58 protein-coding genes, 1 tRNA gene and 1 CRISPR repeat array (2 of these 60 running past the window's edge) are annotated in these 56170 nt (G+C 67.4%); of the genes, 21 read left to right on the forward strand and 38 right to left on the reverse strand.

Annotated elements, in window-relative coordinates; genetic code table 11:
* From atpB to CEP50_RS04600, 4 genes are all read right to left on the reverse strand, one after another.
* A protein-coding gene (gene atpB / locus CEP50_RS04585; protein ID WP_106112666.1) for a F0F1 ATP synthase subunit A crosses the window boundary here: on the reverse strand, positions 1–295 show its beginning. It extends 485 nt beyond the left edge of the window; only the first 295 of its 780 coding nucleotides appear in the window; it begins with the start codon at positions 293–295; its stop codon lies beyond the left edge, outside the window.
* 274 nt (positions 296–569) lie between these two features.
* Positions 570–1043 carry a hypothetical protein gene (locus tag CEP50_RS04590; protein ID WP_106112667.1) on the reverse strand — a complete coding sequence of 158 codons (474 nt, stop codon included), beginning with the start codon at positions 1041–1043 and terminating at the stop codon, positions 570–572.
* Positions 1044–1064: 21 nt separating this feature from the next.
* On the reverse strand, positions 1065–2204 hold the full coding sequence (locus tag CEP50_RS04595; protein ID WP_106112668.1) for a glycosyltransferase family 4 protein: 1140 nt from the start codon (positions 2202–2204) through the stop codon (positions 1065–1067).
* Positions 2205–2519: 315 nt separating this feature from the next.
* Positions 2520–3170 (reverse strand): L-threonylcarbamoyladenylate synthase, encoded by a 651-nt coding sequence (locus CEP50_RS04600; protein ID WP_106112738.1) that lies wholly within the window; start codon positions 3168–3170, stop codon positions 2520–2522.
* A 202-nt stretch (positions 3171–3372) separates the two neighbouring features.
* On the opposite strand from CEP50_RS04600, the gene CEP50_RS04605 reads away from it, so the two are divergent.
* Positions 3373–4239, forward strand: a complete 867-nt coding sequence (locus CEP50_RS04605) for an alpha/beta fold hydrolase (RefSeq protein WP_106112739.1) — start codon at positions 3373–3375, stop codon at positions 4237–4239.
* On the opposite strand, the gene prmC is transcribed toward CEP50_RS04605, so the two are convergent.
* From prmC to argS, 9 genes are all read right to left on the reverse strand, one after another.
* Positions 4210–5196, reverse strand: a complete 987-nt coding sequence (gene prmC / locus CEP50_RS04610; protein ID WP_106112669.1) for a peptide chain release factor N(5)-glutamine methyltransferase — start codon at positions 5194–5196, stop codon at positions 4210–4212. The genes CEP50_RS04605 and prmC overlap by 30 nt on opposite strands.
* A gap of 7 nt (positions 5197–5203) precedes the next feature.
* Entirely contained in the window at positions 5204–6274 is a 1071-nt protein-coding gene (gene prfA / locus CEP50_RS04615) for a peptide chain release factor 1 (protein WP_106112740.1), read from the reverse strand.
* Between the two features lie 253 nt (positions 6275–6527).
* Positions 6528–6758, reverse strand: a complete 231-nt coding sequence (rpmE, locus tag CEP50_RS04620; RefSeq protein WP_019855233.1) for a 50S ribosomal protein L31 — start codon at positions 6756–6758, stop codon at positions 6528–6530.
* Positions 6759–7102: 344 nt separating this feature from the next.
* A complete protein-coding gene (gene rho / locus CEP50_RS04625) occupies positions 7103–9049 on the reverse strand; it encodes a transcription termination factor Rho (RefSeq protein ID WP_106112670.1) in 1947 nt (648 codons plus the stop codon).
* A 946-nt stretch (positions 9050–9995) separates the two neighbouring features.
* The gene (gene thrB, locus CEP50_RS04630) at positions 9996–10907 is read right to left on the reverse strand and encodes a homoserine kinase (protein ID WP_106112741.1); all 912 of its coding nucleotides are present in this window, start codon (positions 10905–10907) and stop codon (positions 9996–9998) included.
* A gap of 8 nt (positions 10908–10915) precedes the next feature.
* Positions 10916–12007: a threonine synthase gene (gene thrC, locus CEP50_RS04635; protein WP_106112671.1), complete on the reverse strand. Its 1092-nt coding sequence runs from the start codon at positions 12005–12007 to the stop codon at positions 10916–10918.
* Positions 12004–13308: a homoserine dehydrogenase gene (locus CEP50_RS04640; RefSeq protein WP_106112672.1), complete on the reverse strand. Its 1305-nt coding sequence runs from the start codon at positions 13306–13308 to the stop codon at positions 12004–12006. Before CEP50_RS04640 ends, thrC begins: the two co-directional genes overlap by 4 nt.
* Positions 13309–14724 (reverse strand): diaminopimelate decarboxylase, encoded by a 1416-nt coding sequence (gene lysA, locus CEP50_RS04645; protein WP_106112673.1) that lies wholly within the window; start codon positions 14722–14724, stop codon positions 13309–13311. It lies immediately after the preceding gene.
* A 12-nt stretch (positions 14725–14736) separates the two neighbouring features.
* Entirely contained in the window at positions 14737–16398 is a 1662-nt protein-coding gene (argS, locus tag CEP50_RS04650; protein WP_106112674.1) for an arginine--tRNA ligase, read from the reverse strand.
* 282 nt (positions 16399–16680) lie between these two features.
* Here argS and CEP50_RS04655 point away from each other — a divergent pair.
* A tRNA-Arg gene (locus tag CEP50_RS04655) sits at positions 16681–16753 on the forward strand.
* Between the two features lie 33 nt (positions 16754–16786).
* Here the strand turns inward: CEP50_RS04655 and CEP50_RS04660 are convergent.
* The 4 genes from CEP50_RS04660 to CEP50_RS04675 form a co-directional block, all read right to left on the reverse strand.
* On the reverse strand, positions 16787–17911 hold the full coding sequence (locus CEP50_RS04660) for a tyrosine-type recombinase/integrase (RefSeq protein ID WP_106112675.1): 1125 nt from the start codon (positions 17909–17911) through the stop codon (positions 16787–16789).
* Positions 17904–19289 carry a replication initiator gene (locus CEP50_RS20740; RefSeq protein ID WP_308729359.1) on the reverse strand — a complete coding sequence of 462 codons (1386 nt, stop codon included), beginning with the start codon at positions 19287–19289 and terminating at the stop codon, positions 17904–17906. The genes CEP50_RS04660 and CEP50_RS20740 overlap by 8 nt, the downstream gene beginning before the upstream one ends.
* 16 nt (positions 19290–19305) lie before the next feature.
* The gene (locus tag CEP50_RS04670) at positions 19306–19719 is read right to left on the reverse strand and encodes a hypothetical protein (RefSeq protein ID WP_146134738.1); all 414 of its coding nucleotides are present in this window, start codon (positions 19717–19719) and stop codon (positions 19306–19308) included.
* Positions 19720–19824: 105 nt separating this feature from the next.
* Complete coding sequence (locus CEP50_RS04675) at positions 19825–20601, reverse strand: GntR family transcriptional regulator (protein WP_106112677.1); 777 nt, start codon at positions 20599–20601, stop codon at positions 19825–19827.
* 66 nt (positions 20602–20667) lie between these two features.
* Here CEP50_RS04675 and CEP50_RS04680 point away from each other — a divergent pair, with 66 nt between their 5' ends.
* Entirely contained in the window at positions 20668–21105 is a 438-nt protein-coding gene (locus CEP50_RS04680; RefSeq protein WP_106112678.1) for an NUDIX hydrolase, read from the forward strand.
* A gap of 1005 nt (positions 21106–22110) precedes the next feature.
* On the opposite strand, the gene CEP50_RS04685 is transcribed toward CEP50_RS04680, so the two are convergent.
* From CEP50_RS04685 to CEP50_RS04705, 6 genes are all read right to left on the reverse strand, one after another.
* On the reverse strand, positions 22111–23259 hold the full coding sequence (locus tag CEP50_RS04685) for a methyltransferase domain-containing protein (RefSeq protein WP_106112679.1): 1149 nt from the start codon (positions 23257–23259) through the stop codon (positions 22111–22113).
* A complete protein-coding gene (locus CEP50_RS04690) occupies positions 23246–24229 on the reverse strand; it encodes an MvdC/MvdD family ATP grasp protein (protein ID WP_106112680.1) in 984 nt (327 codons plus the stop codon). The genes CEP50_RS04685 and CEP50_RS04690 overlap by 14 nt, the downstream gene beginning before the upstream one ends.
* A gap of 18 nt (positions 24230–24247) precedes the next feature.
* Positions 24248–24586 (reverse strand): putative ATP-grasp-modified RiPP, encoded by a 339-nt coding sequence (tgmA, locus tag CEP50_RS04695; protein ID WP_106112681.1) that lies wholly within the window; start codon positions 24584–24586, stop codon positions 24248–24250.
* Positions 24587–24773: 187 nt separating this feature from the next.
* Positions 24774–25160 (reverse strand): hypothetical protein, encoded by a 387-nt coding sequence (locus tag CEP50_RS04700; protein WP_106112682.1) that lies wholly within the window; start codon positions 25158–25160, stop codon positions 24774–24776.
* Positions 25157–25720, reverse strand: a complete 564-nt coding sequence (locus tag CEP50_RS19785; RefSeq protein WP_181188210.1) for a hypothetical protein — start codon at positions 25718–25720, stop codon at positions 25157–25159. Before CEP50_RS19785 ends, CEP50_RS04700 begins: the two co-directional genes overlap by 4 nt.
* Positions 25672–26007, reverse strand: a complete 336-nt coding sequence (locus tag CEP50_RS04705) for a hypothetical protein (protein ID WP_106112683.1) — start codon at positions 26005–26007, stop codon at positions 25672–25674. Before CEP50_RS04705 ends, CEP50_RS19785 begins: the two co-directional genes overlap by 49 nt.
* A 237-nt stretch (positions 26008–26244) precedes the next feature.
* Here CEP50_RS04705 and CEP50_RS04710 point away from each other — a divergent pair, with 237 nt between their 5' ends.
* The 3 genes from CEP50_RS04710 (at position 26245) to CEP50_RS04720 (ending at position 27967) form a co-directional block, all read left to right on the forward strand.
* Positions 26245–27111: a helix-turn-helix domain-containing protein gene (locus tag CEP50_RS04710; protein ID WP_106112684.1), complete on the forward strand. Its 867-nt coding sequence runs from the start codon at positions 26245–26247 to the stop codon at positions 27109–27111.
* Between the two features lie 12 nt (positions 27112–27123).
* Positions 27124–27324, forward strand: coding sequence for a DUF397 domain-containing protein (locus tag CEP50_RS04715; RefSeq protein ID WP_026448759.1), 201 nt, complete (start codon positions 27124–27126; stop codon positions 27322–27324).
* Positions 27325–27775: 451 nt separating this feature from the next.
* On the forward strand, positions 27776–27967 hold the full coding sequence (locus CEP50_RS04720) for a DUF397 domain-containing protein (protein ID WP_106112685.1): 192 nt from the start codon (positions 27776–27778) through the stop codon (positions 27965–27967).
* Positions 27968–28074: 107 nt separating this feature from the next.
* A CRISPR array of direct repeats spans positions 28075–28529; the repeat unit is 28 nt; unit sequence GGTCCATCCCCGCGCCTGCGGGGCGTAC.
* 287 nt (positions 28530–28816) lie between these two features.
* Here CEP50_RS04720 and CEP50_RS04725 read toward each other — a convergent pair.
* Complete coding sequence (locus CEP50_RS04725; protein ID WP_106112686.1) at positions 28817–29623, reverse strand: IclR family transcriptional regulator; 807 nt, start codon at positions 29621–29623, stop codon at positions 28817–28819.
* A gap of 341 nt (positions 29624–29964) precedes the next feature.
* Between CEP50_RS04725 and aceB the strand changes: the two genes are divergently transcribed.
* Both aceB and CEP50_RS04735 read left to right on the forward strand, forming a co-directional pair.
* Complete coding sequence (gene aceB, locus CEP50_RS04730; protein ID WP_106112687.1) at positions 29965–31566, forward strand: malate synthase A; 1602 nt, start codon at positions 29965–29967, stop codon at positions 31564–31566.
* A 65-nt stretch (positions 31567–31631) separates the two neighbouring features.
* Complete coding sequence (locus CEP50_RS04735; RefSeq protein ID WP_106112688.1) at positions 31632–32891, forward strand: DUF6986 family protein; 1260 nt, start codon at positions 31632–31634, stop codon at positions 32889–32891.
* 196 nt (positions 32892–33087) lie between these two features.
* Here CEP50_RS04735 and CEP50_RS19790 read toward each other — a convergent pair whose 3' ends face one another.
* Positions 33088–33345: a hypothetical protein gene (locus tag CEP50_RS19790; protein WP_146134740.1), complete on the reverse strand. Its 258-nt coding sequence runs from the start codon at positions 33343–33345 to the stop codon at positions 33088–33090.
* Between the two features lie 742 nt (positions 33346–34087).
* On the opposite strand from CEP50_RS19790, the gene CEP50_RS04740 reads away from it, so the two are divergent.
* The 6 genes from CEP50_RS04740 to CEP50_RS04765 all read left to right on the forward strand — a co-directional run bounded on the left by CEP50_RS04740 (position 34088) and on the right by CEP50_RS04765 (position 39221).
* Positions 34088–35596, forward strand: a complete 1509-nt coding sequence (locus tag CEP50_RS04740; RefSeq protein ID WP_106112689.1) for an amino acid adenylation domain-containing protein — start codon at positions 34088–34090, stop codon at positions 35594–35596.
* A complete protein-coding gene (locus CEP50_RS04745) occupies positions 35593–35847 on the forward strand; it encodes an acyl carrier protein (protein ID WP_106112690.1) in 255 nt (84 codons plus the stop codon). The genes CEP50_RS04740 and CEP50_RS04745 overlap by 4 nt, the downstream gene beginning before the upstream one ends.
* A gap of 22 nt (positions 35848–35869) precedes the next feature.
* Positions 35870–36817 carry a chlorinating enzyme gene (locus tag CEP50_RS04750; protein WP_106112742.1) on the forward strand — a complete coding sequence of 316 codons (948 nt, stop codon included), beginning with the start codon at positions 35870–35872 and terminating at the stop codon, positions 36815–36817.
* Positions 36818–36893: 76 nt separating this feature from the next.
* Positions 36894–37592, forward strand: a complete 699-nt coding sequence (locus tag CEP50_RS04755; protein WP_181188212.1) for a hypothetical protein — start codon at positions 36894–36896, stop codon at positions 37590–37592.
* A complete protein-coding gene (locus CEP50_RS04760) occupies positions 37552–38520 on the forward strand; it encodes a DMT family transporter (RefSeq protein ID WP_258174839.1) in 969 nt (322 codons plus the stop codon). Before CEP50_RS04755 ends, CEP50_RS04760 begins: the two co-directional genes overlap by 41 nt.
* Complete coding sequence (locus CEP50_RS04765; protein ID WP_106112692.1) at positions 38517–39221, forward strand: thioesterase II family protein; 705 nt, start codon at positions 38517–38519, stop codon at positions 39219–39221. Before CEP50_RS04760 ends, CEP50_RS04765 begins: the two co-directional genes overlap by 4 nt.
* 89 nt (positions 39222–39310) lie before the next feature.
* Here CEP50_RS04765 and CEP50_RS04770 read toward each other — a convergent pair whose 3' ends face one another.
* The 12 genes from CEP50_RS04770 to CEP50_RS04820 all read right to left on the reverse strand — a co-directional run bounded on the left by CEP50_RS04770 (position 39311) and on the right by CEP50_RS04820 (position 48491).
* Positions 39311–39895 (reverse strand): XRE family transcriptional regulator, encoded by a 585-nt coding sequence (locus CEP50_RS04770; protein WP_219905314.1) that lies wholly within the window; start codon positions 39893–39895, stop codon positions 39311–39313.
* Positions 39896–40028: 133 nt separating this feature from the next.
* The gene (locus tag CEP50_RS19795) at positions 40029–40283 is read right to left on the reverse strand and encodes a hypothetical protein (RefSeq protein ID WP_146134741.1); all 255 of its coding nucleotides are present in this window, start codon (positions 40281–40283) and stop codon (positions 40029–40031) included.
* Between the two features lie 282 nt (positions 40284–40565).
* Complete coding sequence (locus CEP50_RS04775; protein ID WP_106112694.1) at positions 40566–41207, reverse strand: DJ-1/PfpI family protein; 642 nt, start codon at positions 41205–41207, stop codon at positions 40566–40568.
* 164 nt (positions 41208–41371) lie between these two features.
* Positions 41372–41866 (reverse strand): DUF3995 domain-containing protein, encoded by a 495-nt coding sequence (locus CEP50_RS04780; RefSeq protein ID WP_106112695.1) that lies wholly within the window; start codon positions 41864–41866, stop codon positions 41372–41374.
* Positions 41867–41962: 96 nt separating this feature from the next.
* Positions 41963–42706, reverse strand: a complete 744-nt coding sequence (locus tag CEP50_RS20745) for a M15 family metallopeptidase (RefSeq protein WP_106112696.1) — start codon at positions 42704–42706, stop codon at positions 41963–41965.
* Positions 42707–42750: 44 nt separating this feature from the next.
* A complete protein-coding gene (locus CEP50_RS04790) occupies positions 42751–43800 on the reverse strand; it encodes a peptidoglycan recognition protein family protein (protein ID WP_106112697.1) in 1050 nt (349 codons plus the stop codon).
* Positions 43801–44110: 310 nt separating this feature from the next.
* The gene (locus tag CEP50_RS04795) at positions 44111–45538 is read right to left on the reverse strand and encodes a nucleobase:cation symporter-2 family protein (RefSeq protein ID WP_181188213.1); all 1428 of its coding nucleotides are present in this window, start codon (positions 45536–45538) and stop codon (positions 44111–44113) included.
* Between the two features lie 172 nt (positions 45539–45710).
* On the reverse strand, positions 45711–46601 hold the full coding sequence (pucL, locus tag CEP50_RS04800) for a factor-independent urate hydroxylase (protein ID WP_106112698.1): 891 nt from the start codon (positions 46599–46601) through the stop codon (positions 45711–45713).
* A 7-nt stretch (positions 46602–46608) separates the two neighbouring features.
* Positions 46609–46959 (reverse strand): hydroxyisourate hydrolase, encoded by a 351-nt coding sequence (uraH, locus tag CEP50_RS04805; RefSeq protein WP_106112699.1) that lies wholly within the window; start codon positions 46957–46959, stop codon positions 46609–46611.
* Positions 46956–47483 (reverse strand): 2-oxo-4-hydroxy-4-carboxy-5-ureidoimidazoline decarboxylase, encoded by a 528-nt coding sequence (uraD, locus tag CEP50_RS04810; RefSeq protein WP_106112700.1) that lies wholly within the window; start codon positions 47481–47483, stop codon positions 46956–46958. The genes uraH and uraD overlap by 4 nt, the downstream gene beginning before the upstream one ends.
* A gap of 386 nt (positions 47484–47869) precedes the next feature.
* Positions 47870–48226 carry a helix-turn-helix domain-containing protein gene (locus CEP50_RS04815; RefSeq protein ID WP_019852887.1) on the reverse strand — a complete coding sequence of 119 codons (357 nt, stop codon included), beginning with the start codon at positions 48224–48226 and terminating at the stop codon, positions 47870–47872.
* A 10-nt stretch (positions 48227–48236) separates the two neighbouring features.
* Positions 48237–48491: a thiamine-binding protein gene (locus CEP50_RS04820; RefSeq protein WP_106112701.1), complete on the reverse strand. Its 255-nt coding sequence runs from the start codon at positions 48489–48491 to the stop codon at positions 48237–48239.
* A 150-nt stretch (positions 48492–48641) separates the two neighbouring features.
* On the opposite strand from CEP50_RS04820, the gene CEP50_RS04825 reads away from it, so the two are divergent.
* The 4 genes from CEP50_RS04825 (at position 48642) to CEP50_RS04840 (ending at position 53717) form a co-directional block, all read left to right on the forward strand.
* Positions 48642–49439: a hydroxypyruvate isomerase family protein gene (locus tag CEP50_RS04825; protein WP_106112702.1), complete on the forward strand. Its 798-nt coding sequence runs from the start codon at positions 48642–48644 to the stop codon at positions 49437–49439.
* Positions 49440–49587: 148 nt separating this feature from the next.
* Positions 49588–50466, forward strand: coding sequence for a 2-hydroxy-3-oxopropionate reductase (locus tag CEP50_RS04830; protein WP_106112703.1), 879 nt, complete (start codon positions 49588–49590; stop codon positions 50464–50466).
* 264 nt (positions 50467–50730) lie between these two features.
* A complete protein-coding gene (gene gcl, locus CEP50_RS04835) occupies positions 50731–52425 on the forward strand; it encodes a glyoxylate carboligase (RefSeq protein WP_106112704.1) in 1695 nt (564 codons plus the stop codon).
* Between the two features lie 167 nt (positions 52426–52592).
* Positions 52593–53717: a glycerate kinase gene (locus tag CEP50_RS04840; protein ID WP_106112705.1), complete on the forward strand. Its 1125-nt coding sequence runs from the start codon at positions 52593–52595 to the stop codon at positions 53715–53717.
* Between the two features lie 88 nt (positions 53718–53805).
* Here CEP50_RS04840 and CEP50_RS20040 read toward each other — a convergent pair whose 3' ends face one another.
* Positions 53806–53964, reverse strand: a complete 159-nt coding sequence (locus tag CEP50_RS20040) for a hypothetical protein (protein WP_181188214.1) — start codon at positions 53962–53964, stop codon at positions 53806–53808.
* 60 nt (positions 53965–54024) lie between these two features.
* On the opposite strand from CEP50_RS20040, the gene CEP50_RS04845 reads away from it, so the two are divergent.
* From CEP50_RS04845 to alc, 3 genes are all read left to right on the forward strand, one after another.
* A complete protein-coding gene (locus tag CEP50_RS04845; protein WP_258174841.1) occupies positions 54025–54369 on the forward strand; it encodes a GntR family transcriptional regulator in 345 nt (114 codons plus the stop codon).
* Between the two features lie 125 nt (positions 54370–54494).
* On the forward strand, positions 54495–55868 hold the full coding sequence (gene allB, locus CEP50_RS04850) for an allantoinase AllB (RefSeq protein WP_106112707.1): 1374 nt from the start codon (positions 54495–54497) through the stop codon (positions 55866–55868).
* Positions 55865–56170: the 5' portion of an allantoicase gene (gene alc / locus CEP50_RS04855; protein WP_106112708.1), read on the forward strand. Its footprint extends 876 nt past the window's final position; 306 of the gene's 1182 nt are visible here — the first part of the coding sequence; it begins with the start codon at positions 55865–55867; its stop codon lies off the right edge, out of view. The genes allB and alc overlap by 4 nt, the downstream gene beginning before the upstream one ends.

The raw sequence follows: 56170 nt of genomic DNA on the forward strand, positions 1-56170 counted from the left end.
ACGTGAACAGCCCGAAGATCAACGGGATGAACCGCTGGAAGTCCTTGGCCCCGATCTGGTCCCTGGCGATCGTGTTCCTGCTGAAGTCGTAGATGTACTCCGCCGCGAACTGCGCCCTGCCAGGCACCACCTTGAGGTTGCGCGTGGCAAAGAAGAAGTACGCACCGACGATGACCGCCGAGAGCACTACGAGCACGATCGGCTTGGTGACTCCACCGAATATCGGTGGGAGGAAAAAGCTATCGACACCGGGCGGATCGAACGTACCGCCTTGGCTCAACACCAGCGCGCCCAACTGGGCTCCTTCCGGTTCTCCCGAGCGAAGCTAACTCCACCGGGGGAATCGTCACGATTTGCACTCAACGTACCTGATACACGATCGAGGACGTAGGGGCCCTCCCTCGGGGCGAGGTCCGCCAGGCGACGTCCGGCCGGGCGATCGGAACCACACCGCGGCGCGAACCCCCTCGGCTCAACGGCCCGAGCTTCCTGCGCGGCAGACCCTACCATTTGGTAACAAAACGGGTATACCCACCATTTCACACCGGCAGGGCTCGATCCCTACTCCATCAGGAGTCATTCGCTAACGCGATCGTCGGAATCCTGGTCCGACGGAAGGCCCTGACCTCGGCAAACGTCCACACCAGCACCGTGGCGAGTATGGCGATCGCCACAGCGGGGACGTGCACCGCGGTGAAGACCCGCAGCAACGTCACCACGGCGAACAGCACGAGCATCTTGCCGATGTAGCCGCCCAGCGCGGCGACCATCACGAACATGGGATGCGAGTCCGAGGTCATCCGCATCAACCACAGGGTCAGCAACGAGGAGGCCGAAGCGATCACCCCGCCGATCAACGCGCCCAGCGCCCCCTGGGCACCGACCCAGAAGGCGGCGACGACCACGCTGACCAGCACGGTCACCACCGCGGGCCAGGCCGCCGTACGCAACATCGCATCGGCCAGTCGACGGACGGCCCGGCCGTGTGGATTCACCTCGGCGGTGCGCGCGGCGTCCTCGGCCGCTCCGGTTGCCTCGCTCATCGCTTCTCCCACCAGAAAGAACTATCTGGTCCTCATTCGGGGTATCGCGGACACGATACCCGCCACGAGCACCGCGAACGCGACAGCCCACGCCACCAGGGCCACATCCTCGACGAGCGTGAGCGACACGGCGCCGAAGGCCACCACCCCGGCCCAGAGGTAGATCAACAGCACCGCACGCCGCTGGGAGTGGCCCAACTCCAGCAGCCGGTGGTGCAGGTGCATCTTGTCCGCGTGGAACGGGCTCTTGCCCGCCCTGGTCCGCCGGACGACCGCCAGGCTCAGGTCGAGCAGCGGCACGAACAGCACTGCTGCCACCACCAGCAGCGGCGCGAACAGTCCGAAGGCGTCCAGGCTCGTCGGGTTCATCTTGCCCGCCGCCGTGGTGCTCGCCGAAGCCAGCATCAGGCCGATCAGCATCGAACCGGAGTCGCCCATGAAGATCCGGGCGGGCTGGAAGTTGTAGGGCAGAAAGCCCAGGCAGGCACCCGCGATGGTGGCGGCGATCAACGCCGGGGGGTAGGCGGTCACGTCACCGCCCTGGTCACTGAGCAGTCCCAGGCAGAAGGCGCAGGTGGCGCTGGCCGCGATCAGGCCGATGCCCGAGGCCAGCCCGTCCAGCCCGTCCACGAAGTTCATGGCGTTGACCATGGCCACGGTCAGCACCACGGCCAACAGCTGGCCCTGGTTCCCGCTGAGCACCAGCACCGAGCCGGAGTCCCCGCTCTGCCCACCGGGCAGCATGTACCACTGCAACCCCATCAGCACGAGAATGCCGGCCGCTGTGACCTGCCCCGCCAGCTTCGTCCAGGAGTCCAGCTCGAAGCGGTCGTCCAGCGCCCCGACCAGTGTGATGAGTCCACCGGCTATGACCACGGCCAGCGCGTCGTTCGAGTAGTCGAATCCCCGGGAGAGCGCCGGAAGGTTGCCCGCCAGGAACATCCCCCCGAGCACTCCCGCGTACATCGCCACTCCCCCCATCCGGGGGATCGGAGTGCGATGCACGTCACGGTTCCTGGGGTGCGCGACCGCTCCGAGGCGCAGGGCCAGCAGTCTGACCGCCCCGGTGAGCAGGAAGGTCACCGCCGCGGCGGTGAGCGCGACCAGCAGGTACTCCCGTGCCGGCACCCCGGCGGGTGCCCAGGCTGGAACGGTGTCCATGGCCCTCGCCTCAGTTCCGCGCGGACGGGAACGGCGCGACGGGGTCCGGCTCGTACGGCAGCACAGTCACGGTTCGACTCCTCGACACTCTCGGAGACAAGGGGGCATCGGAAGGGGCGCGGCGGCAGCGTGTTCGACCACGGACGCCTCGTGCACGGTCCACACCCGGTCGTTCACGCTATCGAGCGAGCAATCCGCCGGGAGAACGGGTCGGTATCGACACCGTGACGGATGCGGCCCGCCCGAACGGAGTAGCACGCCCTCTCTCGGAGGGACCAACGGACGAACCGCCACCGGCGGAACCCCGGGACCGCGTCAGTCCCCGGAGACCGGCTCGACGCCCAGTTCCTCCGCCAGCTCCGCCCGACTGACCGCCCCTTCCCGCAGCACACGCGGTTGGTCACCGGTCAGATCCACGATGGTGGAGGCGACGGGCTCTCCGGTGGGACCACCGTCCAGATAGACGGACACCGACTCCCCCAGCTGCTCCCTGGCCTGCTGCGCCGTGGCGGCGGGAGGATTACCCGTGGTGTTGGCGCTCGACACGGCCATGGGGCCGACCTCGCGCAACAGGTCCAGCGCCACGGGGTGCAACGGCATCCGCAGGTTCACCGTGCCCCGGGTCTCCCCCAGGTCCCAGGACAACGAGGGAGCCTGCGGCAGCACCAACGACAACCCACCGGGCCAGAACGCCTCGATGAGCGCCCGCGCCTGGCGGGGAACGGACATCACCAGCCCGTCCACCGTCTGCCACGACCCGACCAGCACCGGAACCGGCATGTCGGGTCCCCGTCCCTTCGCCGAGAGCAAGGCGCGCACCGCTTCCGGGTCGAACGCGTCCGCCCCGATCCCGTACACCGTGTCCGTGGGCAGGACCACCAGGCCCCCACCGCGTACCGTGCTCGCGGCCCTGTTCAGTCCGGCCTGCCTGCTCTCCGGGTCGCTGCAATCGTAGAGCGTGCTCACGAAACCACATCCTGGCACGCCGACTCGCCACGGGTGCGAGTGGTACTGCCGAACCCCCTCGGGCACCATGTGCACGGTGATCGGAAGCCGGCACCACGCCGGTCCCTCCCACCGGAGCAGTCCGGCCCCGGCCCGCGGGGACGCGGGCCGGCAGGAAACGGAACGAACCGTCGGCAACGCGGGTTCCCCGGAAGGACCAACGATGACCGTCCCAGCGCAGGATGTCCACACCGAGCACCTCGGGTTCCCGGCCGGAACCGTTCGCTACCACCGCGCCGGTGACACCGGCCCGGCCGTCGTGCTGCTGCACGGCGGGGGCGTCGACAACGCGCTGATCAGCTGGCGACACACCATCGCCCCGCTGTCCGTGGACCACCGGGTGTACCTGCCCGACCTGCCCGGGCACGGGGGGAGCAAACAGTGGTCGGGTGCCCTCGGACAACGCACCCTGGAGGAGGTGCTGCGCTGGCTGCTCGACAGCTGGGGGATCTCCCGGGCGGTGCTGGTCGGCAGCTCCGTGGGCGGCAGCGCGGCGGCGGGATTCGCCCTGCGCCACCCCGAGCGGGTGCGCGGACTCGTGTTGACCGGCTGTGAGGGACTGCGACACAGCCTCCCCCACCAGCTGGGTACCTACCTGCGGACCCGCGCCCGGTTTCCGGACTGGACGGCGAGCAGGCTGCTCGCGCTCCGCCGTGAGTTCTGCGGGCTTCTCGCGCGCAGGCTGCTGCACGACCCGAACCGGCTGTTCGACCGGGAACAGCTGTTGACCGAGCTGCACGCCGAACTGCGCGAACGCGCCGGCCTGCTCTGCGGCTGGTACTCCGAGGCCGTGGGCAGCGGCCACATGCGCGTCAACCACCTGCCCGGAGTACACGGGCTGCGCTGCCCCACCGTGCTCGTGCACGGGGAACACGACTCGTGGATCCCCCTGGCCACGGCCGAGAAGGCGGCACGGGCGATTCCCGGATGCGACCTGCGGGTGATCCGGGAGGCCGGTCACTGGTGTCACCGGGAAAAGCCCGGCGAGTTCAACGGGGTGCTACGCGAGTTCGTCAACCGCCTGGGCTGAGCCCGTCCCGGCCGAGTCCGTCTCCCCGGAGAGGACGGCGGTGGCGAACCTCGGCCGCCCCGTCAGGTCCGGGTGCGTCTCCACACCGGCCAGCGTGGGCCGCCGACGCATCAGAGCGGCCACCGCGCCACCGTGCGTCTCGTCGTGCTCCACGCCCAGCAGCCCGCCCGGGCGCAGCAGCCCTTCCGCGCGGGCCACGACGTGCGGAACCAGCTCCAGACCGTCCCCTCCGGCGAAGACGGCCCCGTGCGGGTCGTGCTCACCGACCTCGGGGGGCACGGGAGTTCCCTCCGGGACATAAGGGGGGTTGCACACGACGAGGTCCGCGCTTCCCGCGCGCTCGGCCAACAGGTCCGGATCGGTGACGTCCCCGGCGATCACCTCGATCGGGGTGTCACCGAGCTCCCGGCGGAGAGCGGCGTTGTGGTGCGCCCACTCCAGGGCCGCCCGGTCGTTGTCCACGGCGAACACCCGCGCGTCCGGGCGCTCGTGCGCCAGCGCCAGGGCGAGCGCACCGGATCCGGTACACAGGTCGACCACCACCGGATCCCGGCGGTCCCGCAACCAGCGCAGTCCCCGTTCCAGCAGCCACTCGGTCTCCGGACGCGGCACGAACACCCCCGGCCCCACGGCGAGAGTCACCCCGCCCAGGATCGCTGTGCCGGTCAGGTGTTGCAGCGGCACCCGCTCGGCACGACGCCGGACCAGCTCGCCGAGGGAGTCGAGCACGAAGGGCTCCACCCTCGGGAACATCACCAGCCCGGTGCGTTCGGTCCCGAGCAGGTGGGCGGCCAACATCTCGACCTCGGCGCGGGCGGAGGGCACGCCGGCGGCGTCGAGGACACGTTCCCCCTCCAGGATCGCCGGGCGCAGCGGGCTGCCGTGTACGGGCGCATCCCGGGCTCCCGAAGCTCCCGCGCCCGAGCACTCCGTCCCGGCGCCGGTACCGGCGGTCATGCGGGACTCATCCTCCGTTCGCCATCCGCTCACGGCGGTCCGCCTCCCGCAGCGCCCCGAGCACCGCGTCGAGCTCTCCGTCCAACACGTGGTCCAGATTGTAGGCCTTGAAGTTGATCCGGTGGTCCGAGATGCGGTTCTCGGGGAAGTTGTAGGTGCGTACCCGCTCCGAACGGTCCACGGTGCGTACCTGGCTGCGCCGGGTCTCGGCCACCTCCCGCTCGGCCTCCTCCTCGGCCATGGCCTGCAACCTGGCCCGCAGCACCTGGATGGCCCGTGTCTTGTTCTGCAACTGGGACTTCTCGTTCTGGCAGGCCACCACGATCCCCGTGGGAAGGTGGGTGATCCGCACCGCCGAGTCCGTGGTGTTCACGCTCTGCCCACCGGGGCCGGAGGAACGGTGCACGTCGATGCGCAGGTCCTTCTCGTCGACCTCCACCTCGACCTCCTCCGGTTCGGGATACACCAGCACCCCGGCGGCGGAGGTGTGCACCCGCCCCTGGGACTCGGTGACGGGGACCCGTTGGACGCGATGCACACCCCCCTCGAACTTGAGCTGGGCCCAGACCCCCTCCAGGCCGGGCTCCCCTTTGGACTTCACGGTGACGATGACGTCCTTGTAACCGCCGAGCTCGGACTCGGTCGCCCCGAGGATCTCGGCATGCCAGCCCTGCCGTTCGGCGTAGCGCAGATACATCCGCAGCAGGTCGCCGGCGAACAGGGCGGACTCCTCCCCGCCCTCGCCGGACTTCACTTCGAGCACCACGTCCGAACCGTCCCGGGGGTCGCGGGGAGCCAACAGCTCCGCCAGCCTGTCCTCCAGCTCGGGAATCCGGTGTTCGAGCTGCTGGGCCTCCTGAGCCAGTCCCGGATCCTCACCGGCCAGTTCCCTGGCCGTGGAGAGATCGGACCGGGCCTGGTCCAGCTCCCGCGCCGTGCGCACGATGGGTGTCAGCTCGGCGTGCCGTTTACCGAGCTTGCGCGCCTGAGCCTGGTCGGCGTGCACCTCCGGGTCCGCGAGCCGTCCCTCCAGCTCGGTGTACTCGGCGAGCAACTCCTCGAGCCTCGACGTCTCCACGGTGCTCCCCACTTTCACTACGAGTCCGACACGGATCCCCGCCACGGGCGGATCCCACGGGTGGTGCTCCGAGGGAGTCCGGCCGGGACCACCGCCCCGCGTCGGGAACGAGCCACACCGGCTCCGGGGAGGTGGCCTCCCGGACGGGGGGCCGGAAAACCACCACCTCCCGGCGCGTTCATCGTCGCCGGTCCCACGACGGGAGCCGAGAACGGCGCCCGCCTTCCGGGAAGGCGGGCGCCGTGGACTCGGTTCACTTCTTGGTGCGGGCGTTCTGCGGACGACGACCGTAGCGAGCCTCGAACTTGGCGACACGACCGCCGGTGTCCAGGATCTTCTGCTTGCCCGTGTAGAACGGGTGGCAGTTGGAGCAAACCTCGACGTGGATGTGCCCGTCCGTCCTGGTGCTCCGCGTGGTGAACGTGTTACCGCAGTCGCAGGTCACCTGCGTTTCCACGTACTCGGGGTGAATGCCGCTCTTCATGCTCAATCCTCTCCTCGTGGCACCGGGTCCTCGCGGTGTCCCGGAGGTGAACCGGCACCGGAACGGGTCTCGATTCTGCCAGACCGAGACGGCTGACCTGCAACGCAGGGTGGGCACCCGGTATTCCGGCGGCGGCCTGCAGGATCCGGCACCGTGACGGCCACGCGGCACTCACGACGCCGGTCACCCGCACGCCGGAAGCGAGCTCCCTTCCGGGAGAGCCGAACCCGCTCCGGCACGGTGGGCCACCGCCGCGTTCCCGGAGGCACTCCGGGTGCCACCCTCACCGGCGGAAGGGAACAACACCGGTCCCCGGAGGCCCGGCGGCCCACCGGGGAGACCGGTCACTCCTCCTCCTTGCCCGGGGTGGTCTTGGCCACCTGGGTGAGGAACTCGATGTTGGTACGGGTCTTGCGCAGCCTGTCCTGCACCAGCTCCAGGGCCTGTTGGCTGTCCAGCGCCGCGAGCACCCGGCGCAGCTTGTGGTGCACGGCCAACTCGTCCGAGGACATCAGCAGCTCGTCCCGGCGGGTGCTGGAGCTGTCGACGTCCACGGCGGGGAACAGCTGCTTGTTCGCCAGCTTGCGGTCCAGCTTGAGCTCGGCGTTGCCGGTGCCCTTGAACTCCTCGAAGATGACCGTGTCCATGGTGGATCCGGTCTCCACCAGCGCGGTGGCGAAGATGGTCAGCGAACCACCGTTCTCGATGTTGCGGGCCGCACCGAGGAAACGCTTCGGCGGGTACAGCGCGGTGGAGTCCACACCACCCGACAGGATGCGTCCCGAAGCGGGTGCCGAGAGGTTGTAGGCACGGCCCAGCCTGGTGATCGAATCCAGCAGCACCACCACGTCGTGGCCCATCTCGACCAACCTCTTGGCCCGTTCGATGGACAACTCGGCGACGGTGGTGTGGTCGGACGGCGGACGGTCGAACGTGGAGGCGATCACCTCGCCCTTCACCGAACGCTGCATGTCGGTGACCTCCTCCGGCCGCTCGTCGGCGAGAACGACCATGAGGTGGCACTCGGGGTTGTTGACGGTGATCGAGTTGGCGATCGACTGCAACACCATGGTCTTGCCCGCCTTCGGCGGGGAGACGATGAGCGCGCGCTGCCCCTTGCCGACGGGCATGACCAGGTCGATGACCCGGCTGGTGATGTTCTGCGGTTCGGTCTCCAGCCGCAACCGCTCGTTGGGGTACAGCGGCGTCAGCTTGTGGAACTCGGCGCGGCGCTTGGCCGCCTCCGGCTCCAGGCCGTTGATGGCGTCGACCCGCACCAGGGGGTTGAACTTCTGCCGCTGCTGCTCGCCCTCCCGGGGCTGGCGCACCACACCCTTGATGGCGTCACCTCGCCGCAGACCGTACTTGCGGACCAGCGACAACGAGACGTACACGTCGTTCGGCCCGGCCAGGTACCCCGAGGTGCGGACGAAGGCGTAGTTCTCCAGCACGTCGAGGATGCCGGCGACCGGCAGCAGCACGTCGTCCTCGCGGACCTCCGGCTCGTTGTCCCCGCGACCGCGGTTGCGCCGCCGGTCGCGGAAGCGCCGGCTGCGTCGTCCGCCGCGTTCCTCGTCCTCCTGCTGCCGCGAGTTGTTGCCGTTGTCCCCCCGGTTGGAGTCGGTGCGGTTGTCCCTGCGGTTGTCCTGCCGGTCACCGCCGCCGTCACCACCGCGTTGGGAGTCGGAACGGTCGCCCCGGTCGTCCGAGTTCTGGTCCTGCTGACCGCCGGAACGTCCCGAGGAGCGGCGACGCCGGTTCCCCCGGCGTCCGTCCTCACCGGATCCGTCCCCGGATCGGCGCGAACCGCCCCGGTTCGGGGCGGAGCCGTTCGAACGCCGTTCGGAGCCGGAGGTTCCCTCGGTGCTCGGGGCGGAGGAGTCCGTGCCGGAAGGCGCCGAGTCGGCGGAGGCCGTGCCGGACTTCTCCCCGGCGTTCTGCCCCTGGGGGGCCGCCCCCTTGTCCCGGCTCTTGGGCTCCTGCTCAGCCTGCTGGTCAAGAGTCGGCTGCGAGTTCGCGGACGAGTCCGACGAGCGGGCTGCCGAGTTTCCCTGACGTTCCTTGATCGCGGCGATCAGATCGCCCTTGCGCAGGCCTGTGGTGTCGATCCCCAATTCGCCGGCGAGCTGCCGTAGTTCGGCCAGCACCATTCCGGACAGGCCGCCCCGACGACGTGTGTTGCCGTTGGCCCCCGAACCGGAAGCTGCCTGTTGTGACGACTCGGACTCCTGCCCGCCGGAAGGGGAGACGCCGTTGGCCGTCTCGCTGCTCAACAGATCGGTGTTGCTCACGAATGTCCTTCCTGACCGGATCCGCGCCTCCTACGCGGCCCAGCGGATTCCCCGCTCGCTGCGAACACGAGCGGCCTTGTAGTGCTACCGGCCCCTGTGTCGAATGAACTCGACGAGGACACCCGGCGCGCGTGGTGTCGGCACCCACTCGAAATCCGGCAGCACCGGGCAGCGGAGGCGCCTGACTCGCGCACCCCTGGTGATATCACCCGTCCACGGCATGACGACCACCTACCGGGTTGATCTTGACCGTGTTCGCTCACCACTCGTGGATGCATGCCTCACTGCCTGACCGTTACCGGACCCACCGAAACGACCGATGTCGACGGAACCGGCAGCACACGCCCGGAGAATGGCCCGGCGCGACCGCCAACCACGGTGGCCGGGACCTCGCAGTCTCCACTGTGGCCACCGAAGTTATTCGCGAATGCCGTGCGGAACCACAATCCGTAACGCCAGAGCTCCCAGTCCGACACCGGCAACTACGTGAAGTTCGACTCGACGAAACGAACCCCTTGAGTTGACAACTCCTGACTCGGTCACCGCGATCGGCTACCCGCCGTCCTGCTCTCCGTCCGGAAGACGCAGTCGGTTCACAGCGAGGGATGCGTCCCGGGACGAAATCCCGGGCAGAGCACCGGCGCCGATGCGCCCGGTGACTGATTGACCTTGAGGGTATACGCCGAGTCACTCCGGTGCAACAACCAAGAGCATGACACGCCCACGGCGGAGCGCCCCTGCTCGGTCGGGATCCTACCGGATCCCCTGCCGAATCGTGGGCCGGTCCCGACGGAAGCGAGGTTTCGACAACCACGATGCCGACACCCCCTTTATACCACTCGACTCTCACCCGGCGCCCACCCCCGCCACCGGGAGACCTCCAGGAGGAGAACCAGGTCAACGGGGGATACCGGGACTCGCGGCGGGAGGACACGGCCCGTGGGGCTCACCCCTCGGTGTGCACCCGCACACCGGACCTGTCCACCCCCGGTCGCAGTACGTCGAAACCGTCCACGGCCACCTCGGGAGGAAGATCCCCCGCCGGAGGCAGCGCCAACACGGTGGGGCCCGCTCCCGAAACGGTGGCGGCGACCCCGTTATTCCGGAGTGCGCGCAACAGTCCCAGGGTTCGCGGCATGGCCGGTTCCCGGTAGTCCTGGTGGATGCGGTCCTCCGTGGCGACGTGGAGCAGGTCGGGCCTGCGGGTGAGCGCGTGCACCACCAGGGCGGACCGGCCCGCCGTGAACGCGGCGTCCGCGTGGGGAACGCTTTCGGGCAACAATCCCCTCATCGTGTGAGTCGCCGACTCGGACTCGGGAACGAGAACCACCGGAACCAATTCCGGGTGCGGTTCCAGACGAACAGATCTATAACGATTTTCCACGGTGAACGCGATGACCAACCCACCGAGCAGGCACGCGGCCACATTGTCGGCGTGCCCCTCCTCGGCGGCGGCCACGTCCACCATCTCCGCGCGTGTGCGCTCGGAGTGAACATCGTGTCCGGCGAAGTGGTAACCGGCCGTGACACCGGCGACGATGGCCGCGGCCGAGGAACCGAGTCCGCGCGCGTGCGGCACGGAGTTGACGCACCGCATCTCCACGGCGGGCGGTCGCACCCCCAACCGGTCGAGAGTGCGGTGCAGCACCCGCACGACCAGGTGTTCACCGTCCGTGGGAACCGCACCCTCCCCGGCGCCGGTGACCTCGACACGCGCCGTGCCCGGCTGCCCGTCCACGGCGGCGACCTCCACGGTGTCGTACAACCCCAGAGCCATCCCGAGCGTGTCGAAACCCGCCCCGAGATTCGCGGTGGAGGCCGGAACGGTGATCCGCACCCGCTCCGGGGTCCCCGTCATCTCCCGCGTCACACGAGCTCCAATGCCGTCGCCACCGCCTCGGGATCCACCGGAAGCGAACGCACCTCGGCCATGTCCGCCAGCGCGGTGTCCGGATCCTTGAGGCCGTGTCCGGTGACGGTGCACACCACGGTGGAGCCCACCGGCAGCCTTCCCTCCTCGGAGGTGGCCAGCAGTCCCGCGACGCTCGCCGCCGAGGCCGGCTCCACGAAGATCCCCTCCCGGGAGGCCAGCAGCCGGTAGGCCCGCAGGATCCGCTCGTCGGAGACGGCCGAGAACAGTCCCCCCGACTCCGCCCTGGCCGTGACGGCCCCGTTCCAGGAGGCGGGGCTGCCCACCCGGATGGCGGTGGCCACGGTCTCCGGGTCCGAGACCGGCTCACCCCGCACCAACGGGGCCGCCCCTTCCGCCTGGAAACCGAACATCGCCGGGGCCCGGTCGCTGCGCCCCTCGGCGAGGTAGTCGGAGTAGCCCGCCCAGTAGGCGGTGATGTTGCCCGCGTTGCCCACCGGCAGGCAGTGCACGTCGGGAGCGGTGCCCAGGGCATCGCAGATCTCGAAGGCGGCCGTCTTCTGGCCGATCAGACGCACCGGGTTGACCGAGTTGACCAGCGTCACCGGATAGGCCGCGGCCGTCTTGCGGGCCAGTTCGAGGCAGTCGTCGAAGCTGCCCCGCACCTGCAGGATGCGCGCCCCGTGCGCCACGGCCTGGGCCAGCTTGCCCATGGCGATCTTGCCCTCGGGAACCAGCACGGCGGAACCCATTCCCGCGCGGGCCGCGTAGGCGGCGGCCGACGCCGAGGTGTTGCCGGTGGAGGCGCAGATCACCGCACGCATGCCCGCCGCCCTGGCGTGGGTCATCGCCACGGTCATCCCCCGGTCCTTGAAGGATCCGGTGGGGTTGGCCCCCTCCACCTTCACGTGGACCTCGCAGCCGGTCAGTTCGGACAGGTAAGGGGCGAACACCAACGGGGTGTTCCCCTCCTGCAGGGTGACCACCTCGGCCCCCTCCGGAACCGCCACCCGGTCGCGATAGGCCTCCACGATCCCCGGCCACCCCTGGCCGGGGCGCGCGGCGGCGAGAGACGTTTCCGAGGTCAAGACCGTTCCCCTTCCACCCGCATGACGCTGACGACCTCGTGCACCGAGGGCAGTTGCGCGACCTTCTCCACCGTGCTGCGCAGCGCGGCGTCGCTGGCGGTGTGGGTCACCACCACCAGGCTGGCGTCCTCGCCGCGCCCTTCCTGGCGCACCACCGAGATACTCACGTCGTGTTCGTTGAACGTCGCGGCCACCTGGGACAGCACTCCGGGCTTGTCCGCGACGTCCAGGCTCATGTGGTAGCGCGTCGGGGTGTGGTCCATGGAACGCGCCGGAAGCTGGGCGTGGGCCGACTCCCGGGGGCCCTTGCCGGAGACCACGACGTTCCTGGCCGCGGCCACCAGATCCCCCAGCACGGCGCTCGCCGTGGGGGCGCCGCCGGCGCCCTGGCCGTAGAACATCAGCTGCCCGGCGGACTCCGCCTCGACGAACACGGCGTTGAACGCTCCGGAGACCCCGGCCAGCGGGTGCTCCCGGGGGATCATGGCCGGGTGCACCCGTGCCGAGACCGCTTCGGTGCCGTCCTCGTCGAGCACCCGCTCGCAGATGGCGAGCAGCTTGACCGTGCGGTCCAGCGCGCGGGCGGCCTGGATCTCCCCGGCACCCACTCCGGAGATGCCCTCCCGGTGGACGTCGGAGGCGGTGACCCGGGTGTGGAAGGCCAGCGACGCGAGGATGGCCGCCTTGGAGGCGGCGTCGAAACCGTCCACGTCCGCCGTGGGGTCGGCCTCGGCGTAACCGAGCCGCCCGGCCTCCTCCAGGGTTTCGGCGTAGCCCGCTCCGGTGGCGTCCATCGCGGAGAGGATGTAGTTGCTCGTGCCGTTGACGATGCCCATGACGCGGTTGATGCGGTCCCCGGCCAGGGACTCCCGCAGCGGCCGCAGCAGCGGGATGGCCCCGGCCACCGCCGCCTCGAAGTAGATGTCGGCGCCGTTCTCGTCGGCCGCCGCGTACAGCTCGGAGCCGTGTTCGGCCAGCAGCGCCTTGTTCGCCGTCACCACCGACTTGCCCGCGCGCAGCGCCCGCAGCAGCAGTGAACGGGCGGGCTCGATGCCGCCGATCAGCTCCACCACCACGTCGGCGTCGCCCTCCACGAGGGTCGCGGGGTCGGTGGTCAACAACCGCTCCGGGACCTCGGGGTGTTTGTGGGGACGTCGCACCGCCACACCGGTGACGTGCACCGGAGCACCGGTTCGGGCGGCGTACTCGGCGGGGTACTCGTGCAGCAGGCGCACCACCTCGGTGCCCACCGTGCCGCACCCCAACAGCGCCACCCTGATCGGTTGCCGCTCCTCGATCACTCACACCTCCAGCCGAAGCAGGTCGTCCTCGGTCTCCCTGCGCAGCAACAACCGCGACTCGCCGTCGCGTACCGCGACCACGGCGGGTTTGGGGAGCCGGTTGTAGTTACTGGCCATCACGTAGCAGTAGGCTCCCGTGGCGGCCACGGCGACCAGGTCGCCCGGGGCCACATCCTCGGGCATCCAGTTGTCCCGCACCACCACGTCACCGGATTCGCAGTGTTTGCCCACGATGCGGGACAGCACTCCGGGCCCTTCCCCCGCGCGGGAGACCAGACGACAGTCGTAAACCGCGTCGTAGAGCGAGGTCCGGATGTTGTCGCTCATTCCGCCGTCGACGCTGACGTACCGGCGGGAGGCCCCGCCGTCCAGCTCGACGTCCTTGATGGTGCCCACCTCGTAGAGCGTGACGGTACCCGGCCCGGCGATCGCCCGTCCCGGTTCCACCACGATCCGCGGCGGCGTGATGCCCGCGGTGGCGCACTCCCTGCGCACGACCTCGTTCAGCCGCTCGGCCAGCGTAGCGGGGGCAAGCGGATCGTCGGCGGGGCTGTAGGCGATGCCCTGCCCACCTCCGAGGTCGATCGTCGTCACCGACTCCAGCGCCTCCGGGCCGTGTTCGGCACGCAGCTCGGCCAGCAGTCCGAGAACGCGGTGGGCGGCGAGTTCGAAGCCGTCGTCGTCGAAGATCTGCGAACCGATGTGGCTGTGCAGACCGACCAAGTGCAGCGAGTCGGACTTCAGCACCCGCCGGGCCGCCTCGGCCGCGTCCCCCGAGGCGAGGGAGAAACCGAACTTCTGGTCCTCGTGGGCGGTGGCGATGAACTCGTGGGTGTGCGCCTCCACGCCCACCGTGACCCGGATCATCACCGACTGCCGGAGGCCGCGTTCGGCCGCCAGGTGCTCCAAGCGCGCGATCTCGTGGAACGAGTCGAGCACCACCGAGCCCACGCCGGCGTCCAGGGCGGCGGCCAGCTCGGCCGAGGACTTGTTGTTGCCGTGCATCGCGATCCGCTCCGGGGGGAAGCCGGCCCGCAGCGCCACCCCCAGCTCACCGCCGGTGCAGACGTCGAGACCGAGTCCCTCCTCGTTGATCCAGCGCGCCACCTCGGTGCACAGGAAGGCCTTGGCGGCGTAGTGCACCGCCGCCGGGTCGCCGAAGGCCTCGGCGTGCTCCCGGCACCGGGAGCGGAAGTCGTCCTCGTCCAACACGAAGAGGGGGGTGCCGTAGCGCTCGGCCAGTTCGCGGACGTCGTTGCCCGCCAGCGTGGTCACCCCGTCCGCCCGGCGGGCCGCGTTGCGCGGCCACACCGCCGGATGCAGGTGGTTCACCTCCTCCACGGAGGACGGAGCGGCGGGACCGGAGCTCGGCACGAGCACGTCCGCGTGCCGCGGACCCGCGGGATGGGCGCGCATGATGCGCCTCCTCTACATCTGTTGGGGGGCACTGACACCGAGCAGGGACAACCCGTTGGCGAGCACCTGGCGGGCGGCCTCGCACAGGTGCAGCCGGGCGACCGTCAACGGCCCGGCCTGGTCGTCGCCCGGTTGCAGGACACGGCAGGAGTCGTAGAACCGGTGGTAGGCGGTGGCCAGCTCCTCCAGGTAGCGGGCGACGCGGTGCGGTTCGCGCAGCTCGGCGGCCGAACGCACCACCCGGGGGAACTCGCCGAGGGTCCGAATGAGGTCGCCCTCGCGCTCGTGCGTGAGCAGCCCCAGGTCGGCCTCGGTGACCTCGCCCCGCACGATCCCCAGGGAGGCGGCGTTGCGCTGCAACGAGGACAGCCGGGCGTGGGCGTACTGGACGTAGAACACCGGGTTCTCGTTGGTGTGCTTGCTGATCAGGTCCAGGTCGATGTCCACCGGCGAGTCCACCGAGGAGCGGACCAGCGAGTACCGAGCCGCGTCGACGCCGACCGCCTCGACGAGGTCCTCCAGCGTCACCACGGTTCCGGCGCGTTTGCTCATGCGGACGGGTTCGCCGTGGCGGACGAGGTTGACCAGCTGCCCGATCAACACCTCGACGGAGTCCGGGTCGTCGCCCATCGCGGCGGCCGCCGCCTTCAGGCGCGGGATGTAGCCGTGGTGGTCGGCCCCCAGCATGTACAGGCACAGCTGGAAACCGCGTTCGCGCTTGTCCCGCAGGTAGGCGATGTCGCCGGCGATGTAGGCGGGGTCCCCGTCGCTCTTGACGACCACCCGGTCCTTGTCGTCGCCGAACTCGGTGGAACGCAGCCACCACGCCCCCTCCGCGTGGTAGAGGCTGCCGGACTCCTTGAGCTGGTCCAGGCACTCGGTGACCGCGCCCGACTCGTGCAGCGAGTCCTCGTGGAAGAACACGTCGAAGTCGGTGCGGAACTCGTGGAGACTGCGCTTGATCTCGTCGAACATCAGGCCGACGCCGGTGCGGCGGAACACCTCGTCACGCTCGGTCTCGGGAAGGTCCAGGGCACCCGGCTCACGCCGGAGGACCTCGGAGGCGATCTCGGCGACGTACTCGCCGCCGTAGCCGTCCTCGGGGATCTCCTCACCCCGCGCGGCGGCCACCAGCGAACGCACGAACCGGTCGATCTGGGCGCCGGCGTCGTTGAAGTAGTACTCGCGGGTGACCTCCGCGCCCTGGGCGCGCAGGATGCGCCCGAGCGCGTCCCCCACGGCGGCCCAGCGGGTGCCGCCGAGATGGATGGGGCCGGTGGGGTTGGCGGAGACGAACTCCAGGTTCACCCGCAGCCCCGCGTAGAGGTCGCCGGATCCGAACTCCTCCGCCTTGGTGAGCACGTCGCGGACGATGGCTCCCTGCGCGTCGGCGGCCAGGCGCAGGTTCAGGAAGCCCGGTCCGGCCACCTCGGCCGAGGAGATCTCGTCGCGCTCCGCCAGGGACTCGGCCAACCAACCGGCCAGTTCGCGCGGGGCGACCCCGGCCCGTTTGCCGACCTGCATGGCGAGGTTGGTGGCGTAGTCGCCGTGCTCGGGGTTGCGGGGTCGCTCGACCGTGACCGTCTCCGGCAGCACCGAGGTGTCCACCCCTCGGGCGGACAGCACGTCTACGGCGGTCGTTCGGACGAGTTCGGCAAGCGCTGCTGGTGTCACCCGATGCAGTCTAAAAAAGCAATCCCGCTGGTTAGCCAGCGGGTGCCACCGGAAGCGCTCCCCGCGCGCCCACGAAGCACCGCCCTTTCCAGAATCTGGGAAACTCCGGGGTAGGTTCGCGCGGGATCACGCCGGTGAGACGGGGCTGTCGGACCGGGTCCGCACCCCGGCGGGAGAAGGAGGCGGAGCAAGGCCGGTGCGCTCCGAAAAGATCCGCACCCCACCCCCTCGGTTCGGGCGGCGAACCGGTGGGCTAGACTGATGTCAGCTCACAACGGGCACGCCCTCGTAGCTCAGCGGATAGAGCACCGCCCTCCGGAGGCGGGTGTCGCAGGTTCGAGTCCTGCCGAGGGCGCACAGGTCAGAAGGGGTACACACCCTCCCGAGATTACTCTTGGGGCACATTTGGGGCACGTACGGCCGAGTCCATCCGGTCGGCGATCTCGTTGAGCCGATCCGGGAACAGGTGCCCGTAGAGGTCCAGCGTCATCGTGGCGGTCTTGTGCCCGAGCATCTGTTGGACGAGCTTCACGTCCGCACCGGAAGCGATCGCCAGTGATGCCGCAGTGTGCCTCAACTCGTGCGGGTGGAATCCCTTCGGTCCGACCTCGCGAACGGCAGCGTCGAACACCGCACGGCGGAAGTTGCGCACCCGCAGAACTCCACCCTGCGGAGCCGTGAAAAGTAGCGCGTCCGAGGGACGACCGTTGACCCGACTCGCCAACTCCTCGACCAGGAACCGCGGCAGCGGCACCGAACGGCGCTCATGCGTCTTGGGTGTGCCCCACACGAGTTCGCCGTTGACCTCGGTGACCGACTCGGCCACGTGCACCCGACGTCGCTTCAGATCCACCCGGCCCACCGTCAACGCCGCCAACTCGCCCCACCGCAAGCCGGTGTAGGCCAAAAACCGCACGATGAGCCCGTAAGAGCCGCACCGGTCCGCCAACTTGGCGACCTGAGCGTGGTCAAGGTAACGATGTTCCGAGGGCGACGGTCGCGGAAGCCGGATGTCCTCAGCGGGATTGCGAGCCAGCCGGCCGTCCCGCACAGCCCACCCGAGCATCAGCGAGAACACCCGGTGGACCTTCGCCACCGAGGTTCCTGACAAGGACGAGGCCAAACTCGACACCCACTGCTGCACGTCGGCGTGCTTGACCGACGAGAGATAGACATTGCCCCACTTCGGCAGGATGTGGGTGTTGACCGCAGTCTCGTAACGGGCATACGTCGAAGCCGCCAAATGCGCTTGAGCATCGAGCCACTTCTTGGCCCACTCGTCAACGAGAATCTTTCCGGCGTTGGGGTCGATGTAGGAGCCGGAGCGTATCCCGTGTTCGACGGTGGCGGCGTAGGCTTCGGCGTCGGCTTTACGACGAAAGCTCTTCTTACGCTGTTTACCGTCCGGATCACGCCAGCGCAGCAGCCACCGCGCTCCTTGCCCGTACCGGTCTGTGCGGTGTTTGGTCCCGTCCGGGCCGGTGCGGTGCCACCGGTCATCGATGTCAGCCATGCTCGCTCCCGTCGATGTCGGTTCGGGCAGTGTCGTAGGTGCGTTGGGCGTGGCCGTGGCGGTGGCTGATGGCTTGGGCGAGTTCGCGTTGGGCGGCGTTGGCCCAGCCGATGCCGACGAAACTCCAATCACTGACCAATTCGATCGCCTCGGTGTCGGCGATGCCGAGCTCGGCCAGGTGCGCGCTGCGTTGGTGCTGGGCCCGCACGTGGCGAAGTTCGGTGAAGGTGGTCGAGTAGTACTGGGACTTGGTCAGGAAGTGCCCGCCGAAGCCGAGCATGTGTGCCCACCGGCGGTGTCCGATCCGCCAGGCGGTGCGGATCATCGCCCGGTGATGCTCGGAGACCTCCAGGTGGGAAATATGGGCTTCGCTGCGGATACGCACATCCGCGCCCGAGGTGGTCTCGGTGCCTTTGGTGGCGTACTTGGCGATGTAGCTCGCCACCCGCCGATCGTGCAGCCGTTGCCCCTCGGCCCCGTCGGGCGCGGTGGGCTCGATGGAGTCCACTTGGATCTGTTCGCCCCACCGCAGTGTGTAGCCCGCGTGATGCTCGGTGGGCTCGACCGGCACCGCGACCCGCCGAGCGGCGACGAGGACCAGTTCCCGCAACGTCTGCTCATCGACCCCGACCGGGGCGGGATCTCCCGGACCAGCCGGCCCGTCCAGCCGGATCACCGCGTGGAAGTGCACCAGCCCGCGCCGCTGGTACTCGGCCACCTTCGCGTACGACAGCCGGAACACCTCACTGGCTCGCGAGACTCTGACCCCGACCGCAGCGGCGACCAGCCGCGCCAGCATCATCCGGAACCGGTGCCACAACGCGCCCGCGTAGGCGTTGAACAACACCGCCCCGGTGTAGTCGTAGGAGTCCGGATCCAGCGCGGTGCCCAACACAGGATCGTGCTCGGAATGCGTGACCCCGCACCGGCACGAACGCGGTATCCCGCGGGGCGACGTCGGCCGGGTGTGCACCGGCCCGAACGAGGGAGCGGTCAGCGTGACAAATGCCCGCCGATGCTCAGCGGTAGCTTCCGGCACCCCTTTACCGCCGGAGAGCCCAGCCTTGACCAACTGATACGCATCCCCGGCATACCGTGCCGCGCACGACTCACACACCGCCACCCGCCGGTTCCCGCAGGCCACCGCGATCCGCCCCGCATACTCGGCCACCGCCGTGCCATCGAACCGCTGCGCCGACCACGAGCCGGACAACCACACCGGACGCGCACACCCCCGCACCGACCGCACCCGCTGACGCAAGGCAGCCATATCCGTGTTGCGCAACGCGTTCGTGAACCGCTCATCCTCACCCGGCAGACCCGACACCAACGCACCAGGCCGAGCCGCCCGACTAGTTTTCTCCGCCATGACCAGCATCACCACGACCGACCGGTCACACCAGGCAGAAGCACAATGCCGCCGCCCCCACCGTTCCGGTGATCGAGCCGTCCCAGTCCACCTGGGCACACGAGCCGTCACAGTCCCCGCAGACCCAGCCGCCCCGCACGGCCCCGGTCAACTGACGCCGCACACATGGCAACCACACCGGAAGATCCCACCGGCCAACCCCCGTGATTGCCAGCACCTCACGCCGGCCGCTCAAGGCATCCCACTGACCAGGCCGCAGCCCCAGCCGCTCCGTCACCACGTCCCGAGCAAACTCCGGCAACTTCCGAAACGACGAGTCGCACAACGCCCGACCGGTCAGCCCCAACCCGTCCGTGAACCGAAAACCTGTCAACGCTTCCACCTGCTCCGGCGTGAACACCGAACCCACACCAGCAGAAACATCCACAACAGCAGTCACGATGACCTCCAGCTAGTGAACTCTAGTTGTCTAGGTAAGTTCTACGATACACACCTCTAGACAAGCTTTCAACCTGTCTAGCCTGCTCTGTTCGGGTGAAGCAACTTAGCGTGCGGGGAAGTCGTACTCCAGGACGAAAGCAGGGGCTGCCTTGATCGTGTCACACACCTCGACAGCCCGTCCCTGAAAGTCGTATGCGGTACGAACCACACGCATGATCGGCACCGAGGTACCCAACTGCAATTGGTCACGCTCCCGCTCTGTGGGCATACGAGCGGTTACTTCCTCGGTGAAATGTTCAAGAGTGTGTCCGGCGTCTTCAATGCGGGCATAGATACCACCCGGACCGGTGTCCATTTCCGCTATCTTCGTTCCTTTTCCGATGTCTCCGGGTATGTACGAAACAGCGGTCTCCACCGGAATACCGTCGGACAGATAACGACGAGAGCGAACGATAACAATCTCGTCTTCGGGAACCCGCAAACGTTGTTGAACTTCGACATCCGGATAATCTTCGGTGACTTGGATACTGTCCACCGAGGGAGTGGCCCCGGATTTTTCGGCTTCGGCCAGAAATGCGGCCTTTCCCTGATCCCGGTAGCGGCGTGCGAACCGGTCGGAGGCCAACCGTCGAACGGGAACCGTGCGACGTACGAAGACTCCGCGGCCGTGCTCCGAGACAACCAGGCCTTCGCTTTTGAGCTCCTGCAACGCCTGGCGTGCTGTCATGCGGGCTACACCGTAGTGATCCATCAACTTCGCCTCGGAGGGAAGTTGCTCCCCGGCGACCAGGCGGGAGGACTGGATCAGGCCCCGGAGGTCGTCAGCGATCTGCTTGGAGGGAGGACGATCGCTTGTGCGATCGATCGTACCCAGTTGCATGACACACCTCCAGACGTCCAAACAAGTGTTACTATACACGTCGGAAACGTTTTTCGGGAGGCCGCCATGCCGGACATGCCAAAGCACTCTGTCAGCGTGGCTGGCATAGTGATCAACGAGGACGATCAAGTCCTTTTGATCCAACGTCGGGACAACGGACGTTGGGAAGCTCCGGGTGGCGTCCTCGAACTCGAAGAAACCTTCGAGGACGGAGTGAAACGCGAAGTTCTCGAAGAAACCGGCGTATCCGTCGAAGTCGAACGCCTGAGCGGCACGTACAAAAATCTTTCCCGGGGAATCATCGCTCTCGTATTCCGTTGCCGCCCTCTGTCGGGAACACCTCATCCCACCGACGAAAGCACCCATGCCGGGTGGTTCGAGCTCAACGAGGCTCTAAGCAAAATGGACGAAGTCTATGCCATACGCGTCACGGACGCCTTTACTGACATCCCACCGGTCCGCAACCACGACGGTGTAACCGTGACTCAGTCACTGCCCGCATGAAGCCCGACGCAGAGCTCGTGTTCAGAATTTCTCTACAGGATCAAGGGCGGCCCCTGCCGGGGCCGCCTGCCTGCTTGCCTGGTGCGTCCGGGGGAGAGCCGCCCGCCCGCTTGTCTGGTGCGGTCGGCCAGGCCGACGCCGGGCGTGCGGCTGGCGCCGGTCCCGGCGCCGGCGGCCGACCGCGGAAGCGGTGGGCGGGCGGCATCCCCGGACGCGAAGCGGAAGGCAGGCGGCCGAACACCACGGCAGGGGCCGCCGAACGTGAACGGGGAACGCGCATCCGTGCGCCCTGGCATCGTGGGCGACCCCTCCCTCATCCGCCGTTGGAGGATGGCGGTCAATCCGGTGAGTCAAGAGAGTCGATCGGCTCCCATCGCCACGATGCGGTGAGCACGGGGTCGGGCACTCTTGACTAACCGGCTTGCCCGCTGAAGGCGGCTGGGTGTCGGATGAGGGAGGGGTCTGGCGGGGCGCACTCCACCGCCATCAGCGGTTCCCCTGTGGGGCACATCCGGGGCACACGCCACCGATCAGCGACGACAAACGACGACAACCAACCCGCACCACACGGCACGCTCACCAGCGACACCCGCCGGAAGTCCGAGGCAGCGAAGCCAACCGGAACGACCTCCGGAGGCGGGTGTCGCAGGTTCGAGTCCTGCCGAGGGCGCACAGGTCACACCACGCGCTCCGAGCGTTCGGGGCACTCGCGGGGCACGCTCGGTTGCATGTTCGAAGCGCCTGTCGTTGGCGTCGCCTCGCGCTCCGGTGTTTGTTGAGCGGTTTTCGTCTCGTGGTCTTCACCAACCCCGACCGCTGGCGGCGGATGGCGGAGTCCGGGGCTCTTCACGTGTACGGGGCCTGCCCGGTCAGCCCCGCCCCACCCCGCGCGGCCGTGGGCCGATTTTGCCTAAAATCGGCCCTCGGCCCGGCCCCGCGCGTGCGCGGAGGTATCCCGATTTTGCCTAAAACTGGCCCGGCCCTGCGCGTGCGCTCCGTGTGTGGTCACAGTGTCCAGTGGCTGGGGCTGTCGGGGTGGTCGATCCAGAGCCGCTGTTCGTGCTCGGTGACGGTGAGGCCGAGACGGGGCCAGTCGGGTTTGCCGTGGGTCAACCAGGTGCGGTGAGCGCGTTCGACCGGCTCCCACAACGAGGTCGGCCCGGTCTCGGTGACCTCGTGGTGACCGTTCGTCGCGGCCAGGGCGATCTCGGCGGCGGACCCGTCGGGGGCGGTCATGGTGGCCGCCACCGGGTGACCGGTCTGCGCCTCCCCACGCATCCCGATCGTGACCCCGTCGGGCAGGCCGTGGAACTGGGCCAACAGCCACACCACCCGGTTGTCCCACCAGGGGGTGGGCGGTGCGTTCGTCGTCCGAGTGCGAGGGTTTCCGGTGTCGGGGGCTCGGTGTTGACCGGGGACGGTCGGGCCGGCTCCGCGCATTCCCATGAACGAGGCCCACTGGTCGGCGAACCGACCTTCCAACCGGTCACCACAGTGGTGCAGTGCGACGAGCCCGCCGGCGTTGAACGCTGCTGGCATCACGTTCACGAGTATCGTGCCGCCGGAGACGAGCTGGTCGGCCCAGGGCCACGGCACCCGCGGTACCGAGCAGGTGGCGAGGATGCGGTCGTAGGGCGCGTGCTCGGCCAGCCCCTCCGCCCCGTCCCGACAGGCCAACGTGGGGTGACACCCCACACGGGCCAACCGGCCGCGAGCCGCCTCGACCAGAGCAGGATCGATGTCCACGGAATACACGCTGCGGTCACCGAGCCGATGAGCCAACAACGCGGTGGTGTACCCCGACCCCGTCCCCACCGCCAACACCCGATGCCCCTCACGGACACCGAGCAGCTCCAACATCCGCACGACCAGATCAGGCTTGGTGCTGCTGGAGAGTGGATGGTCTCGCTCGTCGAGCGAGGTCACCAGCGTGGTCGGGGAGTAGGCCGCGTCGAAGCCCTCCGGCGTGGCCGTGTCCACGGGTTCCCATTCGTGGTGTTCCGGGCTCTGCCGGTAGAAGGTCGGAACCAGCTCGTGGCGGGGTGTGGCGGCCACGGCCTCTTTCCACAACGGATCGTGCAGCGCCCCGTCGTTCTCCAGCTGTTCGGCCAACCGCGCCGCGCGAGCCGTCCAGGAGTCCTCACGCTGTGACATGGTGGTGCTCCTCGTGGTCGATGGGCTCTGAGGTGAGCAGGTCGGCCAGCTGGTCGGTGATCGCCGTGCCGGTGGCGGCTTCGAGCCACCCGTACTGCCCGCCCGGGTTGATCTCCAGGAAGACCCACTGCCCCTCGGGAGTGATCACGAAGTCCAGGGCGCCATACAGCAACCCGAATCGCCGCATCAGCGCGCGCACGCCGTCGGCGACCCGCTGTGGTGGGTCGATGAGCTCGTAGTGCAGCGCGCTGACGTCGCTGCGCCAGTCCACATGCGACGCAGCACTCTTCGCGTCGATGCACACGGTCGTCATCGTGTCACCGACCGCGGTGATGCGTGCCTCGACCTGCTTCGGCGCCCACCGCTGGGCCAGGTGCACGGTCGACCCGATACCGCTCAGGTCGTCGAGATCGGTCGCGTCGAGTATGCGTGTCCAGGCCACGGAGTGGGTGTCGTCGCTGGTGAGGCTGGTGTTGCCGAGCATCTTCGTCACTGTGCGACCACGCCGTGCGAACGAGGCGAACGCATCCGGTTCGTTGGTCAACGCGGTGTGCGGCGCGCACAGCCCGAGCCTGGCTGCTTCGGCCAGTTGCACGGGCTTGTATGCGGCGTCGGCCAACCGCGACGGGTGATTGACCCACACCGCCGGCAACGAAGCCAACACCCCGCCCAGTCCGTATTTCGCTTCCAAGAACGCGTGTTGGCGTACTGGCAGGTCCCACTCGTTCGGGAACCGGAACGCTTCGGGGGCGCGGTAGTACACGCCGGTGATCTCGGCCAGGTCGATGGTGTGCGCGGGAGTGGTCAGGTGTCCGCACCAGCGGTCGTCGCGCAGCTCGGCGGCCAGGCCGAGCTGCGCGGGAAACCATGCGGTGTTCACCCGATACACCCGTACGTCACGTCGTTGGACGGCCTGGACCATCGCATCCGCACTGGGATCGATGTCGCGGGCCAGGATCAGCACGGTCACGGGTGTGTCCTCCGTGGTCTAGTTCGACTCGGGCATGTCCGGGGCGAAGTCCTTGGCCGACCAGTCCTCGGAGGGCCCTTCGTTGCCGTCCATGTTGGTGGTGGTCATGCCCATGTGGAGCTCGTGCAGCGGCATACCGTGCTCGTCAACAGCGAGCTGGCGATGGTGGTCGTAGCGGCCGTTCGGTGCCCTGTGCGCCGGGTCGCCGGCGGCGACCATGTTCCGCAGTCCCCACGGCTGTGCAAGGTGGCCGAGGTGCTGTCCCTCCTGAGGACGGGCCAACGGGAACTGGGCCGAGTGCGAGGCGACCGGCTCGTGGGCGAATGTTTCGGTGCGCTCGCTGGTTGGCGTTGTCATAACCTGTTCTCCTTCCTCGTAGGGCGGTTCTGCCCTGCTCGTGTCGTCACTGACGGTTCCGGGGAACCGCCGGGGGTTCCCGGTATCGACCGGTGTGGGTACCGCTGGACCTGCGGTTGTCATCGGAGCGCCAGTCCGGCGGCAACGGTTCGGCGAAACGCCAGCGCCGAACCGTGGACCGGGTGGGTCAGCCCGCGCCGGTGGCGTGGGCTCTGTGGTGGGGGCATTGCGGGGGTGTGTAGGGGTCGATGTGGAGGTAGAGCCGCCCGGCGACGGTGTCCACCGTGGCCTTCACCGGCAGCCCCGCCGCCAGGACGTGCCGGTCGCGGAGGGCGTCCCGTTCGGCGGGGTCGTCGAGGGTCACGTTCCACGGTGTGTCCCAGCGGATGGTGATCGGCGTGAGGCTGTGGCGGGTGAGTGTGTCGGCGACCCATTCGGCTCCGGCTTCGGGGTCCCGCAGCACGGCCTCCGGGGGCTCGGTGCGCCGGAGTGTCGGTGTGCTGGGGGTGTGGCGGAGGTGGGCGTGCCAGTGCAGCCGGCGTTCGCGCCAGGTGGTGGGCAGGTGTTCGGTCATCGGGTGTCCTCGGTCTTTCCGGCCGCGCGGCGGTGACGGCTTATTCCGGTAGGCTGGTGTTTGGTCCCCGGTAGATAGGGGCTACCGGGGGCTCCTTCGTCGGGGTCGGTGGTGGGCCAGTTTGGTTCCGGGTCTGGCTGGTCGGTGGTGAAGTACACCGGTTTCAGGCGGGGCAGGCGTGGCGGCAGGTAGCCGACCACGTGCAGGCAGGCCTCACAGGCCGATCGTTGTTCCTCCTCCGGTGGGGTGTTTCCGGCCCGACAGCGGAACGGCCCCCGTCGGGCCAGGTGCCCACACAACGCCCACACTCCGTCCTGCCGGACCTCGGTGTTGGCCGAACACGCATGCCACCGGGACTCGTGCGCGCTGGCGAACCATCCCCACCGCCGGGGCTGGCGCCCCGGCCCGGGCCCCGGGCCAGAGGGTCCAGCAGCAGTAAGACGGGCAACTCGGTGTCGGGCACGGCCGCTGCCGCACAGCAGCCGCAGCAGCACCCCGCACACGGCCACGATCACGAGACCTCCCGAGGTGCTGGGGAAGCGGTAACGGCCTCGTCCCATCCGGCCAGCTCGCACAGCCAGGACTCGTAGGAATGCAGCGGACTCGCCAACGGACGATCACTGGCACCGATCAGAAAACACAGGCATTCCGAGCAGTAGTGATGCCACCCGCCCACCACCCGCAGCGGCGGGCACTGGGGCAGCCTGATCCGTGCCCCACAGAAACAGGCCACCAGCCCCCGCCCGGCCCGAGCACACGCCTCACGCCGCTGCACACCCGTAGCGTGGATCGCCCAACAGTCCAGCCCGATCACGAAACGGCAGCGGGGTTCATCCGACCACGGCACGGCACATCGCTCGCCTTCGGAAACTGAACTGCTCAGGTCTGGCGGGATTGCCTCAGTGGGACCCTTACCCTGCATTATCAACATCCTGTCGTACTGATCGCTATCTCTTTAATGGGATCCTATATGTAGGAATGCAGATTTAGGAATGCTACTTTCGGGTGATCGTCAGGATGCATGTGCACTGATCGATAATGAGCACGTCAGGCACGCGGGGGAGTGCGGACCTCAGGAGGAGCTATGGCGACGAACACCGTCCGGCGGTTGCAACTTGGTAACGAGCTGAGGCATGTGCGTCAGGCCGCAGGATTGGAGCAGGCAGATGCAGCACGCATCCTGGACTGCGCCGTAACCAAGATCAGCCGCCTCGAACTCGGCCAGAGCGGCATAAGCAAGGGAGATCTCTTGCTGCTGCTCGATGAGTACGGTGACACACAGGAGCACAAGGAATGGATGGTCGAGCTGGCGAGGACACGCAGTTCGCGAGGGCGCTGGAGTGGCTACCGGGCTGTGTTCCCTGAGTGGTTCCGCATGTATGTCGATCTGGAGACCGACTCCAGCGAAATCCGGCAAGTGCAGAGTGAGATCGTGCCCGGGATCTTGCAAACGGAGGGGTATATCCGCTCCCTCCACACCACGTCACCACGTCCTGATGATCATGATGTGGACGCGAACATCAAGGCCAGACAAGAACGTCAGGCGATCTTCTCCAAGAACTCTCCGCCAGCCTCATCGTTCGTCCTGTCTGAGTCATGCCTACGTCGTCAGATCGGGACACCGGACGTGATGCTGGACCAGCTCCGTTACCTGGAGCAGGTGGCTTTGATGGACCATGTACACCTTCAGGTGATGCCGTTCAGTGCTCAGACATACGCGGCAGCTATCAGTCACGAGTTTACGCTCCTGACTGTGCCTTCCCCGGGAGTGACTCCTGATCTGGAGTTTGTCTACGTAGAGAGCTATGACGACGCTCGATACCTGGACAGTAAGGAGAGCGTCAGCGAGTACCGTAACCTGTGGAGTCGGGTACAAGCTGCTGCTCTGGGTCCCAAGGAGTCTTTGGACTTTATACGGACAGTAGCGACGCAATATACAACGACCGAATGAGAGGCGCCGATCATGCACCAGCCCGACTTCACGGGGGCGTCCTGGTTCAAAAGCACTCGGAGCACTCAGAACGCCGCTTGCGTCGAGGCTGCTCATGTTCCTGGGTTCACGGGCGTTCGCGATACCAAGGATCGCGACGGCGGTACGCTCGCCATCCCACGCAACCAGTGGGCTGCGTTTCTCGACGCGGTGAAGATCGGCCGCTTCGAGTGAACTCGGCAAGACAAGAACCCCCTGGAGGGGGGCTCTTCCAGGGGGTTCTTGGTTCGGTGTTCGAGCAGCTCTTTGTTTGGCGAGCGATAGCGGTAACCCAGGTAACTGCGTCGAGGGCGGCTACGTCGTTGACCGTTGTCGGCGTTCGGGACACCAAGAACCGTTCGAACGGTGTCGGGATGTTTTCGTGGTAGCTCTTTCGTTTCTCAGCGGGTACGGAAGAAGTGGGCAGCGAAGCAGTGGATGAGAAAGCGGGCACTTCATCTACTTTGAATTCGGCACCGCAGCGCCGATCGCGCAACTCGAAATGTTCGACTCCGGAATGTTCCTCTCCCGGAGCAGTCACCACCACCTACCGCGATGGGGTAGATAACCTCCAACAGGTAGCGATGATCAAGGCAGAGACGGCCTGGTTCATCGCTACCCGCATAGAGCAGCTGGAGGAAACAGCATGACGGTACACCCCCGAGGATGGCGGAAATCGAGCCGTTCCGGCCGGGTTAGCAACTGCGTCGAGGTGGGCCGCGTCGGCGACGGTGCCGCCGTGCGTGACACCAAGAACCGCGAGCTCGGCTACGTCGCCGCCACCCGCCAGCAGTGGACGGCGTTCCTCGACGCGGTGAAGAACAACCGGTTCGAGTGAGGCCGTAGACAACAACGGCGCCCTCGGGGAATTCCCGGGGCGCCGTTTTCATGCCTTGCCCTGTTCCTGCGTACGTGTGCCGATTTTGCCTAAAACTGGCCCACCACGGCCCGTCCCCGCGCCTGCGGGGCGTACCAACTGGATCTAGCCAACGAGTGGGTCACAGAGGGTCCATCCCCGCGCCTGCGGGGCGTACAGGACGAGATCAAGGCCGGATCCGAGATCGACGGGTCCATCCCCGCGCCTGCGGGGCGTACACAGGTCCACCGAGAACATGGGTGCCCACCATGGGTCCATCCCCGCGCCTGCGGGGCGTACCACTCAGCATTCCGTTAAGCTCGGAGGCCCTGTGGTCCATCCCCGCGCCTGCGGGGCGTACATCTCCGATCCCTCCGAGGTCGACATCGACCACGGTCCATCCCCGCGCCTGCGGGGCGTACAGCGAAACCGAACGCCTGGCAGCTCTGGCCGACGGTCCATCCCCGCGCCTGCGGGGCGTACCCGCGCGGGCTCGGATGTGGGCATATGAGCTGGGGTCCATCCCCGCGCCTGCGGGGCGTACACGTATTGCCCTGCGACTTTCCGGTCGCGTTATTCACTTGTGATCTTCCGTGGGAAGCATGCGCATCCTAGCCAGCCTGCTCCGAGCATCACAACAACCTCCCCGACGGGTGCCTCACCGAACCGGAAGAAGCCCCGTTTTCGAAGGACTCTTCGCCCGCCTCCAGCTCTGTCCACTGTAGTCCTACCGTGAGGGGGATGTGGGGCGACTCGGCCTTCCTCGACGCCCCGATTTTGCCTAAAACTGGCCCAGCAGGGGCCACACCCGTGTCTGGGGCATACCGCGTCTCAGCCCGCCTCGCCCGTCGAGCTGAGTTCGGTGCCGAGTTCGGTGGCCAGCCGACGCATCAGTGGGACGACCTCCTCGGTGGAGATCCGCTTCATCCGCGCCTCGGGCCCGCTGATCGAGATCGCCGAGGCGGCCGGGGCGTCGGGGACGGCCACGGCGTAGCAGCGCACCCCGACCTCCTGCTCACCGTCGTCGAGGGCGTAGCCGCGTTCCCGGATGCGGGCGAGCTCCGCGCGCATCGTCTCCACGTCGGTGATGGTGCGTTCGGTCTGCGGGTGCATGCCGGTGCGGTTGAGCACCTGGAGGACGCTGTCCTCGGGCATGGTGGCCATCACGGCCTTGCCCACGGCCGTGGCGTGGGCGTCCACGCGCCTGCCCACCTCGGTGAACATGCGCATGGAGTGCTGCGAGGGAACCTGGGAGACGTAGACGATCTGGGCGCCGTCCAGCACGGCCATGTTGGAGGTCTCGCCGGTGGCCTCGGTCAGCTCGGCCAGGTACGGCCGGGCCCAGGAACCGAGTGTGCGGCTGGCGGTCTCCCCCAGGCGGATGAGGCTCGGCCCCAGCGCGTACCGGCGGGAGGGCTGTTGGCGGGCGTACCCCGCCCGGACCAGGGTGCGCATGATGCGGTGAATGGTGGGCAGCGGGAGCGCGGACGCCTCGGCGAGGTCGCTGAGGGCCACCTCGCCTCCCGCGTCGGCCATGAGCTCCAGTAACTCGAAGGTGCGTTCGACCGACTGAACGCCGCCCTGCGTGGGTTTGGCGCGACCGGTTCCCGTGCCGTTCGCGTCCTGTCCAGCCGCCATCCCAGTGTTCCTCTTCCCGTGTGCTGCTCGGCCCTCGTCGGTGAGCCGACTCCCGCCCACCGTACGGCGGTGGACCAGTGTAGCCGTCCGCCGTTCGGCGGATGTCGTACTGACGCCGCGCCGCGCGGCGCGGCGTGCTCCCCGTCCGTGGGGCGGGGTGGTTCAGTTCATCTTGCCCGAAGCGGGATGCGGAAACTAACCTCCACGATGCAAAAAACATAACGGGCGTACCGCGAGCCAGTAGCGAACTTGCTCCGAGGGGTGCGAGAACGCCACCGGCGCGGCAAGCTGTCTCACCAGCCACCGTCTGTAACCCGGCATCAGAAAGAGGTGGACGTCTCATGTCCCAATCGACCCCGGCGCAGGGCGTGGAGGTCCTCGGCGCTCCCGTGGAACGCGGCGACGAGATCCTCACCCCCGAGGCCCTCGACTTCGTCGCTCGGCTGCAACGTTCCTTCGGCGCGCGGCGCGACGAACTGCTCGCCCGCAGGCAGCAGCGCCGTGACGAGGCCGCCCGTACCGGGAAGCTGGACTTCCTCTCCGAGACCCGCCACATCCGCGAGTCCGACTGGCAGGTGGCCGAGCCGCCCGCCGCGCTGCGGGACCGCAGGGTGGAGATCACCGGCCCCACCGACCGCAAGATGGCCATCAACGCGCTGAACTCCGGGGCCAAGGTCTGGCTGGCCGACCTGGAGGACGCCAACACCCCGCACTGGAGCAACGTCGTCTCCGGCCAGGTCAACCTCTACGACGTGATCCGCAAGCAGATCGAACTGCACTCCAACGGCAAGCAGTACACGCTGCGCGACGACGTCGAGCACGCCGTGCCGCTGGTGCGTCCCCGGGGATGGCACTTCGACGAGCGGCACATCCTCGTCGACGGCAAGCCGGCCGTGGGCGCGCTGGTGGACTTCGGGCTGTACTTCTTCCACAACGCCGCCGAGGGGCTGCGGCGCGGCACCGGGCCGTACTTCTACCTGCCCAAGATGGAGAGCCACCTGGAGGCCCGCCTCTGGAACGACGTGTTCGTGCAGGCCCAACAGGATCTCGGCATCCCCCAAGGCTCGGTGCGCGCCACGGTGCTGATCGAGACGATCCCGGCCGCCTTCGAGATGGAGGAGATCCTCTACGAGCTCAGGGAGCACAGCGCCGGGCTCAACGCGGGCCGCTGGGACTACCTGTTCAGCGTGATCAAGACGTTCCGCTCGGCCGGTTCGGAGTTCGTCCTGCCGGACCGCAACAGCGTCACCATGACCGCGCCGTTCATGCGGGCCTACACCGAGCTGCTGGTGCGCACCTGCCACAAGCGGGGTGCGTTCGCCATCGGCGGGATGGCCGCGTTCATCCCCAACCGCCGCGACCCCGAGGTCACGGAGAAGGCCCTGGCCAAGATCCACGACGACAAGCGCCGCGAGGCCAACGACGGCTTCGACGGCTCGTGGGTGGCCCACCCGGACACCGTGTCGGTGTGCCGAGAGGAGTTCGACGCGGTTCTCGGGGACAAGCCCAACCAGATCGACCGCAAGCGCGAGGACGTCTCCGTCGGGGCGGCCGACCTGCTCAACACCGCCGAAACCCCCGGTGACAAGACGATCGAGGGGCTGCGCTCGGCCGTGGACGTCGGGGTGCGCTACATCGTGTCCTGGCTCGGGGGCAACGGCGCGGCCGGTATCCACAACATGATGGAGGACGCGGCCACCGCCGAGATCTCGCGCTCGCAGATCTGGCAGTGGCTGCACAACGACATCGTGCTCGCCGACGGCCAGCGGGTCACCAAGGACCTGGTGCGTCAGGTGCTGGGAGACACCGAGAAGCAGCTCCGCGCCGAGGAGGGCTTCCCGACCGAGAACCTCGACCGTGCCGTGGAACTGTTCGAGCGGGTGGCCGTGGCCGAGGAGTTCGTCGACTTCCTCACCCTGCCCGCCTACGAGCAGATCGACTGAGTGTTGTCCGCGGTGGCCGTCCGAGCGGGACGGCCACCGCTCGTCCGATCCGGTGAGGAGGAGATGTGGCCAGGACTTCGTTGAACCGGGCCGACGTCGACGCGTGTCTGGCTCCGTTGACCGATGTGGACAGGGTCACGGCGGACCGGTTCCCCGGAGGTTCCGCTGCCAGGCAGCCGGTGCACACCTGCTACGTGCCCGCCAACGGGGTGGAGGCGGACACCGTCCGGGACTGGGGTGAACGGGCCCTGGCCGCACTCGACGAACACGCCGCCACCCCCGAGCGGATGGCCGAGGTGCTCGACCTGCCGCCCGAACGGGCGAGGGCGATCCATCCCCGGGTGCGGGCCAAGCTGGCCGAGTCGCCGATCGAGGACCTGCGGATCGACTTCGAGGACGGCTACGGCACCCCCGAGGACGCCGTGGAGGACGCCGACGCCGAACGCACCGCCGGGGTGTTCGCCGGATGGCTGAAGGAGGGAACCGCCCCCGAGCACGTGGGCCTGCGGGTGAAGTCCTTCGACTCCCCGAGTCTGCGGGAGCGTTCGGTGCGCACACTGGACGTCTTCCTCACCGAGCTGCTGGCCGCCCACGGCGAACTGCCCCCCGGGTTCCTGCTGACCTTCCCGAAGGTGGTCGACGTCCGCCAGGTGGAGGCCTTCGTCGGGATCCTGGCGCGCACGGAACGCGCCCTCGGACTGCCCGAGCGGTCCCTGCGCTTCGAGATCCAGGTGGAAACGACACGGTCCATCGTGGACACCGAGGGGAGGTTGGCGCTGCCCCGTTTCCTCGGTGCGGGGGACAACAGGATCACCGGGCTGCACTTCGGAACCTACGACTACACGGCCGGGTGCGGGCTGACCGCCGCCCACCAGCACCTGGCGCACCGCGCCTGCGACTTCGCCCGGCACGTCATGCAGGTCTGCACGGCGGGAACCGGGGTGTTCCTGTCCGACGGTTCCACCAACGTGCTGCCGGTCGGCGACGCCGAGCAGGTGCGGCACGGCTGGCGGACCCACTACGGGTTGGTGCGGCGTTCGCTGGAGCACGGCTTCTACCAGGGGTGGGACCTGCACCCGGCGCAGCTGGTCACGCGCTACGCGGCCGTGTTCGCCGAGTTCCGCGCCTCCGCCGACTCCGCCGCCGACCGGCTGGCCGCCTACGCCTCGGCCTCCGGGGGAGCGGTGCTCGACGAGCCCGCCACCGCACGGGCCCTGGCGGCCTCGTTCGTGCGGGCGTTGGACAACGGGGCCACCGACGCCGAGGAGGTGGCCGCGATGACCGGGCTTTCCGAGACGCGGCTGCGCGAGCTCGGACGGGTGTAGGACTCTCCGGGGAGTCGCGCACGGCACGTCCGCACGGCTTGTCGCCGTGCCCGGCCGGAAGCGCGACGGCCCCGCGAGGGACGGGCGGTGCCCACCGAGTTTGTCGTGGTTCTCCGGTGGGCGCCGTCCGTGGGGCCGGTGGTTTGTCCACGGTTGGAAGACGTTCGCCGCTTTTCGGCGAAACTTGATCTCCCGGTCAGCTACGCGAGTCGAACGCGAGTGCAGCGCGAATATCGGCCAGCCAGCTGGCCAACTCGTTCCAGGAAAACCGCATACTCTCACAGAGGTGTTCGGCTGCCTGGTCGAAGGTGTAGTGCATCGTGTTCAGATGCGCTCTGTCGTGCAGGATCAAGGCGACCACCAACTGTTCCCCTGTAGACCAGGTCGCCGAGGGATGTCCATGGTTGTGTGCTACGGCCCATCGACAGCGTTCGACGATCTCGCTATTGACCATGTACTTCTCCCCATCACGGTAGGAGCTTCGGTACGGCAGGGGTGCAGGTGACCTCATCCGATGGCGAATTAGCCGTCGACAACCTGTACTCGAACTGTAAATGGAGTTGTGCCACTGTCTGCGGTGATTACTGACAGATGAATCCGTTGGTGTCCTGCCTCGAGCAGGCGTAAAGTAGTTCTGGCATCATGTGACTTTCAACTGGGAGTGACGACCCCTCTCTCGACTCCTGGAATGGTGTTCAGAAAAATTTATTTTGGACGAAGTTTCTTCGACCGTGAAGCAGAGAAAGTTCCGACGGACACGTCAAGAGCTCCACGACAGAACTCGTTCGTGAGAGCAGAGCCGTGGAGTGTGATATTCCCAGAGTCAAGCGCGTGTCACCAGATTCCTTCTGTGTATCATCGATAATCTCCGGGTGAACGTGTGATTTCTACTCTGCGGCATACTATCCTGTGAGTTTTCTGCTGATGGTGTTTTCGGAGACTTTTGCGAGCCCATGAATTCTTCGAAATTTTTTCGTCCCGATGGTGCCACACATTATGGAGGTTCTCGCGCTGCTTTTCGGGCGAAAAGGGTGCTCCATGTGTAGTATGATGTGCATCACTTGTTGTATCACCCGTTTGGTGGTGCCCCTTTTTCGTTACATGGGAGATATTTGTTTCCGTTCCTGCTTCCTGGTATTCGAGATTTGTGGTTGCGACTGGTTGCGGTACTGAAATGATTGGGGAATTTTTGAGAAATGGGGTATTCTGGGAAGACTGTTGTCGACCGATTCATTTCGGTTGCACATGATTTTCCTGATTCTGTGGCCGTTCGGGACGTGACCGTTCTCGGTTCAGAGTCGGTGTTTACGTATCGCGAACTGTATGAGTCCGCGCGGAATCGGAGTGCCGAGCTGCATGAAGCGGGAATCGTTCCCGGAGATCTCGTGGCAGTAGACATGCCGGCAGGATTTGATGCCGTAGTGTCATTTCTGGCGGTGTGGCTCGCCGAAGCGTGTTATCTCCCCTTGGATCACTTCGGACCTTCTGAACGAAACAGGAGCATTGTCGAAGACGCCGCTCCTAAAGCGTTGCTAACTCCTGAAGGGAAATCTTCGGTATTCGATTCGTCGGAGCCCGTGACCCGTAAGAACGGTTACGACCTGTTGTTCCGTGCTCATGCTCATCAACCGCCCTCAGGAACTGCCTATATCATTTATACCTCGGGAACCACCGGTGATCCCAAAGGGGTTCCGGTGACACATCGCAACCTGTCCGCCTTGTTCGATGCGACAGCTCCGTGGTTCGACGTCGACACGACCGACACATGGCTCCTGTTCCATTCACTCGCCTTCGACTTCTCGATATGGGAGTTATGGGGAGCATTGACCACTGGGGGAAGGTTGCTGATTCCCGACCGCTTGACCGTACGGGATCCCGAAAAGTGTGCTGATCTGATCCGGAACGAGCAGGTTTCCGTACTGAATCAGACTCCAACCTCATTTCTTTCTCTGGCCCCGGAGCTGTGTTCTTGGGATTTTCAGGGATCCTGCTTGAGGTATGTGGTGTTCGGGGGTGAACAACTCTTTCCCAGATTTCTTCGTGATTTTTGTAAATCGTCAAATTCTTTTGTGTACAACATGTACGGAATTACGGAAATCACGGTGCACGCTACCATAAGGAGAGTTTCCTGGAGTGATATAGAATTAAATATTTCTAATATCGGTGAGACACTTCCGGGGTTTACGGCACGTGTTGTCGATGAGCATGGCTACGAGGTGCCGTTCTCGGAGGTGGGCGAGCTCCTGCTCGCCGGGCCACAAGTGGTCGGAGGATACCTGCGGAAACCTGAGTTGAGCGAACGGCGTTTCACAGTCCTCGACGGGAAGTACTACTACCGCAGTGGTGATCTCGTACGGCGTGAAATGGAAGGATTCGTCTATGTCGGACGTAACGATGAGCAGGTGAAACTCCGCGGCCACAGGATCGAACTGGGTGAGGTCGATCGCGCATTACAGGAGGTACCGGGTGTGACCGCGGCACTCTCCGTGGTTATCGAGGACGAGGACGAGAGGTATATGGCCTGTGCCTACGTCTCCGAGGACGCGACCGACATCACTACTCGCCGGTGGCGAAATGCTTTGTCGGAGCGTCTGCCGTCTTACATGATTCCCCGAAGATTCGCTCGTGTTGATTCGATGCCGCGTACACGGAACGGAAAAATCGATAGGGGGGAGATTGAAAATGTTTTTCGGAGGGCGCGATGAACCGTGATTCTGCCGCAGGGGAAAAGGAAATTGTTGATGCGATTGTCGAGTGGCTTCGCAACGAGTTGGAAGATTTTGAGGTGAGTGAGGAAGATAATTTTCTCGACATCGGAGGGCATTCTCTCACTTTTTCGAAAATGAACAGGTATTTGGGCGAAAAATTCGGCGTATCTCTCGACGCGCGCAAAACTTATGAGGGGACGCTCAGGGAAGCAGCGATCGCCAGGCGCGACACGGTCGCCCATCAGTAGGAGGCAGTTCGTGATCACTGACTTGGACGCCGATTTCTCGTTGTCGGACGAGGAAAAAAAGTTCTTTCATCAGAACGGCTACATAGGGCCGATTACCGTGTATAGCCCGGATGAGATGGAGCGGATGTGGAAAACTGTCCAGAGGGAGACTCTTGACCGCTCTTACGCAGCATACCAGGATGATGCTGTTTCTGGTGGTACCAACATAGCGAACTACGATCGCCATCTCGATATAGATCTGTTGGCCCAACACGTCTGCAATGCGCGGATCGTGGACAGGGTGGCTTCTATCCTTGGCCCCGACTTGTTGTGCTGGCGTACCGAATTCTTTCCCAAATATCCTGGTGACGAGGGGACGGACTGGCACCAGGCTGATACGTTCGCGAACGCGAGTGGAAAACCACAGATACTGTGGCCCGGTGAGACTGAGGAAGATTTCGGGGCGGGGACGATCACTGTTTGGACGGCGTTCACCGAATCCACTCGCCAGAACGGATGTCTACAGATCATACCTGGTACTCAGAATAAAATGAATTATGATGAGACCAAGCAGATGGTTTACGACGAGTCTCGTATCAACTCCGAGGAGAAGGACGGGGTTACACGAGGGTTCTTCGGCTATGATTACCGGCAGCTCCAGATCGATCCGGATTGGAAACCGAACGAGGAGGATGCTGTTCCGCTGGTTATGGAAAAAGGGCAGTGCGTGATATTCTGGTCGACCCTGATGCACGCATCGTTTCCCAATACGACGACGGGAAAGAACTACAGGATGGGCTTCGCGGCTCGTTATGTTCCCACTAAAGTACGGGTGTATCCGAACACGGAACGTGTCGAGGAGTACGGGGGGAGCATCCCGCTGGACAACTACGGTGCGGTTCTCGTCAGCGGGGAGGACAGGTACGGGCACAACAAAATCGCCCGGGAAACTTTGCGCGGTACCCCCTTCATGAAGAGGGATGCCGAGTAACGCGAGTCGGCGTCACGTCGGGGACGTCGCGAACGGCCCCGACGTGACCACTACAGCGTACGTTACGATCGTTACAATGAACGAGTCTGCGGTGAGTCACCAACGGTCCGTCTACCTGGACGACACCTACACCACCGAAGTGGTAACGCGAGTGATCGCGCGCGGAGTCCGCGACGAGCGGCGATGGCTCGCTGTCCGGGACAACATCGTGCATCCGCAAGGGGGCGGGCAGCCCTCGGACGTGACCAGCCTCAACGGCATCCCCAGTACGGTCGTCCGAGATCCGGAGGGCGAACCCCTCGTCGCTCTCGCTCCGGACGAACCGATGGAGGCGTGGCCGGAGATCGGTGAACGGGTGACGGTTTCGGTGGACCGGGCGAGGCGACTCGAAAACGCGGCGTTGCACACTGCCGGGCATCTCGTGGACGCCGCTGTCCGTCTCCGGGACTACAAGCACATAGTGAGCAACCACTTCCCGGGGCAGGCGCGCATCGAGTTCGAGGCCACCGAACCCCTCACCGACGCCGAGCAGTTCGTCGCCGCAGTGCAGAGCGACGTCGACACCGTGGTCGAGAAGAACCTCGACGTCGCGGCCTACTGGGCCGACGGGCGGCGTTACGTCAGAATCGGAGATTTCTCCCTCGACGAGTGCGCGGGAACTCATGTCTCGAACCTGCGGGAGATCCGCGATCTCCTGGTCAGGTCGGCCAAAGTGAAGAAGGGACGACTCAAGGTTGGCTACACCGCGAGCTACTCCGGAGGATCGGACCGGTAGTCACGAGGCTGTCTCTCCGCTTCGACGGTTTGGGCGTTCCTCCTCCGCGGGGGACGTTGCCGTCCTCGGTGTAGCAGCTGTGTGGGGATCCTCGTACGCTGTCATGCAGCTCGTCAACGCGACGGGCCTGTCAGCTCCGAACTTTCTGGCTCTTCGTTTCCTCACCGCGGCCGTTCCCCTCTTGCTCTATGCCGTTTTGGCCCGGGTCAGGATCAACCGTTCCGAGTTTCTGTACGGATTGTTGTACGGTGCGCTGCTGTTCACGATTCTCTTTCTGGAGACGGTGGGTGTCTCATACACCAGCGCCGCCAACGCCGGATTCCTGATCACGGTCTCAGTGATCCTCGTCCCGCTCTACAGCCGGATTCTGGGTGGGCGCAGGCAGCAAGGAGCCATTTACGCTCTTTCGCTGCTGGCGCTGTTGGGGTGTGCCGCTCTCACCTTGGGTACTTCGGACTCCGTCGGTTTCCGACCCGGAGACCTGATCATCCTGGCGGCGGCTCTCGTCCGCGCATACCAGATCTACTCCTTCGGCAGGACTTCGAGTCAGCGCAGCTTCGACGTGTTGTCCGTGACCCTCGTCGAGGTCGTGGTCGTGATGGTGCTCAGCCTTGCCGTCTCCCCTTTCTGGGGGCCGATGATCATTGAGCAGGTGCCGAACATTCCACCACTGACATGGCTGCTTATAGCCTACCTGGGAGTGCTGGGGACCGCTTACGCCTTCGCGGCGCAGTTGTTCGCCGCTCGCCGTACCAGTGCCACCCGGGTCGCCCTGATCTTGTCCACCGAACCCGTGTTCGCCGCGATCTTCGCCGTGGTCCTCCGTGGTGAGCAGTTGGTGTTCATGCAGGTTCTCGGTGGGGTGATGATCGTCGTGGCCGCAGGGGTCGGACGAGTGCTCGAATCCAGGTCGGAGGCTGTGGCATGATCGTTCGCGCACGTACGCCGGTCCTCGTTCTCATCCCCCCGGCCTGCTGCGGTGCGGGCTATTTCCGACGTGTTCGACGTGCATTGGGGGGAAGAGCCGAGATCCACGGTCTTGAGCTTCCCGGGCACGGTCGTCGTTACGAGGAGGACATGCTGACCTCCGCCGCCGCCGCGTTGCGTGATGTCGAGGAGCGACTTCCCACTTCTGTGGATGTTGTCTACGGGGAGAGTCTGGGGGCCTATATTGCACTGGCACTACTCTCCCGCCGCTCAGATCCGGACACGGTTCTCGTAGCCGCGTCGAATTCTGCGCCGAGTGTCCGAGACGACCTTGATCTGGACGGGATCGACTCGGTAGAGGGTGCGATCACCAGATTGTTGGAGCTCGGTGGGGACTTACCGCCGGAGCTTGTCAACGACCGGTCCGTGGCCGAGGGATTCTATCATTTGATTCATAGTGATCTGTTGCTGTCCCAGGGATTCATCACCATGACTCGTGAGGCGGTGGTTGACGGTGATCTCCTCGTTCTCGGAGGGGAACAGGATGTCGGGCTCGGCGCTCTCGAGGCATGGAAAGGGCATACTCGGTCTCGGTGTGAAGTTTTTCGGATACCGGGGCCGCATCTGTTATCCGGTAACAATCCACACGGTGTTGCCGAAGCTATTGCAGCTGTGCTGGGGGAGGACGTTCGGAATCCATAACCCACATTTTCTCCGGATATCGTGGGGCCGCCGGCCGCGTCCACGAGCACCCGGATGACCCCGGGACCGGCGTCTGAGGTCCGCTGTTCTCACATCTGAGTGCTGGGGTACTGCGGAGAGGCGATAATGACCGTGACGTCCGCCGGCGAACGGCCTGTTATGTAGGAGTGCGGCTGGTCACCGGCGAACGAAAGGCAGTCCCCTGCCACGAGGTCGACCAGGTCGGAATCCGCACCGGCACGGAGTTCTCCCGAGGCGACGACGAGATTCTCCACAGTGCCCGGTGCGTGCGGTGCCCCGCTCGTTTCGTGTTCGGGAGGTACGCGTAGTTTCCAGATCTCGACGGAGTAGCTGCCGTGCAGTCGACGCAGCAGCTCGCGGGTCGGAGCGTGCGGATCGTACTCCGTGCCCGGGATCTTCACCGGACTCTCGACACCGTGGGAGTTCACGAGATCCGCCAACGGCAGGGCGAGAGCCGCAGCCAGCGCATCCAGCGTTCCGATCGTCGGATTGCCGCCCCCGGCTTCGATGCTCGACAGGGCGGCTTTGCTGATCCCCGCTCGCCGAGCCAGTTCGGCGCTGGTGAGGCCACGCGCGTTGCGGATGAACCTGACGTGCGCGCCGATCGCTCGGCCTCTGGACCGCGACGCCGGACTGCTCTGGATATCAGCCAAAACCTCCCCCGTATCTCCGCCCGGCGACACTGACCACCAGCCGAGGGGTAACGGCCGGAGGATTCGTGACATGATAGCAAGCAGAACCCCTGTTGCCCTCCGATCGTGTGAAAGTGTAGTGTGCGGCACCGTTTCAGTTCCGGGCGCTGCGTAGGCGGGAACAGCAGCACCATCCGCGCCGCGTGGTAGCCCTGCGTGTTCGGTCCGGCGGCGTTATGTTGCCGTGCAGGGTCCAGTCTCCTTCTTCCCAGCTCCAGTGCAGGAAACGGCACTCCCACGGGCGGGTGGTGACGATCAACCTCTCGTGCAGCTCCTGTTGATCGAGCCATGTCCGAGCAAGGCCGTGCAGAATACGACGCGCCAGCATGTCGACTTCTCCATGGTTCACTTAAACGAACTAATGGTACTTTATAATAAACAAACTCGGCGTGGGAAACAACTCTCCCAGCACGCAGGACGAGCAGAGTCGTGAACCGGAGCTCCGTACACACCCGACTTGCTGTTCACGGTAGTCACAGATCTCTCAGCGTGAGATCGTGCCGAGGACTCTCGAAGAGGCCGGTGCTTTTCCTCGGCGCTGTATCCCCGCAGTGCCGGAAAAACACATCCCCGAACTCGGCTTCACCTTTCGGGGGTGAGCGTGGAAGAAGGTTCCGGGTTCCCCCTCCGCTCACACGGCCCGGCTCCGCGGGAACCTGCTGCGCTGGCGCAGCGCCGCCACGATCTCGGCGGGAGCCTTGTCCGGAGCGCCCGCGTCGTACGGGGGTCGCGGGTCGTACTCGATGCCGAGCTGGACACGCTGGGCGGTGTCCTCGCCCACCAGCTCCCCGGCCAGGGCCAGCGCCATGTCGATGCCGGAGGACACCCCGGCGGCGGTGACGTACTTGCCGTCGACGACCACGCGTTCGCCGCTCGGGCTCACTCCCAGGGCGGACAGCTGGTCCAGGGCCAGCCAGTGCGAGGTGGCGGTGCGACCGGTGAGGATCCCCGCCGCGGCGAGGATCAGCGAACCGGTGCACACGGCGGTCGTCCGGACCGTGGTCTCGTCGACGGCGCGCAACCAGCGGTGCAGCGGGCCGTCGGACATGTGCTCGCTCTGCCCGGGGCCACCGGGGACCACCACGTCCGGTCGGGAGACCTCGTCGAGGGTGGCGTCGGCGACCAGCCCGAGCCCTCCTCCCTCGGTGCGCACGGTGCCCCTGTCCCGGCCGACGAACACGACCTCGGTGTCGGGCAGTCGGGAGAGGACCTCGTACGGCCCGACCGCGTCCAGGGCGGTGAACCGGTCGAACAGCAGAATGGCGATCCGCATTCTTCTCCTCGGTGAAGACGGTTTCGGAACGCGGCTGCCCCGGGGCCGCCAATTTTGCCTAAAATTGGCGGCCCCGGGGCGGGTCGTTGGCCGGCTACTCCGCCCGGATCGGACCCTCAGGGTCGGACGGTGTTTCCGGCACGACAGGCTTTCCGAGTGTGTTCTCAGAACATCCTTCCTCCGGTCACCTCGCCGCTCTTCCGGGGTTCTCCGGAGCGCACGGCCGCGGCCAGCAGCAACACCCCGCCCAGCACCCAGTAGGGATCCCAGAGCAGCACGTAGTACCAGTACCAGTGCTCGCCCCCGTCCCCGCCCGGCAGGGTCCCGGCCAGCACCAGAGCGTTGCCCACCAACCCGAACAGGCCGTACAGCGCGCACACCACCCCGGAGATCCAGAGCAGCAGCGTCAGTCCCTCGTGCACCAGGCCCCGCCGCCACCGGCGGGTGGCCAGCCACGCGACGACACCGATCCCTGCTTTGAGCAGCGCCGCCCCGAGGTTGGCCAGCACGAGGGAGGGAGCCGGATCGGGGGTCTCCAGCGGGTGCGTTCCGGTGCGTCCGCCGAAGGCCCAGAACACGTTCAGCGCGGCGAACAGCAGCGCCCACACCAGTGCCAGGTGGTGCGGCAGGTGGTGGCGGCCTCCTCCGGTGCGCCTCACGGGGCGAAGCCTATCGGCGTTCCCGCGCGGTGACGACCGCGCCACCCCGTGTGACGCGGTCGCCCCCTCGCCGGTGCCCGTGAGCTCCGGGCGGACTCAGAAGCAGCTCGGCGCGTTCCAGTAGCGGCTCGACCGGGTGTCCAGGTGGGTGTGGTCACCGTGTCCCGGCGCTCCCGGCCCGATGATGCCGTTGAAGCCGGAGTCGCGGGCCTGGCGGGCCAGTTCGCACAGCGACGGGGCTCCCGTCAGGTCGGCGGCGGTTCCGTAGGTGTGCTTGCTGTTCGGGGCCCCGCCGACGTCGTCGTTGTGCGAGACGCTGCGGAACCCGGAGCTGACGTACAGCGGACGGTCCCCGAGCTTGTGCCGCAGCGCCTCCAGTTTCCACATGGTGCGCAGCACGTTCGCGCGCACGTTCGAGGTGCTGGTGTTGCCCCCGGAGAACCCGCTGCCGTCCCCGGAGGTGAACTCCCCCCAGGAGAAGTGCGCCGGGGTGCAGTCGGCGTCCTGGAGCTCGTAGACCTTGCCGAAGGTCTCGGGCCCGGCGATCCCGTCCACGGAGAGTCCGTAGCCGCGCTGGAAACGCTGCACCGCGGCCGCGGTCTCCGGACCGTAGACCCCGTCGACGTCCACCGGGTCCCCGGAGGAGGCCCAGCCGGCCACGCGGACCTGGAGTTCGCGGACGTCGGGACCGCTGTCGCCCCGGCTGAGGGTGCGGTCCCACGTGTAGCAGCCGTCGGCGGCCGCCTCGGGGGCGCTCACCGCCCCCACCCCTCCGAGCAGCCCCAGGCCCAGGGTGAACGCGCCGAGCAGCCCGAGCGCGGCACGAGCTCTTCCTCGCATACTCGCCTCCTCGTGTGACCGTCGTGGTCCTTTCCGTGCCGGGCTCACCCGGCCAAGGCCTCCCAGGTGCGGCTGCCCACGATCCCGTCGACCACCAGGCCGCGCTCGGACTGGAACCCCCGCACGGCGGCGGTGGTCTCCGGCCCGAACAGGCCGTCCACGGTGATCGAGAGCCGGTGCTGGACCGCCCGCACGGCGGGTCCGCCGTCGCCGTCGCGCCGCAGGCGGATCGCCTGGTTCCACGTCTGGTGGCCCGCCAGCCCGTCGACGACGGCCCCGACGGCGCGTTGGAACTCCCGCACGGCGCTCTCCGTGGCCGGCCCGTAGACGCCGTCGACGGCCAGGGAGGCGCCGTGCTCGTTCATCAGGTACTGCACGGTTCGGACCCGTTCCCCGGTGTCCTCGGGGCGCACCAGCGGCCAGCTCAACCCTGTGGGATCCCCGCCGATTTCGGCGGCCACGTCCCGGCGCAGTCGGGGCAGCAGCGCGTGGAGACGGTCCCCGGGGCAGCCGGTGGCGTTGACGTCCCGGTGGCCGTGGATCTCGTGGGCGCCGATGCCGTACTCGCCGCACAGCAGGACGCACAACGCGACCAGCCTCGTGTACTGCTCCGGCCGTGGTTCCACGGCGTCGTAGGTGCCCTCGTTCTCGATGCCCAGGGCGAGTCGGTTCTGGCCGAGCGCGTGGGCGCCGACCACGTGCCGTGACCGGTCGAGCGCGGACAGACTGTGGTGTCTGCCCTCGGTGACGTGGCCGCCCCGGCTGAGCGTGAAGTGCTGGCCGGTGTCGATCCACCCGTTGGTGTCCATGTGGTGGTCCTGGATGGACCGGGCCAGGCGGAACGCGTGCTGTCGGGAGTAGTCGGTGCTGTTGGGGGTGGCGGTGTGGTGGATGACGATCCTGGTGGGGGCGTGTCCGATCGTCTCGATCGTCGCGTTCGGCGGGCGGGCTCCCCACGCCTCGGTGCCGGAGATCCCCGGTGTCCGGTCGGCGGCGAGACCGGCGCCGGGCAGCGCCAGCACCCCCATCCCCCCGAGCGCCACGTGCAGGAAGCCACGTCTGCTCGGACCGTGCGCCCCGTGGGGGTCGGGCATTGCCCCTCCAACGAACCGGAAACGGGCGAGCGCGGCCGAGCGAGCGGGTGGGCCCGGGCGACGGTGCTCGCGAGTGGACGATTTTCGGTTCTGCGTTCGTCGAGGGGGATTCTTCCCGGAGCGGCAGGTGGTCAACAAGGCGACGGGCGGGAATCCGCCGAATTCTCGGACGTCCGGCCGAGCGCGTTGCCTCGCCCGAACCAGCGGCGGTGCCCCGGGAACACGACACGAGGACGGGCCCGGCCGTGGCCGGGCCCGTGGGAGAACACCCCGGAGCCTCCGAACGGCGGGAGGTCCGGTTCCGCGACGGTCACGTCCCCGCGGTGACCGTTCCGGGGGAGCCGGGTTCCTCGGATCCGACGGGGGTGCTTTCCTCCTCGGAGGCTTCCGAACCGCGGAGGCCGTTGAACAGCAGGTTCAGCGCCAGGGCCACCAGGCAGCCGGTGCTGATGCCCGAGTCGAGAACGGTGCGCAGGGCCGCGGGGAAGTGCTCGTAGAAGTTCGGGGAGACGATCGGGATCATGCCGATCCCCAGGGAGCCGGCCACCACCAGTGCGTTGAGCGAGTTCCCCAGGTCGGCCTTGGCCAGTGTCTTCATGCCGCTGGCCGCGACCGATCCGAACAGCACCAGCGCGGCGCCGCCCAGCACGGGTTTGGGCACCAGGGAGACGACAGCGCCCGCTATGGGGAACAGTCCCAGCAGGATCAGCACACCGCCGGCGGCGGCCACCACGAAGCGGCTCTTGACCCTGGTCAGCGCGACCAGGCCGATGTTCTGCGCGAACGCGCTACAGGTGAAACCACCGAACACCGCGCTGAGCGCGCTGCCCGCGCCGTCGGCGCGCAGCCCGGCGGCGATGGTCTGTTCGCCCGCGGGACGGTCGACGATCTCGCCGAGGGCGATCATGTCCGCGGTGCTCTCCATCATGGCCACCAGCATCACTACGCAGATGGAGATGGTGGCCGACAGGTTGAAGGCGGGGGAGGCCATTTCGAAGGGCATCGGCACGTCGAAGACGGGGGCGCTCGCGAAGGTGCTGGTGTCCACCGCCCCCAGGGGCCAGGCCACGAGCGTGCCGATGATCAGCCCGATCAGCAGGGCGATCCGGTTCAGGAATCCGGTCAGCACCCTGTTGAGCACGAGCACCAGCAGGAAGGTGCCGGCGCCGAGACCGACACGCAGCGGGGAGGCGAAGTCCGCCGCCTCGGAGTCCTGTCCCGCGATCCAGCCGATGGCCACCGGGAACAGCGACAGCCCGATCAGGGTGATCACGGTTCCGTTGACCAGCGGGGGGAAGAAACGGACGAGTCGGGAGAAGTAGGGAGCCGCGACGAAGGCGAGGACGCCCGCTATCAGCACCGATCCGTACACCACGGAGAGGGCCTGTTGTTGGTCGTGCTGGGCGACGATGGCCAGGATGGGGGCCACCGAGCCGAAGGTGACGCCGTTGACGAAGGGCATGCGTGCCCCGATGCGCCACACGCCGATCGCCTGCAGCAGGGTCGCCATCCCGGCGGTGAGCAGGCTCGCGCCGATCAACAGGGTCATGTCCAGCGGGTCGAGCCCGAGGGCCTGGCCGATGATGAGCGGGGGTGCCACCACGCCCGCGTACATCGCGGCGATGTGCTGCACACCGTAGGCGAGCAGTTTGCCCGGGGGCAGCATCTCATCCACGGGGTGGATGTTCTCTCTTCCGTTCCTGCTGCCGCGATTGCGCCTGGTGAGGAACAGTGGCATAGGGGACTCCTGAGGGCGGAGAAGATATTATACTGCTGCTAAATCAATTCTGGATTCTTGATCTCGGATCGAGAGTCGGATTCCGGTTGATTTCTTGTTTCCGGAAAGAAGAAATGTTTCGGAGGAAAACAAGAGGGCCGTCGGTGGTTTTCCGACGGCCCCGGGAGGCGGATCAGAATTCGGGGAGGCTGTACCAGGCCGCCGGGGCCGGGTCCACGTCGTCCCTGGTGACGGTTCCCTCGATGAGCCCGTAGGGGCGGTCCGCCGCGAAGAAGACCTCGTTGTTGTTGTCCAGTCCGAACCTGTCGAGGTCGACGAGGAAGTGGTGCTTGTTCGGCAGGGACATCCGCACCTCGGCCACCTCGGGGCGCTTCTCCAGCACCGCCTTGCCCATGGCGTAGAGACTCTGCTGCAACGCGTAGCTGTGCGTGGTGGCGAAGGTTTCGAGCAGGATCTCGCGGACGGCCTCGAAACTCTTCGCCCAGTCCAGGTCGGTGCTCAGGTAACGCCAGCGGGCGGTCACGGCCGTGGCCAGGATGCGGTCGTCGGTCTCGGCGAGGGTGGTGAACCGGTCCTTGGGGTAGCCCCAGAACTCCGAGCCCGTGGACTTGAGGACCACGAGGTCCTTGAGCCCGGAGACGACGTGGGTCTCCGAGCCGTCGATGGTCACCGCGGTGGTGCGCTTCTCGTCGCTGGAGCGGGCGAAGGAGTGGTCGTGTCCCGCCCCGCCGACCGGGATGCGTTCCCAGGAGTACTCGTCGATGAGGATCCGCGCCCCGGTCACCGGCGGCTGGGTGTCGACGAAGTGCCGCCCGAGCCGCATGGCGAAGTCCTCGATCTCGCCGACCGACTGTTCCTTCGCCAGGCCGTAGACCGTGTTCTTCTGGGTGTCGGTGGGCAGCACCTTGGCGTTGTCGCCGGTGTGGTGGGTCTCGTCGAAGTCACCGCGCAGCGAGGTGCTCACGTTGAGGTCCTTGATGCTGTGCCTGCTGCTGTCCCGGTTGACGGTGACGATGCGGCACTCGGACTTTCCGTACTGGTTGGGGCCCATGACGATGCCCATGAGCTGATCAGCTCCCTCGGTAGGTGGAATATGCGAACGGGCTCAGCAACAGCGGCACGTGGTAGTGCTGCTCCGCATCCGCGATGCGGAAGGTGATCTGCACCTGGGGGTAGAAGGAGTCGACGCCCAGTTCCCGGAAGTAGGCTCCCGTTTCGAAGGTCAACCTGTAGGTGCCCTCGCTCAGGCGGCTCGGTCCGAGCTGCCTGACCCTGCCGTCCTCGTTGGTCACGGAGTCACCGAGGTGGTTCCACGTCTGCCCGGAGGCCTGCTCCAACGTGACGGCCACCCCCGCCGCGGGCAGTCCCCGGGAGGAGTCGAGGACGTGTGTGGTGACGGCGCTCGTGCTTGTCTCGCTCACGCTTCGATCACTCTCGCCAGCCGTAGTCGTGCGATCTTGCGCAGTTCGTCGGCGACGACGCGCATCTCGGTGGTCGGGTCGTTGTCCAGTCGGGAACGCAGGATCTCCAGCAGTTCCCGACCGCTGCGGCCGCTGGCGCACACCAGGTAGACGTGTCCGAACCGGCGTTCGTACTCCTCGTTGGCCTCGGCCAGTTCCACGGCCAGCTGGGTGTCGTCCGCGTCGACCCCGGACTGCTCGCGACGGGACCAGGAGGCCGCGGTGTCCTTGCCGGTGGAGCGCTGTCCGATGCGTGGGTGCGCGGCCAGCGCGGAGTGGATCTCGTCCTCGGTGAGGTCGGAGGCGGCGCGGTCGGCCACCTCGTAGAGTTCCTCGTCCGACCGGTAGGGCCGCCGGTCGGCGATCTCGTTGGCCCAGCGTTGTACGTCCAGGCACGCCAACAGCTGTTTGACCAGCTCCGGACGGGGCATGTTGTTCAGTCTGGCCAGCCCCGGCCCGGCTCCGGTGGAAGATGGTGCTGACATCGGCAAAACCCCACGGTTCGCGTGGTTGTTCTCCTCGGGTTCACCTGAATGTCCCCTCGGAGCGGTTGAGGGCAAAAGCTAAGTCCGCTCCCGCGTGGGTGTCAACACTTTGTTGAAATCTGCTGGTGGGAGACTGTGCGTTCGCACAACGGGCGCACAGTTCCGGTACGTGCTTCGTCCGGAACGCTCCGTTGTTCCTGCTCCGTTCGGCGGCCGCGCGGTCCTGCGGAGGCGCGAAGCGGCGCCGCTCCGAGTGAGAGGCGCGGGGAATGCCGGAGCGGGTGGGGGATTCCGGGAGGACGCCGCCGGTGCGCCTCAGGGCGTGGCGTGCCGGAGTGCTTCGGACGGCGCGGGCAGGAGTGGGGAGAAGGGCGCCGTCGCCCGGGTCAGGAGCGTTCGCGGTTCAGATAGTTGTACACGGTGAAGCGGCTGACCCCCAGCGCCCTGGCCACCGACTCCGCCGACTTGCGCAGGGTGAAGGCTCCGCGCTCCTCCAGGAGGCGGACCGCCCGCTGCTTGTCCGCCCGGGAGAGGTCGGCCAGCTTGCCGCCGAGCTCGGATTCGACCTGGGCGATCACCCTGTCCAGGGCGCTGGTGATCTCCTCCTCGGGCAGGCGGACCGCCACCACCGGGCTGCCCTGCCAGTAGAGCAGCACGTCGCCGGGTTCGCGCTCCTCCACGGGAACGGTGGTGGCCCCGATGCGGCTGAGCAGGGGCTGAATCGCTGATGTCAGCGGATGCACGCGGATAACCTCAACTGTCCTGGGGCTCGTCCTCGACGGTGACCTGCATGGTGATCCGGTCGGCGCCCGCGTCGAGTGCCCGCTCCATCACCCGGGAGAGCGCGGCCAGCACGGCGCCCCGTTCACCGCTGATCGCGGTGCCCAACGGCCCGAACTCGGGGTCGAGGCCGGACTCGCGCAGGACGTCCCGCGCGATGGCGGCATGGCTGGGTGGTTCGCCCTCGCCCTCGAAGGGTTCCGTCGTGAACTCGGCTCTGAGGTTCATCGGGCACCTGCCGCTTCGTCGGACTCTCTCGTACGGGTCGCCACGGTAGCCCGTCGGACGGCAACGGTGTTGACCCTGCCGGGGACGCTGATTATTCTATCGCTGTACGAAATAAAAGTTTCACTTCGTGAAAACAGGTAGGGAGCACGGATGCATCGCTTCCCGTACGCCGTCAACACCTCGATCCTGTTCACCGAGCTCGACGTGCTGTCCCGCCCGGCCGCGGCCAAGGCAGCCGGTTTCGACGCGATCGAGTTCTGGTGGCCCTTCAGCGAGGCCGTTCCCAGCGACAGCGAGGTGGACCGGTTCGTCCGGGCGGTCGACGAGGCCGGGGTCTCCCTGGTGGGGCTGAACTTCTTCGCCGGGGACATGCCCGCCGGTGACCGCGGGGTGCTCTCGCACCCGAAACGCTCCTCCGAGTTCGCCGACAACGTCGACGTGGCGGTCGGGATCGGAGCCCGGTTGGGGTGCAGGGCCTTCAACGCCCTCTACGGCAACCGCATCGAGGGGATGCTGCCCGCCGACCAGGACACCACCGCCGTGGAGAACCTGATCACCGCCGCCAAGGGAGCCGCCCGCGTCGACGGGACCGTGCTGATCGAGCCGGTGAGCGGCACCCCCACCTACCCGCTGAAGACGGCGGCCGACGCGGTGAGCGTCATCGACCGGGTGCACCAGGCGGGCGGGGTCGAGAACCTGCGGTTGCTCTTCGACCTCTACCACCTGATCACGAACGGTGACGACCCGGCGGCGGCCATCGACCGGTACGCCGACCGGATCGGACACGTGCAGATCGCCGACGCGCCGGGGCGCAACGAGCCCGGAACGGGCGAGGTGGACTTCGCCGACTACTTCGCCCGGCTGGAGAAGGCCGGCTACCGCGGCTACGTCGCCTGCGAGTACAAGCCCAGCGGGGCCAGCGCCGACAGCTTCGGCTGGATGAGGTGAGCCCCGAACCCCCTGCCCGGTGGGCGCTGAGGTCCTCAGGAACGCCCGTGCCCCGGCAGGAACGGAAGCGCGGCGCCGGGCGCGGGCTGCCCGGAGGCCGCGTCACCACGGCGGGAACACACTGTGCGACCCAAGGGAAGGAACGAGGATGACCAGGATCGGATTCGTGGGACTCGGCATCATGGGTGGCCCGATGGCGGCCAACCTCGTCGAGGCGGGCTACGAGGTGACCGGGTACAACCGCAGCAGCGCCAAGGTGGAGAAGCTGGTCGCCGCCGGAGGCAAGGGCGCCCGGGACATCGCCGAGGCGGTCTCCGACGCCGACGTGATCATCACGATGCTGCCCGACTCGCCGGACGTGGAGAACGTGGTCCTCGGCGAGGACGGAGTGCTCGCCCACGCCCGGAGCGGGGCCCTGCTGATCGACTGCAGCACCATCCGCCCCGAGGTCTCCCGCACCGTCGCCGAGCGGGCGGCCCAGCGCGGGGTGCGCGCGCTGGACGCCCCGGTCAGCGGGGGCGAGCAGGGAGCCATCGACGGGGCCCTGTCCATCATGGTCGGCGGTGAGGCCGAGGCCTTCGCCGCCGCCGGCGAGGTGTTCGAGGTGGTCGGCAAGACCGTGGTGCACGTCGGACCGGCCGGTTCTGGGCAGACCGTCAAGGCCGCCAACCAGCTGATCGTGGCCGGAAACATCGCCCTGGTCGCCGAGGCGCTGGTCTTCCTGGAGGCACACGGGGTGGACACCGAGTCCGCCTTCCAGGTGCTCGGCGGAGGTCTGGCGGGCAGCAAGGTGCTCGACGCCAAGAACCGCGGGATGCGCGAACGCACCTTCAAACCGGGCTTCCGGATCGAACTGCACCACAAGGACCTGGGCATCGTGCAGAGCGCGGCACGCGAGTCCGGGGTCTCCACCCCGGTGGGAAGTCTCGTGGCCCAGCTGGTGGCCGCCGCCGTCGCCCAGGGCGACGGTTCGCTGGACCACTCCGGGCTGTTCCGGCAGATCGCCCGCCTCAACGGAACGGAGTGAGCGAAGGCGCCCCGGGGGCGCCGAGGATCCGGCCACGGCCGGTCGGAGAGGAGCACGGTGGAGCGGGTGGCTCAGCGCCGCCAAGCATCGGGCCACCCGCCCACCGGACACCCGGTCAGCAAGCAGAACCGGTGCGTGCGGGCACGCGCCGGTGTCGTCGAAGGATCACCGCACCGAGCGTCACCGCGAAAGCCTCGCACCCGGCTGTGGGGGAAGGCAACCGCGCCGGCTCGGGTTTTCGCCGCGAAAGAGGTCGTTTGCACCATGCCGAAAGTTCCCGTCATGCAGGCCGTCGTCGACGTCCTCGAATCCGAGGGGGTGGACGTCGCCTTCGGTTGTCCAGGAGCGGCGATCCTGCCGCTGTACCAGGCGCTGGAACACCGCGAGATCCGGCACCGCACCGTGCGCCACGAGGAGGGCGCGACCCACATGGCCGACGGCTGGGCGCGCACCAACGGCAGGGTCGGTGTCGCCATCGGGACCTCCGGGCCCGCGGGCACGAACATGATCACCGGGCTCTACACCGCCCAGGCCGACTCGATCCCGATGCTGTGCATCACCGGGCAGGCCGTGTCCACCAAGCTCCACCAGGAGGCCTTCCAGGCGGTGGACATCGTCGAGGTGGCCCGCCCGGTCACCAAGTGGGCGGTGCAGGTCAAGGAGGCCGCCCAGGCGCCGTGGATCTTCCGGGAGGCGTTCCGGACCGCCCGGTCCGGACGCCAGGGGCCGGTGCTGGTGGACCTGCCGCTGGACGTCCAGCAGCAGGAGATCGAGTGGGACCCCGACATCGACGCGCCCCTGCCGGTGCAGCGCGTGGAGCCTCACCAGCCGAGGGTGGAGCGGGCCCTGGACATGCTGGAGCAGGCCCAGCGGCCGCTGATCCTGGCCGGTGGGGGCGTGGTGCTCGGCGAGGCCCACGAGAAGCTGCGTGAGCTGGCCGAACTGCTCGGGATCCCGGTGCAGGTCACCCTCATGGGGAAGGGGTCCTTCCCCGAGGACCACGAGCTGTGGGCGGGGATGACCGGTATCCAGACCAGTCAGCGCTACGGCAACCAGTCCTTCCTGGAGTCCGACCTCGTGCTGGCGCTGGGCGCGCGCTTCGGCGACCGGCACACCGGTGCGCTGGACGTCTACCGGGGGCAGCGCCGGTTCATCCACGTCGACATCGATCCGACCCAGCTCGGCAAGGTCTTCGGGCCGGACCTGGGCGTGGTCTCCGACACCGGCCCCTTCCTGGACGCCGCGCTGGAGACGGCCCGCGCTCGCGGGGCCGGGCCGCGCTACCGCTCCTGGGTGGACCGCGTCAACGAACTGAAGAAGACCCACACCCGGCCCGAGGACTACGACGCGGTGCCCATCAAGGCGCCCCGGGTGTTCAAGGAGATCAACGAGATCTTCGGTCCGGACACCTACTTCACCACCGCCATCGGGCTGTACCAGATCTGGTCCGGGCAGTTCCAGCGCACCCACAAGCCCCGGCACTACCAGGTGTGCGGGCAGGCCGGGCCGCTCGGTTGGGAGGTCCCCGCCGCGATCGGGGTCAAGTCCGCCCGGCCGGAGGCCGAGGTGGTCTCGGTGGTCGGGGACTACTCCTTCCAGTTCCTGGTGGAGGAGCTCGCCGTGGCCGCGCAGTACGACATCGGCTTCGTGATCATCATGCTGAACAACGAGTACCTCGGTCTGATCCGGATGGCCGAGGAGGGCTACGGGATGAACACCGAGGTCGACCTGCACTACGACGAGCACGGCACCGACAACGTCAAGGTGATGGAGGCCTACGGCTGCTCCGGGCGTCGGGTGTTCGAGCCCGGTGAGCTGCGCGAGACCATCGAGTGGGCCCGCAAGGAGGCCGTGGCCACGAGCAGGCCGGTGCTGGTCGAGGTGATGATCGAGCGGGAGGCCAACACCGCCAACGGGGTGCGCATCGACGCGATGAAGGAGCCCGAGCCCCTCGACTGATCCCCGGAGTCGTCGCCCCGCGTGTTCGCGGGGCGTCCGTGCCGGGTCGTCCGCCGTACGGTGGACGGTCCCGGGTGCCCCCCGCGTCGGTGCCGGGCTCAATGGCGGGGGGCACCCGTTCCCGGATTTTTTCGCTGTCCTCGCCAGCCGAGAGTGCGGAGCGTGTTGTGACTGGTCATGTTCTCGTCGCGCCGGACAAGTTCAAGGGATCGCTGACCGCCCCGGAGGTGGCCGAGGCGGTCGCCTCCGGGCTGCGCGCCAGAGTGCCGGGGGTGGAGACGCGGTGTGTTCCCGTCGCCGACGGTGGGGACGGCACGGTGCGGGCCGCGCTGGCCACCGGGCTGTTCGAACCCGCGCGGGTGCGGGTGACCGGACCGACCGGCAGGCGGGTGAGCGCCGAGATGGCGGTCAACGAGGACACCGCGGTGGTGGAGCTGGCCGCGGCCTCCGGGCTGGCGCTGCTGGCTCCGGGCGAGTTCGACCCGTTGACCGCCTCCAGTTTCGGTACCGGTGAGCTGATCGCCGCGGCGTTGGACCGTGGAGTGCGTACGGTCGTGCTCGGTGTCGGCGGCAGCGCCTCCACCGACGGGGGAGCCGGGATGCTCGCCGCGCTGGGAGCGCGTTTCCTGGACGGCTCGGGTGCGCCGATACCGCGGGGAGGGGGCGGGCTCGACCGGCTGGCCGAGGTGGACCTGTCCGGTCTGGATCCCCGTCTGTCCTCAGTAGACATCGTTCTCGCCTCCGATGTGGACAACCCGTTGTGCGGCAGTGGTGGTGCCGCCCGGGTGTACGGTCCCCAGAAGGGGGCGGGTGAGCGGGAGGTACGCCGACTCGACGCCGCCCTGGAGCGCTTCGCCGTGCTGGTCGGGCGGGCCAGCGGTCACGCGCCCGCGGAACGTCCCGGGGCCGGAGCCGCGGGCGGCGTGGGATTCGGGGCGATGGCGGTGCTGTCGGCGACGTTCCGCTCCGGCAGTGACGTGGTGCTGGAGCTGGCCGGTTTCGACCGGCACCTGGAGGGGGCGGCGCTGGTGGTCACCGGAGAGGGGGCGCTGGACGAGCAGACCCTGCGCGGCAAGGCTCCCGGGGTGGTGGCCTCCCGGGCGGTCAAGGCCGGGGTGCCCGCCGTGGCGGTCGCGGGGCAGTGCGCGCTGTCGGCACGCGGGCTGGGCGAGGGCGGTTTCTCCGCCGTGTACGCGCTCTCGCACGTGCAGCCGAACACGCGGTTGTCGATCCGGCGGGCGGCCACGCTGCTGCACGGTCTGGGGGAGCACATCGCCGAGGACTGGCTGTGATCACGGACGGGAACGACCGTTCCCGGAACGGTGGGCTGTGGGTGGAACGGCCGGAGCGGGAGCGGCTGTCCCACCCCGGCCGCTTCGCTCATCTCCGCCCGTTGCCCTGGTTCCCCCGGTCGTAGGGGGTGCCGGCGAACAGGTCCCGCAGGTCGCTCAACGAGCGCACCCCCTTGACCGCGAGAAGCAGGTACACCGGAGTCACCAGCACCGCGATCGAGAAGCCGATGATGCCCAGGATCTCCATGGGTTCCTCCTCTGAAACAACTATTTGTGCTAGTCAAAGTAGCACAAATATACTGCTGCTGTGGAGCTTTCGCTGGGAGATCCTGTCGACGGGCCGTTGCACGAGCGGGTGGCGGCGGCCGTGCGTCGGGCCGTCGCCAGTGGGGAACTGGTGAGGGGGTCCCGACTGCCGACGGCGCGTGAGCTCGCCGACCGGTTCGGCGTCAACACCAACACCGTGCTGCGTGGCTATCGCCAGCTCTCCGGCGAGGGGCTGATCGAACTGCGCAGGGGGCGGGGTGCCGTGGTGGTGGGTGAGGCCGATCTGGCGCGGCTCAACCGCCTGGTCGACGAGTTGCTGGCCGAGGCGGCCCGGGTGGGTATGAGTCGCGGTGAGCTGGTCGCGCTGCTGACGAGGCGGTCCTGACTCCGTCCCTCGTCGGGACGTTCGTGGCGTCCTGTCCTCGGCGGCTCGCCGGGGCGGATGGGGGTTGACCGGACGCCACACCGAGGTTCAACATTTTGTTGAAATCTAGTTGGGAGGTTGCAGCGGTGGTCGAATCCGCCAGTTCCCCCGGCCCGGAATACGATCTCGTGTTCCGCGCGCGGAGGATGATCGGCCCGAACGGGGAGTCCTCCGGCAGCGTGGGTGTCCGCGACGGCCGCATAGCCGCGGTGGAGTCCCTGGAGACACCCATGAACGGGGCCCGCACGGTCGAACTCGCCGAGGACGAGGTGCTGCTGCCGGGCATGGTCGACAGCCACGTGCACGTCAACGATCCCGGCCGTTCCGAGTGGGAGGGCTTTCCCACCGCCACCCGCGCGGCGGCCGAGGGCGGCATCACCACGATCGTGGACATGCCGCTGAACTGCCTGCCTCCCACCATCGACTCCGAGTCGCTGGAGGTCAAGCGCAAGGTCGCCGAGGGCAACGTGCACGTCGACGTGGGCTTCTGGGGCGGTGCGGTGCACGGCAACCACGACAGGCTGCGCGGCCTGCACGAGAGCGGGGTCTACGGCTTCAAGTGCTTCCTGCTGCACTCGGGGGTGGACGAGTTCCCCCCGCTGGACCCCACCGAGCTGGAACAGGCCCTGCGCACGGTGGCCGCGCTGGACGCGATGATGATCGTGCACGCCGAGGACTCCGCGGCGATCGAACACGCGCCGAGCGCCCACGGGGAGAACTACCGGGACTTTCTGGCCTCGCGACCGCGCGGGGCGGAGAACATGGCGATCGCCCAGGTGCTGGAACTGGCCAGGCGCACCGGCGCCCGGGTGCACATCCTGCACCTGTCCTCCTCCGACGCGCTGCCCATGATCGCCTCCGCGCGGGCCGACGGGGTCCGGGTGACCGTGGAGACCTGCCCGCACTACCTGTCCTTCGTCTCCGAGGAGATCCCGGACGGGGCCACCCAGTTCAAGTGCTGCCCGCCGGTTCGCGAGGCCACCAACCGCGAACTGCTGTGGAAGGGACTGGCCGACGGCACGATCGACTGTGTGGTCAGCGACCACTCGCCGTGCACGCCCGAGCTGAAACGGCTGGACATCGGGGACTTCGGGGTCGCCTGGGGCGGGGTGTCCAGTCTCCAGCTCGGACTCTCCGCTGTCTGGACCCAGGCGCGGCCACGCGGATTCACGCTGTCCGACGTCGTCTCGTGGATGTCGAGCGGGCCGGCCCGGGTCGCCGGGTTGCGTTCCAAGGGGGCCATCGCCGTCGGAGCCGACGCGGACCTGTGCGTGTTCGCGCCGGACGAGGCCTTCGTGGTCGAGGCCGAGAAACTGCGGCACCGCAATCCGGTCACCGCCTACCACGGCCGCCCACTGGCCGGGGTGGTGCGTTCCACCTGGTTGCGCGGCACTCGGATCGCGGGACCCGACGCCGAGACCGCCCCTGTGGGCACGTTGCTCAGACGAGGAGAAGCATGAGTCAGCACCAGCGGTCCGCGACCGCCGACAACGACGCCTACCGCTCGTCCCTGCCCGACCTGGCCTCCCGCGTGTTCGGAGGCTCGGTGGGCTACGCCAACGACGAGCTCTTCGCCGAGCGGGAGAACCTCGTCAAGCCCGAGGAACCCACCTACCAACCCTACAGCTTCGGCCACAAGGGACAGATCTACGACGGCTGGGAGACCCGCAGGCGGCGCGAGGCGGGCTTCGACCACGCGGTGATCGCGCTCGGGCTGCCCGGGCTGATCCGCAGGCTCGTGGTGGACACCTCGTTCTTCAAG

Origin of the sequence: Actinopolyspora mortivallis (assembly GCF_003001495.1) — a bacterium.
Taxonomy (GTDB): Bacteria; Actinomycetota; Actinomycetes; order Mycobacteriales; family Pseudonocardiaceae; genus Actinopolyspora; species Actinopolyspora mortivallis_A.

Excerpts from the sequence above, each read along its gene's own strand:
- lysA (WP_106112673.1), bottom strand. The coding sequence starts at position 14,724 with ATGCGCGCCCATCCCGCGGGTCCGCGGCACGCGGACGTGCTCGTGCCG.
- CEP50_RS04680 (WP_106112678.1), top strand. The coding sequence starts at position 20,668 with ATGCCGGACATGCCAAAGCACTCTGTCAGCGTGGCTGGCATAGTGATC.
- CEP50_RS04660 (WP_106112675.1), bottom strand. The coding sequence starts at position 17,911 with ATGGCTGACATCGATGACCGGTGGCACCGCACCGGCCCGGACGGGACC.
- CEP50_RS19785 (WP_181188210.1), bottom strand. The coding sequence starts at position 25,720 with ATGGGACGAGGCCGTTACCGCTTCCCCAGCACCTCGGGAGGTCTCGTG.
- thrB (WP_106112741.1), bottom strand. The coding sequence starts at position 10,907 with ATGACGGGGACCCCGGAGCGGGTGCGGATCACCGTTCCGGCCTCCACC.
- rpmE (WP_019855233.1), bottom strand. The coding sequence starts at position 6,758 with ATGAAGAGCGGCATTCACCCCGAGTACGTGGAAACGCAGGTGACCTGC.
- CEP50_RS04720 (WP_106112685.1), top strand. The coding sequence starts at position 27,776 with ATGACGGTACACCCCCGAGGATGGCGGAAATCGAGCCGTTCCGGCCGG.
- CEP50_RS04710 (WP_106112684.1), top strand. The coding sequence starts at position 26,245 with ATGGCGACGAACACCGTCCGGCGGTTGCAACTTGGTAACGAGCTGAGG.
- CEP50_RS04820 (WP_106112701.1), bottom strand. The coding sequence starts at position 48,491 with ATGAACCTCAGAGCCGAGTTCACGACGGAACCCTTCGAGGGCGAGGGC.
- CEP50_RS04605 (WP_106112739.1), top strand. The coding sequence starts at position 3,373 with ATGACCGTCCCAGCGCAGGATGTCCACACCGAGCACCTCGGGTTCCCG.
- tgmA (WP_106112681.1), bottom strand. The coding sequence starts at position 24,586 with ATGACAACGCCAACCAGCGAGCGCACCGAAACATTCGCCCACGAGCCG.
- CEP50_RS04685 (WP_106112679.1), bottom strand. The coding sequence starts at position 23,259 with ATGTCACAGCGTGAGGACTCCTGGACGGCTCGCGCGGCGCGGTTGGCC.
- CEP50_RS04830 (WP_106112703.1), top strand. The coding sequence starts at position 49,588 with ATGACCAGGATCGGATTCGTGGGACTCGGCATCATGGGTGGCCCGATG.
- CEP50_RS04740 (WP_106112689.1), top strand. The coding sequence starts at position 34,088 with ATGGGGTATTCTGGGAAGACTGTTGTCGACCGATTCATTTCGGTTGCA.
- CEP50_RS04715 (WP_026448759.1), top strand. The coding sequence starts at position 27,124 with ATGCACCAGCCCGACTTCACGGGGGCGTCCTGGTTCAAAAGCACTCGG.
- CEP50_RS20740 (WP_308729359.1), bottom strand. The coding sequence starts at position 19,289 with ATGCTGGTCATGGCGGAGAAAACTAGTCGGGCGGCTCGGCCTGGTGCG.
- prmC (WP_106112669.1), bottom strand. The coding sequence starts at position 5,196 with ATGACCGCCGGTACCGGCGCCGGGACGGAGTGCTCGGGCGCGGGAGCT.
- CEP50_RS04590 (WP_106112667.1), bottom strand. The coding sequence starts at position 1,043 with ATGAGCGAGGCAACCGGAGCGGCCGAGGACGCCGCGCGCACCGCCGAG.
- CEP50_RS04595 (WP_106112668.1), bottom strand. The coding sequence starts at position 2,204 with ATGGACACCGTTCCAGCCTGGGCACCCGCCGGGGTGCCGGCACGGGAG.
- gcl (WP_106112704.1), top strand. The coding sequence starts at position 50,731 with ATGCCGAAAGTTCCCGTCATGCAGGCCGTCGTCGACGTCCTCGAATCC.
- CEP50_RS04725 (WP_106112686.1), bottom strand. The coding sequence starts at position 29,623 with ATGGCGGCTGGACAGGACGCGAACGGCACGGGAACCGGTCGCGCCAAA.
- CEP50_RS04675 (WP_106112677.1), bottom strand. The coding sequence starts at position 20,601 with ATGCAACTGGGTACGATCGATCGCACAAGCGATCGTCCTCCCTCCAAG.
- CEP50_RS04700 (WP_106112682.1), bottom strand. The coding sequence starts at position 25,160 with ATGACCGAACACCTGCCCACCACCTGGCGCGAACGCCGGCTGCACTGG.
- aceB (WP_106112687.1), top strand. The coding sequence starts at position 29,965 with ATGTCCCAATCGACCCCGGCGCAGGGCGTGGAGGTCCTCGGCGCTCCC.
- CEP50_RS04755 (WP_181188212.1), top strand. The coding sequence starts at position 36,894 with ATGAACGAGTCTGCGGTGAGTCACCAACGGTCCGTCTACCTGGACGAC.
- pucL (WP_106112698.1), bottom strand. The coding sequence starts at position 46,601 with ATGGGCATCGTCATGGGCCCCAACCAGTACGGAAAGTCCGAGTGCCGC.
- CEP50_RS04795 (WP_181188213.1), bottom strand. The coding sequence starts at position 45,538 with ATGCCACTGTTCCTCACCAGGCGCAATCGCGGCAGCAGGAACGGAAGA.
- CEP50_RS19790 (WP_146134740.1), bottom strand. The coding sequence starts at position 33,345 with ATGGTCAATAGCGAGATCGTCGAACGCTGTCGATGGGCCGTAGCACAC.
- uraD (WP_106112700.1), bottom strand. The coding sequence starts at position 47,483 with ATGTCAGCACCATCTTCCACCGGAGCCGGGCCGGGGCTGGCCAGACTG.
- CEP50_RS20745 (WP_106112696.1), bottom strand. The coding sequence starts at position 42,706 with ATGCGAGGAAGAGCTCGTGCCGCGCTCGGGCTGCTCGGCGCGTTCACC.
- CEP50_RS04765 (WP_106112692.1), top strand. The coding sequence starts at position 38,517 with ATGATCGTTCGCGCACGTACGCCGGTCCTCGTTCTCATCCCCCCGGCC.
- CEP50_RS04825 (WP_106112702.1), top strand. The coding sequence starts at position 48,642 with ATGCATCGCTTCCCGTACGCCGTCAACACCTCGATCCTGTTCACCGAG.
- CEP50_RS04745 (WP_106112690.1), top strand. The coding sequence starts at position 35,593 with ATGAACCGTGATTCTGCCGCAGGGGAAAAGGAAATTGTTGATGCGATT.
- CEP50_RS20040 (WP_181188214.1), bottom strand. The coding sequence starts at position 53,964 with ATGGAGATCCTGGGCATCATCGGCTTCTCGATCGCGGTGCTGGTGACT.
- CEP50_RS04775 (WP_106112694.1), bottom strand. The coding sequence starts at position 41,207 with ATGCGGATCGCCATTCTGCTGTTCGACCGGTTCACCGCCCTGGACGCG.
- CEP50_RS04790 (WP_106112697.1), bottom strand. The coding sequence starts at position 43,800 with ATGCCCGACCCCCACGGGGCGCACGGTCCGAGCAGACGTGGCTTCCTG.